This window comes from Alexandriicola marinus (assembly GCF_004000435.1).
GTDB classification, from domain to species: domain Bacteria; phylum Pseudomonadota; class Alphaproteobacteria; order Rhodobacterales; family Rhodobacteraceae; genus Alexandriicola; species Alexandriicola marinus.
Genome location: NZ_RBVZ01000005.1, coordinates 112,475 through 169,032 on the forward strand (window position 1 = coordinate 112,475; position 56,558 = coordinate 169,032).

54 protein-coding genes and 1 pseudogene (2 of these 55 running past the window's edge) are annotated in these 56,558 nt (G+C 65.1%); 38 read left to right on the forward strand and 17 right to left on the reverse strand.

Annotated features, from left to right (window positions below; genetic code table 11):
- Positions 1-897: the 5' portion of a hydantoinase/oxoprolinase family protein gene (locus EP376_RS15740; RefSeq protein WP_127656574.1), read on the reverse strand. It extends 1,152 nt beyond the left edge of the window; the window shows 897 of its 2,049 coding nt (coding positions 1-897); the start codon lies at positions 895-897; its stop codon lies beyond the left edge, outside the window.
- Positions 898-983: 86 nt separating this feature from the next.
- Between EP376_RS15740 and EP376_RS15745 the strand changes: the two genes are divergently transcribed.
- The 7 genes from EP376_RS15745 (at position 984) to EP376_RS15775 (ending at position 7,486) form a co-directional block, all read left to right on the forward strand.
- Complete coding sequence (locus tag EP376_RS15745; protein WP_127656575.1) at positions 984-2,351, forward strand: hypothetical protein; 1,368 nt, start codon at positions 984-986, stop codon at positions 2,349-2,351.
- 93 nt (positions 2,352-2,444) lie between these two features.
- Positions 2,445-3,725: an ABC transporter substrate-binding protein gene (locus EP376_RS15750; protein ID WP_127656576.1), complete on the forward strand. Its 1,281-nt coding sequence runs from the start codon at positions 2,445-2,447 to the stop codon at positions 3,723-3,725.
- Positions 3,726-3,735: 10 nt separating this feature from the next.
- Entirely contained in the window at positions 3,736-4,221 is a 486-nt protein-coding gene (locus tag EP376_RS15755; protein WP_127656577.1) for a RidA family protein, read from the forward strand.
- Positions 4,222-4,246: 25 nt separating this feature from the next.
- Complete coding sequence (locus tag EP376_RS15760) at positions 4,247-5,173, forward strand: branched-chain amino acid ABC transporter permease (protein ID WP_127656578.1); 927 nt, start codon at positions 4,247-4,249, stop codon at positions 5,171-5,173.
- Positions 5,170-6,102, forward strand: a complete 933-nt coding sequence (locus EP376_RS15765) for a branched-chain amino acid ABC transporter permease (RefSeq protein ID WP_127656579.1) — start codon at positions 5,170-5,172, stop codon at positions 6,100-6,102. Before EP376_RS15760 ends, EP376_RS15765 begins: the two co-directional genes overlap by 4 nt.
- Entirely contained in the window at positions 6,099-6,791 is a 693-nt protein-coding gene (locus EP376_RS15770; RefSeq protein ID WP_203330929.1) for an ABC transporter ATP-binding protein, read from the forward strand. The genes EP376_RS15765 and EP376_RS15770 overlap by 4 nt, the downstream gene beginning before the upstream one ends.
- Positions 6,788-7,486, forward strand: a complete 699-nt coding sequence (locus EP376_RS15775) for an ABC transporter ATP-binding protein (protein WP_127656581.1) — start codon at positions 6,788-6,790, stop codon at positions 7,484-7,486. The genes EP376_RS15770 and EP376_RS15775 overlap by 4 nt, the downstream gene beginning before the upstream one ends.
- Here the strand turns inward: EP376_RS15775 and EP376_RS15780 are convergent, their stop codons facing one another.
- Positions 7,487-7,918, reverse strand: a complete 432-nt coding sequence (locus tag EP376_RS15780) for a MarR family winged helix-turn-helix transcriptional regulator (protein ID WP_127656582.1) — start codon at positions 7,916-7,918, stop codon at positions 7,487-7,489.
- Positions 7,919-7,986: 68 nt separating this feature from the next.
- On the opposite strand from EP376_RS15780, the gene EP376_RS15785 reads away from it, so the two are divergent.
- The 6 genes from EP376_RS15785 to EP376_RS15810 all read left to right on the forward strand — a co-directional run bounded on the left by EP376_RS15785 (position 7,987) and on the right by EP376_RS15810 (position 15,892).
- Positions 7,987-8,835, forward strand: a complete 849-nt coding sequence (locus tag EP376_RS15785) for an FAD binding domain-containing protein (protein WP_127656583.1) — start codon at positions 7,987-7,989, stop codon at positions 8,833-8,835.
- Positions 8,832-11,564 (forward strand): molybdopterin-dependent oxidoreductase, encoded by a 2,733-nt coding sequence (locus EP376_RS15790; protein ID WP_127656584.1) that lies wholly within the window; start codon positions 8,832-8,834, stop codon positions 11,562-11,564. The genes EP376_RS15785 and EP376_RS15790 overlap by 4 nt, the downstream gene beginning before the upstream one ends.
- A complete protein-coding gene (locus EP376_RS15795) occupies positions 11,561-13,036 on the forward strand; it encodes a 6-hydroxynicotinate reductase (protein WP_127656585.1) in 1,476 nt (491 codons plus the stop codon). The genes EP376_RS15790 and EP376_RS15795 overlap by 4 nt, the downstream gene beginning before the upstream one ends.
- Complete coding sequence (locus EP376_RS15800; protein ID WP_127656586.1) at positions 13,033-13,872, forward strand: UPF0280 family protein; 840 nt, start codon at positions 13,033-13,035, stop codon at positions 13,870-13,872. The genes EP376_RS15795 and EP376_RS15800 overlap by 4 nt, the downstream gene beginning before the upstream one ends.
- Positions 13,865-14,446, forward strand: a complete 582-nt coding sequence (locus tag EP376_RS15805; protein ID WP_127656587.1) for an amino acid synthesis family protein — start codon at positions 13,865-13,867, stop codon at positions 14,444-14,446. Before EP376_RS15800 ends, EP376_RS15805 begins: the two co-directional genes overlap by 8 nt.
- 81 nt (positions 14,447-14,527) lie before the next feature.
- Complete coding sequence (locus EP376_RS15810; RefSeq protein WP_127656588.1) at positions 14,528-15,892, forward strand: FAD-dependent oxidoreductase; 1,365 nt, start codon at positions 14,528-14,530, stop codon at positions 15,890-15,892.
- Positions 15,893-15,895: 3 nt separating this feature from the next.
- On the opposite strand, the gene EP376_RS15815 is transcribed toward EP376_RS15810, so the two are convergent.
- Genes EP376_RS15815 through msrA form a run of 3 tightly spaced genes read right to left on the reverse strand, consistent with a single transcriptional unit; the run spans position 15,896 to position 19,247 of the window.
- Positions 15,896-17,362, reverse strand: coding sequence for a protein adenylyltransferase SelO (locus EP376_RS15815; protein ID WP_127656589.1), 1,467 nt, complete (start codon positions 17,360-17,362; stop codon positions 15,896-15,898).
- Positions 17,359-18,744, reverse strand: a complete 1,386-nt coding sequence (locus EP376_RS15820) for an FAD/NAD(P)-binding protein (protein ID WP_127656590.1) — start codon at positions 18,742-18,744, stop codon at positions 17,359-17,361. The genes EP376_RS15815 and EP376_RS15820 overlap by 4 nt, the downstream gene beginning before the upstream one ends.
- Positions 18,741-19,247 carry a peptide-methionine (S)-S-oxide reductase MsrA gene (gene msrA / locus EP376_RS15825; protein WP_127656591.1) on the reverse strand — a complete coding sequence of 169 codons (507 nt, stop codon included), beginning with the start codon at positions 19,245-19,247 and terminating at the stop codon, positions 18,741-18,743. The genes EP376_RS15820 and msrA overlap by 4 nt, the downstream gene beginning before the upstream one ends.
- A gap of 163 nt (positions 19,248-19,410) precedes the next feature.
- On the opposite strand from msrA, the gene EP376_RS15830 reads away from it, so the two are divergent.
- The 4 genes from EP376_RS15830 (at position 19,411) to EP376_RS15845 (ending at position 23,438) form a co-directional block, all read left to right on the forward strand.
- The gene (locus tag EP376_RS15830) at positions 19,411-20,166 is read left to right on the forward strand and encodes a cytochrome c biogenesis CcdA family protein (RefSeq protein WP_127656592.1); all 756 of its coding nucleotides are present in this window, start codon (positions 19,411-19,413) and stop codon (positions 20,164-20,166) included.
- 87 nt (positions 20,167-20,253) lie between these two features.
- Positions 20,254-21,549, forward strand: coding sequence for a hypothetical protein (locus tag EP376_RS15835; protein ID WP_127656593.1), 1,296 nt, complete (start codon positions 20,254-20,256; stop codon positions 21,547-21,549).
- Between the two features lie 6 nt (positions 21,550-21,555).
- On the forward strand, positions 21,556-22,917 hold the full coding sequence (locus EP376_RS15840) for a cytochrome P450 (RefSeq protein WP_127656594.1): 1,362 nt from the start codon (positions 21,556-21,558) through the stop codon (positions 22,915-22,917).
- A 266-nt stretch (positions 22,918-23,183) separates the two neighbouring features.
- Positions 23,184-23,438: a hypothetical protein gene (locus EP376_RS15845; protein ID WP_127656595.1), complete on the forward strand. Its 255-nt coding sequence runs from the start codon at positions 23,184-23,186 to the stop codon at positions 23,436-23,438.
- Between the two features lie 66 nt (positions 23,439-23,504).
- Here the strand turns inward: EP376_RS15845 and EP376_RS15850 are convergent, their stop codons facing one another.
- The 6 genes from EP376_RS15850 to EP376_RS15875 all read right to left on the reverse strand — a co-directional run bounded on the left by EP376_RS15850 (position 23,505) and on the right by EP376_RS15875 (position 27,963).
- The gene (locus tag EP376_RS15850; protein WP_127656596.1) at positions 23,505-23,723 is read right to left on the reverse strand and encodes a ribbon-helix-helix domain-containing protein; all 219 of its coding nucleotides are present in this window, start codon (positions 23,721-23,723) and stop codon (positions 23,505-23,507) included.
- Positions 23,720-23,908, reverse strand: coding sequence for a DUF4169 family protein (locus EP376_RS15855; RefSeq protein ID WP_127656597.1), 189 nt, complete (start codon positions 23,906-23,908; stop codon positions 23,720-23,722). The genes EP376_RS15850 and EP376_RS15855 overlap by 4 nt, the downstream gene beginning before the upstream one ends.
- Before the next feature lie 5 nt (positions 23,909-23,913).
- Positions 23,914-25,305 (reverse strand): class II fumarate hydratase, encoded by a 1,392-nt coding sequence (gene fumC / locus EP376_RS15860; RefSeq protein WP_127656598.1) that lies wholly within the window; start codon positions 25,303-25,305, stop codon positions 23,914-23,916.
- Between the two features lie 54 nt (positions 25,306-25,359).
- Positions 25,360-25,821: an SspB family protein gene (locus tag EP376_RS15865; RefSeq protein WP_127656599.1), complete on the reverse strand. Its 462-nt coding sequence runs from the start codon at positions 25,819-25,821 to the stop codon at positions 25,360-25,362.
- 68 nt (positions 25,822-25,889) lie between these two features.
- Entirely contained in the window at positions 25,890-26,858 is a 969-nt protein-coding gene (locus EP376_RS15870) for a glucokinase (RefSeq protein ID WP_127656600.1), read from the reverse strand.
- 64 nt (positions 26,859-26,922) lie between these two features.
- The gene (locus tag EP376_RS15875) at positions 26,923-27,963 is read right to left on the reverse strand and encodes a LacI family DNA-binding transcriptional regulator (RefSeq protein WP_127656601.1); all 1,041 of its coding nucleotides are present in this window, start codon (positions 27,961-27,963) and stop codon (positions 26,923-26,925) included.
- Between the two features lie 268 nt (positions 27,964-28,231).
- On the opposite strand from EP376_RS15875, the gene EP376_RS15880 reads away from it, so the two are divergent.
- The 5 genes from EP376_RS15880 to EP376_RS15900 all read left to right on the forward strand — a co-directional run bounded on the left by EP376_RS15880 (position 28,232) and on the right by EP376_RS15900 (position 34,860).
- The gene (locus EP376_RS15880) at positions 28,232-29,590 is read left to right on the forward strand and encodes an ABC transporter substrate-binding protein (RefSeq protein ID WP_127656602.1); all 1,359 of its coding nucleotides are present in this window, start codon (positions 28,232-28,234) and stop codon (positions 29,588-29,590) included.
- 90 nt (positions 29,591-29,680) lie between these two features.
- Complete coding sequence (locus EP376_RS15885) at positions 29,681-30,913, forward strand: carbohydrate ABC transporter permease (RefSeq protein WP_127656603.1); 1,233 nt, start codon at positions 29,681-29,683, stop codon at positions 30,911-30,913.
- Positions 30,913-32,067 carry a carbohydrate ABC transporter permease gene (locus tag EP376_RS15890; RefSeq protein WP_127656604.1) on the forward strand — a complete coding sequence of 385 codons (1,155 nt, stop codon included), beginning with the start codon at positions 30,913-30,915 and terminating at the stop codon, positions 32,065-32,067. Before EP376_RS15885 ends, EP376_RS15890 begins: the two co-directional genes overlap by 1 nt.
- 24 nt (positions 32,068-32,091) lie before the next feature.
- Entirely contained in the window at positions 32,092-33,747 is a 1,656-nt protein-coding gene (locus tag EP376_RS15895) for an alpha-amylase family glycosyl hydrolase (protein WP_127656605.1), read from the forward strand.
- 24 nt (positions 33,748-33,771) lie between these two features.
- A complete protein-coding gene (locus EP376_RS15900; RefSeq protein WP_127656606.1) occupies positions 33,772-34,860 on the forward strand; it encodes an ABC transporter ATP-binding protein in 1,089 nt (362 codons plus the stop codon).
- 69 nt (positions 34,861-34,929) lie between these two features.
- Here the strand turns inward: EP376_RS15900 and EP376_RS15905 are convergent, their stop codons facing one another.
- The 3 genes from EP376_RS15905 to soxR form a co-directional block, all read right to left on the reverse strand.
- On the reverse strand, positions 34,930-35,790 hold the full coding sequence (locus EP376_RS15905; protein ID WP_127656607.1) for a TPM domain-containing protein: 861 nt from the start codon (positions 35,788-35,790) through the stop codon (positions 34,930-34,932).
- Positions 35,791-35,900: 110 nt separating this feature from the next.
- On the reverse strand, positions 35,901-37,082 hold the full coding sequence (locus tag EP376_RS15910; RefSeq protein ID WP_127656608.1) for a pyridoxal phosphate-dependent aminotransferase: 1,182 nt from the start codon (positions 37,080-37,082) through the stop codon (positions 35,901-35,903).
- A gap of 36 nt (positions 37,083-37,118) precedes the next feature.
- Positions 37,119-37,580, reverse strand: coding sequence for a redox-sensitive transcriptional activator SoxR (gene soxR / locus EP376_RS15915; protein ID WP_127656609.1), 462 nt, complete (start codon positions 37,578-37,580; stop codon positions 37,119-37,121).
- A 74-nt stretch (positions 37,581-37,654) separates the two neighbouring features.
- Here soxR and EP376_RS15920 point away from each other — a divergent pair, with 74 nt between their 5' ends.
- The 6 genes and pseudogenes from EP376_RS15920 (at position 37,655) to EP376_RS15945 (ending at position 43,125) form a co-directional block, all read left to right on the forward strand.
- Positions 37,655-37,834, forward strand: a complete 180-nt coding sequence (locus EP376_RS15920) for a hypothetical protein (protein ID WP_127656610.1) — start codon at positions 37,655-37,657, stop codon at positions 37,832-37,834.
- The gene (locus tag EP376_RS15925) at positions 37,834-38,217 is read left to right on the forward strand and encodes a VOC family protein (RefSeq protein ID WP_127656611.1); all 384 of its coding nucleotides are present in this window, start codon (positions 37,834-37,836) and stop codon (positions 38,215-38,217) included. The genes EP376_RS15920 and EP376_RS15925 overlap by 1 nt, the downstream gene beginning before the upstream one ends.
- 235 nt (positions 38,218-38,452) lie before the next feature.
- Positions 38,453-38,680, forward strand: a complete 228-nt coding sequence (locus tag EP376_RS15930; RefSeq protein ID WP_127656612.1) for a hypothetical protein — start codon at positions 38,453-38,455, stop codon at positions 38,678-38,680.
- Positions 38,681-38,827: 147 nt separating this feature from the next.
- A pseudogene (cysS, locus tag EP376_RS15935) lies at positions 38,828-39,982 on the forward strand (cysteine--tRNA ligase); the annotation flags it as partial.
- A gap of 735 nt (positions 39,983-40,717) precedes the next feature.
- Entirely contained in the window at positions 40,718-42,340 is a 1,623-nt protein-coding gene (gene cimA / locus EP376_RS15940; RefSeq protein WP_127656614.1) for a citramalate synthase, read from the forward strand.
- Positions 42,337-43,125, forward strand: coding sequence for a squalene/phytoene synthase family protein (locus EP376_RS15945; RefSeq protein WP_240652472.1), 789 nt, complete (start codon positions 42,337-42,339; stop codon positions 43,123-43,125). Before cimA ends, EP376_RS15945 begins: the two co-directional genes overlap by 4 nt.
- 90 nt (positions 43,126-43,215) lie before the next feature.
- Here EP376_RS15945 and EP376_RS15950 read toward each other — a convergent pair whose 3' ends face one another.
- The 3 genes from EP376_RS15950 to cobA are packed head-to-tail and all read right to left on the reverse strand — an operon-like array spanning position 43,216 to position 46,610.
- Positions 43,216-44,448: an MFS transporter gene (locus tag EP376_RS15950; protein ID WP_127656615.1), complete on the reverse strand. Its 1,233-nt coding sequence runs from the start codon at positions 44,446-44,448 to the stop codon at positions 43,216-43,218.
- Positions 44,449-44,494: 46 nt separating this feature from the next.
- A complete protein-coding gene (locus tag EP376_RS15955) occupies positions 44,495-45,760 on the reverse strand; it encodes a cobyrinic acid a,c-diamide synthase CobB (protein WP_127656616.1) in 1,266 nt (421 codons plus the stop codon).
- 1 nt (position 45,761) lies between these two features.
- Entirely contained in the window at positions 45,762-46,610 is an 849-nt protein-coding gene (gene cobA, locus EP376_RS15960; RefSeq protein WP_127656617.1) for a uroporphyrinogen-III C-methyltransferase, read from the reverse strand.
- Between the two features lie 97 nt (positions 46,611-46,707).
- Here cobA and EP376_RS15965 point away from each other — a divergent pair, with 97 nt between their 5' ends.
- The 10 genes from EP376_RS15965 to pgi all read left to right on the forward strand — a co-directional run.
- Positions 46,708-47,763 carry a cobalt-precorrin-5B (C(1))-methyltransferase gene (locus EP376_RS15965; RefSeq protein ID WP_127656618.1) on the forward strand — a complete coding sequence of 352 codons (1,056 nt, stop codon included), beginning with the start codon at positions 46,708-46,710 and terminating at the stop codon, positions 47,761-47,763.
- A complete protein-coding gene (locus EP376_RS15970) occupies positions 47,760-48,494 on the forward strand; it encodes a cobalt-precorrin-6A reductase (RefSeq protein ID WP_127656619.1) in 735 nt (244 codons plus the stop codon). Before EP376_RS15965 ends, EP376_RS15970 begins: the two co-directional genes overlap by 4 nt.
- Complete coding sequence (locus EP376_RS15975; protein ID WP_127656620.1) at positions 48,485-49,108, forward strand: DNA-3-methyladenine glycosylase family protein; 624 nt, start codon at positions 48,485-48,487, stop codon at positions 49,106-49,108. The genes EP376_RS15970 and EP376_RS15975 overlap by 10 nt, the downstream gene beginning before the upstream one ends.
- Positions 49,109-49,190: 82 nt before the next feature.
- Positions 49,191-49,856 carry an alpha/beta hydrolase gene (locus EP376_RS15980; protein ID WP_127656621.1) on the forward strand — a complete coding sequence of 222 codons (666 nt, stop codon included), beginning with the start codon at positions 49,191-49,193 and terminating at the stop codon, positions 49,854-49,856.
- Positions 49,857-49,938: 82 nt separating this feature from the next.
- A complete protein-coding gene (locus EP376_RS15985; protein WP_127656622.1) occupies positions 49,939-50,691 on the forward strand; it encodes a GGDEF domain-containing protein in 753 nt (250 codons plus the stop codon).
- 251 nt (positions 50,692-50,942) lie between these two features.
- Positions 50,943-51,527, forward strand: coding sequence for an HNH endonuclease (locus EP376_RS15990; RefSeq protein WP_127656623.1), 585 nt, complete (start codon positions 50,943-50,945; stop codon positions 51,525-51,527).
- A 113-nt stretch (positions 51,528-51,640) separates the two neighbouring features.
- Positions 51,641-52,831 (forward strand): 4Fe-4S double cluster binding domain-containing protein, encoded by a 1,191-nt coding sequence (locus EP376_RS15995; protein ID WP_127656624.1) that lies wholly within the window; start codon positions 51,641-51,643, stop codon positions 52,829-52,831.
- Positions 52,832-52,906: 75 nt separating this feature from the next.
- Positions 52,907-54,361 carry a glucose-6-phosphate dehydrogenase gene (zwf, locus tag EP376_RS16000; RefSeq protein WP_127656625.1) on the forward strand — a complete coding sequence of 485 codons (1,455 nt, stop codon included), beginning with the start codon at positions 52,907-52,909 and terminating at the stop codon, positions 54,359-54,361.
- A gap of 39 nt (positions 54,362-54,400) precedes the next feature.
- Positions 54,401-55,072 carry a 6-phosphogluconolactonase gene (gene pgl / locus EP376_RS16005; protein ID WP_127656626.1) on the forward strand — a complete coding sequence of 224 codons (672 nt, stop codon included), beginning with the start codon at positions 54,401-54,403 and terminating at the stop codon, positions 55,070-55,072.
- A gap of 4 nt (positions 55,073-55,076) precedes the next feature.
- Positions 55,077-56,558, forward strand: the 5' portion of a protein-coding gene (gene pgi / locus EP376_RS16010) for a glucose-6-phosphate isomerase (protein WP_127656627.1). It continues 120 nt past the right edge of the window; only the first 1,482 of its 1,602 coding nucleotides appear in the window; the start codon lies at positions 55,077-55,079; its stop codon lies off the right edge, out of view.

The window sequence follows — 56,558 nt, forward strand, 5'->3', positions numbered from 1 at the left end:
CGTGCCGTCGCGGATCAGGGCGACATCGGTCGAGGTGCCGCCCATGTCATAGGTCAGAAGGTTGGGCTCTGCGGCGCGGCGGCCGGTATAGGCGGCGGCCATGACGCCAGAGGCCGGCCCTGACATCACGGTCTTCGCCGCCTCCCGCGCCACGAGCCGGGACGAGACCATGCCGCCATTGCCGTTCATCACCAGAACGTCGCCTTGATAGCCCCGGCCCGACAGCTCGTCGCGCAATCGCGCCACGTAGCGCTCGAGCAGGGGCTGGACCGAGGCGTTGACGGCGGCTGTCACCCCGCGTTCGAATTCGCGGCTTTCCGACAGAAGGTCATGGCCCAGCGTGATGTAATCATTGGGCCAGATGTCGCGCAGGATTTCGCCCGCGCGGCGTTCGTGCGCGGGGTTGGCATAAGCATGCAGGAAATGGACGACGACCGCTTCGCATCCCGCCTCGATCAGCGCGCGACCGGCGCGGGCCACCGCATCTTCGTCGAGCGGGGTGACGATCTCGCCCTGCGCATCCATCCGCTCGGGCACCTCGAGGCGCAGGTCGCGGGGGATCACCGGCACGAACCGGCCCGTCATGCCGTAGGCCTGCGGACGGGTCCGGCGGCCCAGTTCCAGCACGTCGCGGAACCCCATCGTGGTGATCAGACCGGTGCGCGACAGCTTGCGTTCAAGGACCGCGTTCGTCGTCGTTGTCGTGCCGTGAACGATCAGGCCCAGCGTCGACAGATCGACGCCCGCATCGTCAAGCGCGGACAGCACGCCAAAGGCCTGATTGTCGAGCGTGGTCGGCGTCTTGGCGATGCGGATCGCGCCGGTCGCGGGGTCGACCATCACCAGATCGGTGAAGGTTCCGCCCACATCGACGCCAACGATTCCGCCGCTTGCCACATCCGCCCCGCAGGATATTGTTTGTATACCAATAGGATCCTGTCGGCGGTGATCCTGTCAACCGACAATGGAGCGAGGGCGATCGGATGATCCGGCTGATGCTGAGCATGATGGCCCTGTCGCTGATCCCGGGCGCGGGCTGGGCCCATACCTCCGAGGGTGGCTTTGTCCTGCTGTTGCCGACCGAGGTCTATCGCGGGGCAGGGGTGGCGGTGGTGACACTGACGGTCCTCGCGGTCTTTGCCCTGCCGCACCGACTGGTGCGGGGCCTGTTCACATGGCGGCCCTTCGCGGGTCTGCGAGGCGAGAACCTTGCCGAGATCACGAGCCTCACGTCGCTGGCACTGATGATCTTTGCGATCTGGATCGGCTTTACCGGGTCGCGCGATCCGTTGTCGAACATCATGCCGCTGAGCTTTTACACGCTGGGCTGGATCGCGCTTGTCAGCCTGTCCGGTGTGCTGGGCAATGTCTGGGGCTGGCTGAACCCGTGGACCGGGCTTTACCGCGTGGCCGGGTCGCCGCGCCCGCTCCTGCGTCTGCCGGCTGATCTGGGGCTTTGGCCGGCGGTCGCGATGCTGGTCGGGTTCGGCGCCTATATCCTGGCCGGTGTCGCCCCCGAGGATCCCGACAGGCTCGCCATGATCGTGGCAATCTACTGGGCGGTGATCATGATGGGGCTGGTTCTGTTCGGACCCGCGTTCCTGCGCAGTTTCGAACTGGGCCATGCGATCATGGCCAGCTATGGCGCGCTGGCTGCGGTGCGGATCGGTGCGCCGGGCGGGATCGGTGGTCCGGGCTGGCGCATCCTCGAGGGGATGCCGCGGGCTGCGGGCCTCTTTGCGCTGACGCTGCTGGCCATGGGGAGTTTCGACGGGCTGAACGAAACATTCTGGTGGTTGGGCCGGATCGGGGTGAACCCGCTGGAGTTTCCCGGCCGATCCGCCGTGATCTTCGAGACGCTGTTCGGCCTCGCGGCCTCGGTTCTGGGGCTATGGGCGGTCTTCGCGGTGACCGTCTGGCTGGGTCTCGCGCTGGCAGGGCAGAGGGCGCATTTTGCACTCGCCTTCGACAGGCTGGCGCTGGGGGTTCTGCCGATCGCGCTGGTTTATCACGCGGCGCATTACCTGACGGCGTTTCTGGTCAATATCCAGTACACGATCGCCGCGATCAGCGACCCGTTCAACCGCGGCGCCGATCTTCTGGGAATCGACCCCTTTCGCGTCACCACCGGATTTTTCAACAATATCGACACGGTTCGCGTGATCTGGCTGACGCAGGCCGTGCTGATCGTGGGCGGGCATGTCTGGTCCATCGTTCTGTCTCACCGGATCGCGCTCGATCTTGCGCCCGGGGGGCGGAGGGCCGGGCTTCTCACCCTGCCGCTCTCGGTCTTCATGATCGCCTATACGTTCCTCGGATTGTGGCTTCTGGCGGCGCCGCGCGGCGCGTGATCGGAGATTTTGCTGGACAGATTGCTTGTACGCAACCGAAACTGGAGTGCACAAAGGCTCGCGCAGAGGCCGCCGCAACCGGGGAGACACAAGATGTCCAAGCTGATCCAGCCCAATCGCAGAACCGTTCTGAAAGGCGCGGCCGCTGGCGGCCTTCTGGCCGCAACCCCGCTGGCCGGGCGTTTCGCGCAGGCGCAGTCCTCCGCGCCGATCCGGATCGGCTTTCAGCAGCACATCACGGGCGTGGGTGCGGCCTATGGCCGGTGGTATGGCCGCACGACTGAGGCCGCCGTCAAGGCAATCAACGATGCGGGCGGGATCAACGGCCGCCCCTTAGAGATCATCGCCGAGGATGACGGGACCGATGCCCGCCGCGGGGCTGAGGTCGTCGAGAAATTCGTCAACCAGCACGATTGCGACGTGGCCTTCGGCACGCTGTTCTCGCATGTGGTGATCGGGTCAGCCCCGGCGGCAGGCGAGCTGAAGATGCCCTATTTCGTGGTTTCCGAAGGCCATCACGTGGCCTCGGGCATGCTGAACCGCTACACGCTTCAGCCCGGGATCACGGATGTCAAAAGCCAGGTTCAGGCCATGGCACCCTTCATCTCGGAGAACCTCGGCAAGAAGGTCACGATGATCTTCCCCGATTTCGCCTTCGGCCACGATCACCGCGATTACTTCACCTCCGCGATCGAGACGGCGGGTGGCGAGGTTCTGGAACATATCGCGATCCCGCCGACCGAGACCTCGTTCACCCGGTATTTCCCGGCGATCCCGCGTGACACCGAAGTGATCTACCACGTGATGGTGGGTCCCGCCGTTCTGACCTTCGTCAAGGAATTGGGCGAGTTCTTCGGCCCCTCCGCGCCGCCCATGTTCGGCTTTATCGACAGCCTCGAGGCCGTCGATCTGAACTCTCCGGGCCTCGAGTTCCTCGAAGGCAGCTATTTCTGGGAGGGCAACCCGCGCTATGCGCAGGCCGACCAGTCGCCCTATGACGCGAATTTCCGTGCCGCCGTCGGCGTCGACGAGAACGGCGCCTCGGTCAGCGATCCGTCGGACGTGTCGACCTATGCCCATATGTTCGGCTGCTGGGAGACGCTCTACATCATCAAGGACGCGATGGAGGCTTCGGGCTATCAGGGCCCCGGGGACCGCGCCGCCCTTGTCGAGGCGGTCGAGGCCATGACCGACATGCCGCATTCCAACGAACACCCGCAGGGGCCGAAGATCTTCAACGGCAGGACGCATCAGGCCTTTGGCGTGCAATACATCACGCAGGTGCAGGACGGGCGTCTGAACCTCGTCCACGAGACGAGCATCGAGGACACCTTCTATCCTGACGAGGTCGATTACACGACCCAGAGCCTGTGACGGTTCGTCGATGACGACGCCCGAAGACAGACTAGCGGCACTCGGGCTCGAGCTGCCGCCCCCGATGATGGCGCCGCCCGGCGTGCGTCTGCCCTTCGCCTTCATCAATGTCAGGGAGGGACGGGCGCTGATATCGGGCCATCCCGGCACGGGCCCGGATGGCAATATCAGCGGCCCCCACGGCGTCGTCGGTCAGGACATGTCGACCAGGGAGGCCATGGACGAGGCCCGGGGCGTCGGGCTGTCGATCCTGTCGAACTTCAAGGCGGAGATCGGGGACTTGTCCCGCGTGACCGGCTGGGTCCGCGTTTTCGGCATGGTGAATTCCGCGCCGGGCTATACCGAGCAGCATGTGGTCCTGAACGGGATGAGCGATCTGATCATCGATGTGTTCGGACCCGAGATCGGGCGTCATGCGCGCTCCGCCATCGGGGTGGCCGGGTTGCCGATGGGCTTGGCCATGGAAATCGAGGGAGAGGTCCTGATCGCGCCCTGACGGGCCGGTTGCGTCACAATCGAACATGGAATTCGGACCTCACCTGATCCTCGCTATCCTCGAAGGAGCGGTTGGCGCAGCGGTTCTGGCGCTGACCGCGCTGGGGCTGAGCCTCGTGTTCGGCATCATGCGGGTGGTCAACGTGGCGCATGGCGAGTTCTTCATGCTTGGGGCCATCGTGGCGTGGTGGGTCGCGACATCCATCGCGGGCCATCCGGCGCTGGGCTTCGTGGCGGCGGCGGTTGTCGCGCCGCTGGTCGCGGGGGGCGTGGCCGTGTTGGGCGACAGGCTGGTTCTCAAACGCGTGCACTATGATCCCGAGGCCACGATCGTAGCCACGATCGGCATCCTCTACATCATTCAGCAGCTTGCGCTGATGACCTATGGCCCCGAGGCGCGGCCGGTCGAGCCGCCGTTCAATTCCCGCATTGCGCTCCCGTGGTTCGAATTCGGCGAGACCGGGTTCGAGATCTATTACCCTTGGGGCTTTGGCACCACGACCTACAAGCTTTTCGTGATCGGGGCGGCCGCGGTGATCCTCGTGGGGTTCTGGCTGTTCCTGTCACGGTCGCGCATCGGGCTTGTCATGCGGGCGACCCAGCTTGACCGGGAAATGGCCACCGCCTTCGGCATCCCGGTCTCGCGGGTCTACAGCCTTGTCTTTGGCCTTGGTGCGGCGCTGGCGGCACTGGCGGCGGTGCTGATCGTGCCGATACAGCAGGCGCATTACCTGATGGGCGGCGATCCGCTTCTGCTCAGTTTCATCGTCGTGATCATCGGCGGGTTGGGCTCGATCCGCGGCACCATAGTGGCGGCCGTGCTGATCGGCCTGTCCGACGGGATCATCTCGGTCTTCTTCTCGCCCACGCTGGCCAAGATCATTGCGACGCTTCTGGTGGCGCTGGTTCTGGTGTTCCGCCCGCAGGGGCTGTTCGGAAAGAAACCGGCATGAAGGTGCTGGGCCTTCACCTTGGACTTCTGGCCCTCCTGGCGGTGCTGGGCATGATCCTGCCGGCCTATCACCAGGGGAACCTGTCGCGGATCATGGTGCTGGCGACCTATGCGGTCGGCTACAACGTCATGTTCGGCTATACCGGGCTTCTCAGCCTCGGGCATGCGATGTTCTTTGGGGCAGGGATGTATGGTCTGGGACTTGCGATGCAGCATGGCGGCGTGGGCGCGGTTCCGGCCTTCGGGATCGGACTTGTCTCTGCTGCAGTGCTATCGGCGGTGGTGGCCGTTCTTGCGCTGCGCACGATCGGGGTGGCCTTCATGATCGTCACGCTGATGTTCAGTCAGGCGGCGTTTCTCAGCGCGCTCTACTTCGGCGAATGGACCCGGGGCGACGAAGGCTTTGTTCTTGCCCAGCAGATCCGGCGGGTGGGCGAGGTGGACCTGTCGAACCCCGTCACCCGCTATTATGCGGCACTCCTGCTGTTTTCGGTCGCGCTTCTGCTGACGATGCGGATGACGCAGGTCCGGTTCGGCCATGTTCTTGTCGCCGTGCGCGAGAACGAGGAACGCACCCGGATGCTGGGCTATTCGGTCTGGTCGCACAAGTTCTGGGCGGTTGTGATCTCGGGCACGATCTCAGGCGCGGCGGGCGCGGCCTATGCGCTCTTGTTCGGCTATGTGGGGGCCAGCTTCGTTTCGGTTCCCTATTCGATCTTTCCGCTGCTTTGGGTTCTTCTGGGTGGGGCGGGCACGACGATAGGGCCCTTCGTGGGCACGCTCTTCATGTTCTACCTGATCGATTATCTCAGCGGGCTGACCACGGCCTACATGCTGGTGGTCGGCATCGTGCTGGTCCTGCTAACGCTGTTCGCGCGGGCCGGGCTGATGGGCGAGATCCGGAAACGGTGGGTGCCATGGCTGCCGTGACGATCCTCGAAACAAAGGGGCTGCACCGCGAATTCGGCGGTCTGACCGCCGTGGATCGCGTTGATTTCACCATGACGCAGGGCGAGGTTCATGCCCTGATCGGCCCCAATGGGGCGGGCAAAAGCACCTTTGTCGGCATGGTCTCGGGCCGGATTTGGGCAAGCGGCGGGCGCGTCATCTTCGACGGGCAGGACATCACGGCACGGCCCGCCCATGCGCGCATCCGGATGGGGATGGCCTATACGTTCCAGATCACCGCGATCTATGCCCGCCTCAGCCTGTTCGAGAATATCGCCCTCGCACTTGGCGAACGTTCGCGACCGCGGGTGCAGGAGGCGCTCGATCATGTGGGCCTGACCGAGCGGATGGACGAGATCGCGGGCGATCTGAGTTACGGGCATCAGCGCCTTCTGGAAATCGCGATGGGCGTGGCGCAGGCACCGCGGCTCCTGATCCTCGACGAGCCGACGCAGGGGCTGGCGGAATCCGAGATCGAGGGTTTCAACGCGCTTATCCGCAGGCTCGCCGGCGAGACCTCGATCCTGCTGATCGAGCACAACATGAATGTCGTCATGGCGCTGGCCGACCGGATCACCGTGCTTGATACGGGCCGCATCCTTGCCACCGGCGCCCCCGACGAGATCCACGCCGATCCCCATGTGCAGGAGGCCTATCTGGGAACCGGATGACGCTCAGGCTTGATGGCATATCGGCCGGTTACGGCCCGGTTCAGGTTCTGTTCGACCTGTCCCTCGAGGCGCGGCCGGGCGAGGTCCTGTGCCTTCTGGGCCGGAACGGCGCGGGCAAGACGACGACGCTCAAGGCGATCATGGGGCTTTTGCCGCTGATGTCGGGCCGGGTCTTGCTGGGGGCGGCGGAGCTGAGCGCGATGCCAGCCCACGAGGTGCCGAAACACGGGATCGGCTATATCCCTCAGGGACGGCGGCTGTTTACCGAACTGACCGTGGCCGAGAATATCGAGGTCGGGCTTCTGGCGCGCGGGCGCGGGGCGGAGACGCGCGAAAAGGTCCTGACGATGTTTCCGCGTCTGCGCGAACGGCTGTCCCAGCGGGCCGAGACATTGTCGGGCGGCGAACAGCAGATGCTGGCCACGGCCCGCGCGCTCTGCCTTGAGCCCGAGGTCCTTTTGCTGGACGAGCCGACCGAGGGGCTTCAGCCCTCGATGATCAGCCTGATCCGCGACACCGTCGACGTGATGCGCGATGCGGGCGTGGCGATCATCCTTGTCGAGCAGCGGATCGAAGCGGTCCTGAACCTTGCGGATCGCGTGGCCTTCATCGAGAACGGTCACGGCCGCGAGGTCGTCGATGTCGAGGTCTTGCGGCGCGACAAGGCGCTCTTGCAGAAATACGTCGGTATCTGATCAGACCAGCCGGGAGAGGAGCGCCTCGAAGATGGCGGCCTCTTCGGGGCTGAGCGGGGCAATGGTGTCCTGCCGCGCGGCCAGCGCACGGGGCAAGGCTGCGTCAAAGGCGCGGCGTCCCTCCGGGGTCAGTTCCACAAGTCGTTTGCGCTGATCCCCGGGGTCGGGCCTCAGCGCGACCAGACCGCGCGCGCCCAGCCGTTCGACCACACCCTTGATCGTGGCCGAATCCATCGCTGTCAGCCGGCCGAGCCGGTTCTGCGAAACCGCGCCATGTTCGTGCAGACGGGCCAGTGTGGCAAACTGGGTCGGCGTGAATTCCTGAACATGGGCCGCGAAGATCGCGACATGCCTCTGGTTGGCGCGGCGCAGGTTATAGCCGACCTGATCGGAAAGCTGATAATCGCGGTCATCATCGGGCGTCTCGGTCATAGCCTTCTCATTGACAGCTTGCGGGGCCTGCCGCAACATCCGCTTGTATACCAACAAGTCGAGGGATCATGTCGCAAGCAGCGCCCTATCTCAGGCCTGAACGGATCGACGAGGCGGTCGCGGCGCTGGCGGGCGACGGTTGGAGAATCGCGGCAGGATGCACCGATCTGTTTCCCGCGACCGAACGCAAGGTTCTGCCCGGCCCGATCCTCGATATCTCGGGGATCGCCGAAATGCGCGGCATCCGGCGCGATGCGGCGGGGCTCACGATCGGGGCGGCCACCAGGTGGCGCGACATCGTGCGCGCCGATCTGCCGCCTGCCATGCGATCGCTGCAGCTGGCCGGTCGCGAGGTCGGCGCCCAACAGATCCAGAACCGCGGCACGCTGGGCGGGAACCTGTGCAATGCCTCGCCCGCGGCGGATGGCGTGCCACCGCTCCTGACACTCGATGCCGAGGTCGAACTGGCCTCGATCCGGGGTCGCCGGCGGATGCTGTTGGCCGATTTCATCACCGGACCGCGGCAAATAACACGTGCGCCCGACGAATTGCTGACGGCGATCCATGTGCCCGACGCGGCGCTGTCGGGGCAGGGCGCCTTTCGCAAGCTGGGTGCGCGCTCATATCTGGTGATCTCGATCGCGATGGTGGCCGCGCGGATCACCGTGGCGGATGGCCGGGTGACGCAGGCCGCCATCGCGGTGGGCGCCTGCGGCCCCGTGGCCACGCGGCTGGCGGCGGTCGAGGCCGCGCTGATCGGCGCATCGCCCGATCCCGCGCGGATCACGGCCGCCGACATCGACCCGGCCCTTAGCCCGATCGATGACGTGCGCGCCGACCGCGCCTATCGGCGCGAGGCCGCATTGACGCTTGTGCGCCGGACCTTTGCCGATGCCACCCAACAGGTGCCGGCATGAAGGACGGCACGGCTCCTGTTACCCTGCGCGTTGCAGGGCGCGAGCACGCCATCACCTCCGCCCCCGGGCGGCGCCTGTCCGAAGTCCTGCGCGAGGAATTGGGCCTGCGCAGCGTCAAGATCGGCTGCGATGCGGGCGATTGCGGGGCCTGCACGATCCTTGTCGACGGGGTGCAGCATTGCGCCTGTCTGATGCCGGTGGCTCAGGCTGCCGGGGCCGAGATCGAAACGCTCGAGACGCTGGACGATCCGCTGGTGGCGCAGCTGAAGGCGAGTTTCCTCGATCACGGTGCCGCGCAATGCGGCATCTGCACGCCGGGTGTGATGATGGCGGCCGTCGAATTGCTGCGAGAGACGCCCGCACCGTCCGAGGCGCAGGTGCATGAGGCTCTGGGCGGCGTGTTGTGCCGCTGCACCGGCTACCGCAAGATCATCGAGGCGATCTGCGCGCTCGACACGCCAGCGGTCGAGACGCGCCCCGAGGCCGGTCAGGCCGTGGGCGCGCCCGTGCGCCGCGTCGATGGCCGGGCCAAGGTCGACGGAACCGAGGTCTACGGGGCCGACCACGTCCCCCTCGGCACGCTTTTGGTGCGGGCCGTCCGGTCGCCCCATTTCCATGCCGATTTCGAATTGGGCGACGTGTCGACATGGGGCGCGCGGCGCGATGTGATCGTGCTGACCGCGCGCGACGTGCCCGGCGAAAACCGGTTCGGCACGATTCCCGGGCTGGAAGATCAGCCCGCGATCGCCGAGGCGCGCGTTCGGTATCTGGGCGAGCCGGTCGCGCTCGTCGTGGGCGCGCCGGATGTGGTGGAGCCGCTGGACCTTGGCACCTTCCCCGTCGAATGGCACCCGCTGGGTCATTCCCTGACCGAGGCCGAGGGCGCTGCAGACGACGCGCCGCAGCTGCATGACCATCGCCCCGGCAACACCCTGATCCGGGGCCGCGTGATCAGCGGCAGACCGGAAGAGGCGCTTGCCGGGTCCCGCCACGTGGCGCGCGGCCGGTTCGAGACCTCTTACGTCGAACACGCCTATATCGAGCCCGAGGCCGGTATCGCCTGGCTCGACGATGACACGCTGGTGATTCAGGCCTGCACCCAGGCCCCGGTCCTCGACCGGGACGAGACCGCCAAGGTCCTTGGTCTGCCAAAGGATAAGGTCCGGATCATCCCCGCGGCCTCAGGCGGCGGCTTTGGCGCCAAGCTCGACCTGTCGGTGCAGCCGCTAATCGGGCTTGCCACGCTTGCGACGGGGCAGCCCTGCCGCATGGTCTGGTCGCGCAGCGAAAGCATGCTGGCCTCGACCAAGCGCCATCCCGGCACGATGGAGGCCGAGATCGGCTGCGGTGCCGATGGCCGGATTACCGGCATGACCTTTCACGGCGACTTCAACACCGGCGCCTATGCCAGCTGGGGGCCCACGGTGGCGATGCGGGTGCCGGTCCATGCCTCGGGGCCCTACCGGACGGCCAATTTTCGCGCCACGGCGCGGGCCGTGCACAGCAACGGGCCGTCGTCGGGCGCGTTCCGGGGCTTTGGCGTGCCGCAGGCCGCAATCGCGCAGGAATCGCTTTACGACGATCTCGCCCGCGCGGCGGGGATCGACCGGCTGGCATTCCGCCGGCTCAACGCGCTGCGCGACGGCGACCGGACGACATGCGGGCAGGAATTGCACGGCGTGGGGCTGGGGGCCTGCCTCGACGCGCTGGCCGAGCACTGGCATCGCGCGACGCACGAGGCCGCCGAATTCAACGCGGGCGCGACAGGCGCGTTGCGCCGGGGTATCGGCATCGCCTCGTGCTGGTATGGCTGCGGCAATACCGGTCTGCCCAACCCCTCGACCATCCGGATCGGGATCACGCCGGCGGGTCAGGTGATGCTGCACCAGGGCGCCACGGATATCGGGCAGGGGGCCAATACCGTGATCACCCAGATCGCGGCCGATGCCGCGGGCCTGCCGCTTGATGCGCTGACGCTTGTGGGCCCCGACACCGCGCTGACCCCCGATTGCGGCAAGACCTCCGCCTCGCGCCAAACCTATGTGACGGGTAAGGCGGCCGAGGCCGCGGGCCGCGCGCTCAGGGCCGAGATCATGCGCCGCACCAATCTGCCCGATTGCGATGCGATCGAACCGGTCGAGGGCGGGTTGCGGGTCAGGCATGGCGCGCAGGTGCAGGATGTGGCGCTTTCCGGGACACAGACCGACGAACTGGGCTATGCCATCCGCGTCGAAGAGACCTATGACCCACCGACCACCGCGCTCGACGCAGATGGTCAGGGCACGCCCTACGCCGTCTATGGCTATGGCGCGCAGATCGCGGAAGTTGAGGTCGATCTCGACCTCGGCACGACGCGGGTCCTGCACATGATCGCCGCCCATGACGTGGGCCGCGCGATCAACCCCCAGCTTTGCGTGGGCCAGATCGAGGGCGGGATCGCGCAAGGTCTGGGTCTTGCCCTGATGGAAGAATTCCTGCCCGGGCGGACCGAGAACCTGCACGATTACCTGATCCCCACGATCGGGGACATGCCCAAGGTCACCTCGATCCTGATCGAAACCCCCGATCCCGAAGGGCCGATGGGCGCCAAGGGGCTGGGAGAGCATGTTCTGATCCCGACGGCGCCTGCGATCCTCAACGCGATCCGCGATGCGACGGGGGTTGCGGCGCTGAACAAGGTGCCGGTCCTGCCACACAGGCTGCGCGCCGCGATCCGGGGCCATGCATGACGACCCGCGCCGCGCCCGAACCGCCAAAGCCGCAATCGCCCGACCGGCCCGACAAGATCCGCTGCGATGCCTGCCCGGTGATGTGCTATATCGCCGAAGGCCGCGTCGGGGCCTGCGACCGATACGCCAACGAGGGCGGCCGCATCATCCGATGCGATCCGCTGACGATCCTCGACCGCCGGATCACCAAGGGCGAGGCGGTCAAACCCTTCCTCGCCGCCGACTGGGACGGACGGGAGGCGTCGGGAGACGATGTCTTCGTCTCGGCCATCGGCGCCGGCACCACCTATCCCGACTACAAGCCCGCCCCCTTCATCGTCAGCCGCGACATAGCGGGCGTCGATTGCGTGACGGTCGTGACCGAGGCGATCTTTTCGTATTGCGGCGTCAAGGTGAAGATCGACACCGACCGCCATCTTGGCCCTGAGGCCGCGCCGGTGCGCGCGGACGGCGAGGTGGTGGGCCATGTGATGACGGCGGAATACGGATCGCAGATGCTGAGCCTCGGCGGCGTCGATCACCTGACCGGCGGTTCGAAAGCCGAGGGCCGCAAGACCTGCGATACGCTTTTGCGGTTGTGCAACCGCGGGCCGGTGGACCTGACGATCGACGGGGGATCGAGTGTCGTCGTGCAGGCAGGCGCCGCCCCGATCGTCGACGGCACCCCGGAAGAGAGGATGCGTGTCGGCTGCGGATCGGCAGCGATCGGCATGTTCGCAACTCAGTGGCAGGGGCTGGTCGACGAGGTCGTCGTGGTCGACGACCACATCACCGGCGTCGTGTCGGAACATCAGGCCGGCAAGGTCATCGACTGGCCCGATACCGGCATCCGGATCAAGGGCCACCGCTCGACCCCGGGGCGATACTTCAAGGTCGCAAAGCCCGGGCAGGGCTGGGGCGGCACCGATATCGAGGATCCGCTGTCGATCCTCGGGCCGTGGCGGCCGGAAAAGGGCGCGCGGCCGGGATTATCGGTCCTGATGGTGTCGACCACGGGGGAGCATTCGGCCTATTTCGTCCTGAACGACGCGCTCGAGCCCGAGCCGCACCCGATGCCCGAGGCGCTTCGGCTTTCGGTCGACCTGATCGCCCGCAATTGCGAGCCGGCGCTCTGCACCGTGCTGTTCATGGGCGGCGCGGGCGGCTCGCTCAGGTCGGGCGTGACGCGCGATCCGATCGGGCTGACCCGTTCGGTTCATGCGGAACGCACCCGGGTCACGGTGGGCGGCGCGCCGGTCTATGTCTGGCCCGGAGGCGGGATCACGGTAATGGTCGATGTGACACAGGTGCCTGAGGGCGCCTTCGGTTCGGTCCCGACGCCCGCGCTGGTCGCGCCGCTGGAATTCACCGTGCCGCGAGCGGAATACGAGGCCCTCGGCGGCCATGGCGGATCGATCCGCGATCTGGCCGATATCCTCGAGGCAGGCGGCGATTACGGGTCGGCTGCGCGCGTGATCGGGGGCCGGGAATGAGCGCGCGGGCACAGGCCGCGCTCCTGCCCGACGGGCGCAGGCTGCATCTTCATCACGGGCCCATCGATCTGATCATTGAGGTCGAAGGCCCCGACAGGACAGCGTGTTACCGGGCGGCCACCCGGAGGTTCGAGACGATCCTGGACGAGCTGGTCGCCGAACTGCCCGCCCTGCGCCGGCCCCTTGACGGGCATCGATTCCGGGGCGCGGTCGCCCGGCGGATGGCCCGGGCCGTGGCCCCCTTCGGCAATGTCTTCGTGACGCCGATGGCGGCTGTGGCCGGTGCTGTCGCCGATGAACTCCTCGCCGTGATCCGGGCCGCGGGCGATCCGGCCAAGGTTCACGTGAACAATGGCGGCGATATTGCCTTTCACCTTGGTCCGGGTCACAATCTGCGCGGCATCGGCGCCTGCGGCGCCTTCGAGATCGACGCCAGATCGGCAGTGCGCGGCATCGCGACGTCGGGCTGGCAGGGGCGCAGCCACTCGCTGGGTATCGCCGACGCCGTCACCGTGATGGCGCGCAACGCGGCGCGCGCGGATGTGGCGGCCACGTTGATTGCCAATGCCATCGACCTGCCGGGCCATCCGGCGATCCGGCGCGCCCCCGCGACCGAGCTGTCGCCCGACAGCGATCTCGGCACGCGGCCTGTGACCGTGGCGGTCGGCCCGCTTTTGCCGACCGAGATCGAGGCCGCGCTTTCGAACGGCGAACGGGCCGCCCGTCGCTGGTGTGCGGCCGGTCTTTTCCATGACGCGGCGCTGATGCTGCAGGGGCGTCAGCGCGCCCTGTCGGATCGCGCCAGACCCCAAGAAGGACACCTGACCCATGCCTGATTTTCCCGTCCGCAAGATGCAGCTTGTCATCGAGGAGGTGCGCCACGATGGCGGTCCCGCACCGGATGCGCCCCGGCGCCTTGGTGCGATCCTGGCCTGTGTCGCCAATCCCTTTGCCGGGCGCTACGAGCCCGATCTGCAACCCGCGATGGAGGACCTCAAGCCGCTGGGCCACGAGATGAGCGAACGGCTCATCGCGGCCCTTGGCGGCAAGGAGGGGATCGACGGCTATGGCAAGGGCGCGATCGTGGGCGAGGACGGAGAACTGGAACATGGCGCGCTGTGGCATGTGCCGGGGGGCTATGCGATGCGCGGGCTCCTGGGCGAATCGAACGCCATCGTGCCGTCGTGCATGAAGCGCGGCGGGGTGGGCAGCGCGCTCGATATCCCGCTGGGCCATATCAACGCGGCCTATGTGCGCAGCCATTTCGACGGGATCGAGGTGCGTCTGCCCGACGGGCCGCGCGCGGGCGAGATCGTCTTTGCGCTGGCCATGTCGCGCGGCGGGCGTGTGCACAGCCGGATGGGCGGGCTCGAGGCCTGGGACGTGACCGGCACCGATGGCCTGCGCTGACAAACAAACTTTGCAAAGTTTGTTCCGAGGCTCCAAATTTCGCGAAATTTGGACCGCGACCCTCTAACGTAAGGACACCACATGAATGTGATCACCGAACCCGCGCGCCAGACGCCGGTCATCCACCAAACTGACGTTCTGGTCGTAGGCTCGGGCCCCGGGGGCCTGTCGGCGGCACTGGCCGCCGCGCGCGCCGGGGCCGAGGTCTGCCTTGTCGAGCGGTTCGGCTGTTTCGGCGGCAATATCACCGTCGTCGGGGTCGAGGGCTTTGCCTGGTATCGCCACGAACAGACCGTCGAGGCCGGTGGCATCGGACGGGAATTCGAGGATCGCGCCCGCGAGGCGGGGGCGGCTGTCCCCGAAAGCCAGAGCCTGAGCTACGAAATCGACAGCGAGGGTTTCAAGCTGGTGGCCGACCGGCTGGTCGAGGAGGCGGGTCTTCACGCCATGCTGCACCGTCACTTCGTGGCTCCCGTCGTCGACGGCGACCGCGTGACCGGCATCATCGTCGAATCGAAAGCCGGGCGCGAGGCGATCCTCGCGCGTGTCGTCATCGACGCCACGGGCGACGCGGACGTGGCTCACCGCGCCGGCGCCCTCATGACACAGCCTCCGCGCGAAGAGATGATGGCCGCCAGCGTGATGTTCCACCTCGCCGGTGTCGACAAGCGCGCCTTCATGGACGAGGTCCGTGCCGATCCCCAGACCTACAAGGATTGGGGCGGTGGCGGCGAATGGAACATCGAGACCTCCGGCAAGGAGGATGACATGTTCTCCCCTTTCCTGAAGAAACCCTTCGCGAAGGCCATCGAAGACGGGCTGATCCCGCCGCATCTCAACACGATCGCGGGCACCTGGGGCGCGGTCCATGACACGGGCGAGCTGACCTACATGAACCTCGTTCATCTGGACGGGATCGACGGCACCGATCCCGACAGCCTGACAGCCGGTGAGATCGAGGGCCGCCGTCAGGCGATGCTCGCCATCGAGGCGCTGCGCCGCTACATGCCCGGCTGTTCGGGCGTCCGGCTGCGCAACTTCGGCATGTCGCTGGGCATTCGCGATACGCGCAAGCTGAACGCCGTCTACAACATGACAGAGGTCGATGTGCGCGAGGAGGGCCGGTTCGAGGATTCGATCGGGATCTATCCCGAATTCATCGACGGCTACGGCATCCTGATCCTGCCCACGACGGGGCGCTACATGCACATTCCCTACCGATCCATGCTGCCCCGGAACGTGAAGGGGCTTCTGGTCACGGGCCGGGCCACGGGTGGTGACCGGATCGCGCATGCGGCCACGCGCAACATGTCGTGCTGCGCCGTGGCGGGTCAGGGCGCGGGAATCGCGGCGGCGCAGGCCGCGCGCTCGAATCGTGACGTGGCCGAGGTGGACATGACGGCCGTGCAGGCCGAACTCGATCGGCAGGGCGTGCGCTGGCAGTAGCCTTCAGGTCCCGCAAAAGGTCGTGTAGGGGCCGAAGTCTTCGGGCGCGGGCAGGGCGAAGCGGTCCTTGCCCGGCTGCGCCTCGAAGGGCCGGGTGACGATCGAGAGCAGGTCTTCGAAGGGGGCGAAATCGGCATCGTTCGTCGCGGCCCCAAGCGCCTCTTCGACAAGGTGGTTGCGCGGAATGTAGAGCGGATTGACCCGGTCCATGGCATCGGCGGTCGCCCGCGCATCGCCCAGCCGGGCCATCCAGCGGGGCCGCCAGGCGTCAAGGGCCGTGCGGTCACTGAACAGGCTCGCGGTCAGATCGGTGCCGTTCCGCAGATCGGCCGCCAGAAACCGGAAGGTGCGGGTGAAATCCGCGCCCCCCGCCTCCATCGCCGCCAAGAGATCGGTGACAAGCGCCGCATCCTGCGCCGATGCCCCCTGAAGGCCGAGCTTGGCCGTGAAGACCTCCGAATAGGCGGCCTCGTAGGCCGGGCCATAGGCCTCGAGCTCGGGGGTGACCAGCGCGATGGCGTCATCGGGATCATCGGCCAGAAGCGGGAGCAGCGCCTCGGCCAGCCGGGCGAGGTTCCATTGCCCGATGCCGGGCTGGTTGCGATAGGCATAACGGCCCTGCCGGTCGATCGAACTGAAGACCGAAGCCGCGCGATAGGTGTCGATAAAAGCGCAGGGGCCGTAGTCGATCGTCTCGCCCGAAATCGTCATGTTGTCGGTGTTCATCACGCCGTGAACAAAGCCTAGCCCCATCCATTGCGCGATCAGCCGGGCCTGCCGGTCTCGAACGGCGCGAAACAGCGACAGGGCAGGCGTGTCGCCGTGGGCAAGGTCGGGATAGTGGCGTGCCAGCGCATAGCCGGTCAGCTGGGCCAGCTTGTCGGTTTCCCGCCGCGCGGCGAAATATTCGAAAGTGCCGACCCTCAGATGGCTGGACGCCACGCGCGCCAGAACGGCACCGGGCAACATCGTCTCGCGCATCACCATCTCGCCGGTCAGAACGGCCCCCAGCGCCCGGGTCGAGGGCACGCCAAGGGCATGCATCGCCTCGCCCACGAGGTATTCGCGCAAGACCGGGCCGACGGCGGCCTTGCCGTCGCCGCCGCGCGAAAAAGGCGTCCTGCCGGAGCCCTTGAGGTGGATGTCGCGCCGCTGGCCGTTCCGGTCCAGCACTTCGCCCAGAAGAAGCGCACGGCCATCGCCCAGTTGCGGGGAAAAGCCGCCGAACTGGTGGCCGGCATAGGCCTGCGCCAGCGGCGTGGCCCCATCTGGTGCCTTGGCCCCCGCGAGGATCGCCGCGCCGTCTTCGGTCGCGAGGGCGTCGGGGTCGAGGCCCAGCTCTTGCGCGAGCCCGGTATTGAGCCGCACGATCCGGGGCGCGGGCGCGGCGGCCCCCTCCCACGGGACGTAGAACCCGTCGAGTTCACGGGCATAGCTGTTGTCGAAACGGAATGCGGTCAGGGCTGTCATGCTGTCTCCGTCTGGGCGGCGGTCTGTGCAAGGCGGGCGAGGTCACAGACATCATAGAGGGGGAGAGGCAGGATCACATCTCCGATTTCTGAGACGGAGGGCGAGAGGTAGCGCAGGCCCGGCACGCGGGCCTCGAGGGCAGGGCCCACCGCGATGCCCGAGGGATGCGCCTCGAGCCACCCCCTCGCCACAAGGTCTGCAGCCAGCGGATCGAGGTCGCCCGGTGCGGCGCCAGTGGCATCGATGACAAGATCGGCGGCGATTGTCTTGCCCCCGGTCCAAACCTGCCAACCTTCGCCGGTCTCTTCCACTCGGTTAGGCGCCGGGCCAAGGCGCAGGCGGTTATCTTGCCTGAGCCGTTCGAACTCGACCATCGTTTCATGGCTGCCGACGCGCAGGATGCGGCCAAGGTCGGAAGGGAGCTTGCGGGCCTCCTCCTGATCTGGGACGAGCGTGGCGAGCGGATGGCGGTCAAAGAAGGCCCGGTAGCCGGATCTAAGCTCCGCCATGACAGCGCCCGCGGCGCGGAACCCGGTGATCTCGGCCTGAAGGGCGGTGAGGAACTCCTCCGCCGTCCCGAAGGGGCCGGCAATCCGCGGCGTGACAGGCGCGCGACGCGGGCGCTCCCAGACCAGAGGCTCGGGCAGCCGGCCCGAAAGGGTGAGAATCGTCAGGTCCACGTCATCGCGGCACAGCTTGCACCGGATCAGGCGGATCAGGTCGAGCATGGTCGCATTGGCGCCGATGCAGACGATCGGAGCGCCGGGGCGAAGACGGTCGAGGATCGCGTCCTCGTTGCCATGAAGCGCAAAGCCAAGCCGGCCGCCCTGCCTTGGTGCGCCCGTCGCAACGTCGACGCTGTCCGCCTCGATCTGCGCGCCGTCGGAGAGGGGAACGCGAAAGCCGGTTTCAGCCTGCTCGATCCCCGTTGCCCGTGTGCCGATCCGAGTCAGGATAACGCCACGCGCTTCCTGTCTCTCAAGGCCTGCCTCGGCCCGTTCCACGAGAAAATCGCCGAAGATGCTGCGGGGCAAGAACATGGCCGCGATATCCATCGCCTGAAGATGGCCCGTGTTCAACGCGACCCATCCCGGCACGGCGGATATCCGGGGGAAGATGCGGTCCCATCTTTCGCGGACCCAGGGAACGAAATCCGGCTCTACCGCTTCGGCGGGCGAATTCAGCAGATAGGCATCCCGCCAGAGGCAGCCGCGCCCGGGATCGGGATAGGCCAGTCCACGACCGAACTGCCCCGGCGCGGGGCCGGGGCCGATGATTGTGAGCCCGTCGCCGGGATCGAGCGGCACATGTGTCGCGAAGGCCGCCGCCGTTGCGCCATCTCCGATGATTGCATGGTGCCGGGGGCCGGCGCTGCGGGTCATTCCGCGGCGTTGCGGCGCGGCAGGACCCAGTTGGGGCGGACGAAATGGCAGGTATAGCCGTTGGGGATACGCTCCAGGTAATCCTGGTGCTCGGGTTCGGCCTCCCAGAAATCGCCGGCCATCTTGACCTCAGTCACGACCTTGCCGGGCCAGATGCCGGACGCCTCGACATCGGCGATGGTGTCGAGTGCCGTTTGCCGCTGCTCTTCGGTCAGCCAGTAGATGCCCGACCGATAGGACATGCCGCGGTCGTTGCCTTGGCGGTTGAGCGTGGTCGGATCGTGGATCTGGAAGAAGAACTCGAGCAGCTGCCGGTAACTCAGAAGATCGGGGTCGAAGATGATCTCGATCCCTTCGGCATGGGTGCCATGATTGCGATAGGTCGCATTGGGAACATCGCCGCCTGTATACCCGACACGGGTGGAGATGACGCCGGGCATCTTGCGGATCAGATCCTGCATCCCCCAGAAACATCCGCCGGCCAGGATTGCTTTTTCGGTCATGGCGTTCTCCTTCGATACGCGGTTGAACTTACCCTGTTATGTGGGGGCCAATCGGCCCGTGTCCACCCCGGGCCCTGCCTGCGTCACCATGTTACAGCCCGTGCACGCGAGAGTGACGGACAGGAGCCGTGACGCCGGGCAAAAACTTGCTTATGTCAAAACCATGCTGTCCACCGAGATCATATTCGACGCGACCTTGCTGCCCGCCATGGGCGTGGCCCTGATCGCGGGCCTTCTGTCGTTTCTCAGCCCCTGCGTTCTGCCGATCGTGCCGCCCTACCTTGCCTATATGGGCGGGGTGTCGGTCCGCGAGATGGAGGCCGCGGCCGAGGCACGCCGCCGGGTGATCGTCTCGGCGCTGTTCTTCGTGATGGGCCTGTCGACGGTCTTTCTGTTGCTGGGGATCGCGTTTTCGGCGCTGGGCCGGGCGTTGTTGCAGTATCAGGACTGGTTCCTGATCTTCGCGGGCATCACGATCATGATCTTCGGCGCGCATTTCGTGGGCGTGTTCCGGATCGGTTTCATGGATCGCGAGGCGCGGATCGATGCGGGCGAACAGGGCGGATCGGCCTTTGGCGCCTATCTGCTGGGCCTTGCCTTCGCATTCGGCTGGACACCCTGCCTCGGGCCCATTCTGGGCGCGATCCTCGGCCTTGCGGCCTCTGAGGCCGATGTGGGGCGGGGCACCGCGCTTCTGGCGACCTATGCGGTGGGGCTAGGTATCCCGTTCCTGCTGGTGGCTGCGTTCTTCCCGAGCCTGACCGGCGCCATGGCCTTCATGAAACGGAACATGGAACGGATCGAGCGGGTTTCGGGCCTTCTTCTGTGGACGGTGGGCCTGATGATGCTGACCGGCTCCTTCGCCGATTTCAGCTTCTGGCTGCTTGAGGCCTTCCCCTGGCTTGCTACCCTCGGTTGAGGGCTTATTTCCGCCAGAATTTCGGAGTATCGTTTCGAAAACCGCGGGCATAGTCCGCCCCGAGACCGAGCGAGGCGACCGAGTGTGATGAATGGCGAAACCGGCAATCCAGTCGCGCGCGGCACGCCGCGTGTTCGCAGGCGCAAGGTGTTCTACATCCCCGGCTACGATCCGATCCATCCACGTCGCTATCGTGAACTCTACCGCAAGGAGGGCGCCGCACAGGCCGAAATCTCGGGCTATGACATCGCGATCAGCCCCAAGGCCAAGGGCGGCGGCAAATACGGTTGGAAGGTGCGCGGCCAGATGGACGCGGCCGATGTCGAGGCCGATGTCGAGGTTCTCGTCTGGTCCGATATCGTGCGCGGCTCCATGAGCCATTCGATCCCCGCGACCTATATTCAGCTGGTCCGCACGGCGTGGATCTATATCGGGTCCGGCACGCTGCGTCGGCTCATGTGGCTGCGCAAGGGGCCGGTGATCGCGGCGCTCTACCCGGTCGGAATGCTTCTGCTGCAGCTTGTGCTGGCCCTTCTGGCCGGGCATCTGGCCGGGCGTCTCCTGTCCTGGCTGGTAAGCCTGATCCCCTTGGGGCAGGAGGGAACGGCCTTTGCCGCGCGGCTTATGGCGGAAAGCGTGGTCTATTGGGTGGCGCTTCTGGTCATCTCCACCCTGGGGCTGCGGTTCTTCAAGGTGCGCGACGGCAAGCTCTTTGCCTATTACCTGATGCATGACTACGCCTTTTCGGCGCGCTGGCGCGGCGCGAACCCGCCGGACCTCGAGGCGCGGATGGCCGAATTTGCCGAGATCATCGGACAGGCGCTGGCCCGTGACGAAGTGGACGAGGTGCTTGTCGTCGGCCATTCGTCGGGCGCGCATCTGGCGGTCTCGATCCTGGCTGATCTCGCGCGTCAGGGGCGCGTTCCGGCCAACGGCCCGGCGCTCGGTTTCCTGAGCCTCGGGCAGGTGGTGCCGATGGTGTCGTTCCTGCCCAAGGCGCGCCGATTGCGCGCCGATCTGGCGTTTCTCTCGGTGCAGGACGGGCTGACATGGGTCGATGTGACGGCCCCGGGCGACGGCTGCGCCTTCGCGCTATGCGATCCGGTCGCGGTGTCGGGCGTGGCCCCCGAGGGCAAACGCTGGCCCTTGGTCATCTCGGCCGCGTTCACCCAGACGCTGAGCCCCGAACGGTGGAAGGAACTGCGCTGGCGGTTCTTCCGGCTGCATTTCCAGTATCTTTGTGCCTTCGATCGGCCGGGAGATTACGATTACTTCAGGATCACGGCCGGCCCGCTGACGCTGGCCGAGCGATATGCGGATCGGGCGCCCTCGAAATCGCGGATCGATGTGGCGGCTTCGAAATATACCTCCATGGCGGCCTGATCCGCCGTGACCGAGACGCCCCCGAAACCGGCCGCGCGCCCCGACAAGGTCTCGCTCTGGCGGTATCTCAAGCTGTTTCGCGAAGACATCCTGTCGGCGCAACCCGCGCGGCTGTATCGGGCGTGGATGGCGGAGTTCAGGACGCCGTTCTTTCGCAGCTACATGGCCAATGACCCCACGATCATTACCAGCGTTCTCAAGGACAGGCCCGACGATTTCCCGAAATCCGATCGGGTGGGGGCGGGGCTTGCGCCGCTTCTGGGGCAATCGGTCTTCCTCACCAACGGCGATCTGTGGAAACGACAGCGGCGGATCATCGACCCGGCCTTCGAGGGTGGGCGCATCCGCGATACGTTTGACGCGATGTGGGGCGCGGCAGCGGCCACTGTCGCGCGGCTCGATGCCCGAACGGGTGAGGTCTTCGATATCGAGCCGGAAACCAGCCATGCCGCCGCCGACGTGATCTTTCGCACGCTGTTCTCGATCCCGATCGAGAATGAGCTGGCAGCCGAGGTCTTTGCCGAGTTTCAGGCCCATCAGCGCAGTCAGCCGATCCTGAACCTTGCGGCCTTTGTCCCCGGGCCGCGCTGGATGCCCCGGTTTTTCCGGTCCGAGACGCGCGCGACCGCCGAGCGAATACGCGGCCTGATCACGCGGCTGGTCGATGACAGGGCCGCGCTGATCGCGCGCGGCGCGGCGCCCGATGATCTGGCAACCAAGATCATGACGATGGCCGACCCCAAGACGGGCGAGACGTTCGACCCCGCCGAGATGGTCGATCAGGTCGCGATCTTCTTTCTTGCCGGCCACGAGACCAGCGCCTCGGCGCTTGCCTGGACGCTATACCTGCTGGCGACGCATCCCGAATGGCAAGAGAAAGTCGCGGAGGAGGCCGCCGATCTCGAGGCGGATTTCTCCCGGTTGTCGTCCCTCAGGGTCACCCGCGACGTCTTTCGCGAGGCGCTGAGGCTCTATCCCCCGGTGCCGATGATGGTGCGCGAGACCACCCGGCCCGAGACCTTTCGCAAACGCGCGATCCGCAAGGGCGCGCAGATCGTGCTGTCGCCCTGGCATCTGCACCGTCACGAACGGATGTGGGACAGGCCCGACGAGTTCGATCCGTCGCGCTGGCGGACAGAGGCGGGCAAGGCCTCGGCGCGCGAGGCCTATATGCCGTTTTCCACGGGGCCGCGGGTCTGCACGGGGGCGAGTTTCGCGATGGCCGAAGGAGTGATCCTGACCGCGCTGATCGTGCGGGCGTTCGGGATTTCCGCCTCACCCGAGCATGTGCCGGTCCCCGTGGCGCATCTGACGGTCCGATCGCGCGACGGGATTTTCCTGAAACTTGTCCGTCGCGCGCCCCGCTGAGGGCCGTTTTTCGACTCTGTCGTTTTCCGATCCGGGAACGGTTCGGAATAGTCCCACCAATTGTGTCGGAAAGGGCGACGCAACCAGGGCTGCGGATCGGGTGCGCAAGGGCTGGAAAAAGGGATATATTTTAGATGTTTAGGGATAATTAACGTTTCTCGTGTCAGACTTTTCGACATGAACTGGACAAATATTTGCCGTTCTTTCGACCGAATGCGGCTATATTGACACGTATGGGGCACAACGGAATTCGGGAGCGTTTGTTAATGTCGAAGAAGCAGTCATCGGGCATTTCGGGTCGTCTTGGCGGGACCTTGTCGCTGGCGATGTCGATCTTTCGCCCGACCCAGTCAGCCGATCATATGCGTGTGAAGCAGGGAGCGGCCTTTTCGAAGAACATGAACGGTGCGATGGCGCGCCCGGTCAGCGCGGCGCCGAAATGCCGTCCTCTGAATGCAGCCGAGATGAACGAGTTGGAGCGGCTGTCGTCGATGCGCGCGGCGCTTTATCCCAAGGATTGAGGCCCGCGTCATACGACGACGGATGGGCGCCCCCGGGGCGCCCTTTTTGTTTGGATGGGCACGAGGTCAGTTGCCTGTCCTGACCTGATCGAGGACCCAGACCCGGATCGCCGAGGCCAGCCCCACATCGCCACGCTCCGTGTCGATCCGGGCCGCGAGTTCGTTGATCGGGGTCCCTTCGCGGGCGGCAAGCCGTCTGAATTCTGTCCAGAACGCATCTTCGAGAGAGACGCTGGTGCGATGGCCGCGCAGCGTCAGTGACCGTTTGACCGGACGCCCGCTCATGCTTGGGGATCATCGTCGCGCTTGTGCGCATCAAGCCGGGCGCGCGCCTTTCGGGCCTCGGCCGCCTCAAGCGATTTCTGCGCCCCGGTCCGGCCAAAGCGAACGGCATTCTCATCGGCCGTCTTGCGGGTCGCCTCGCGGGCCTTTTGCTTGCGAAAGGTCTTGAGGTTGGTGACGCGGGCCATGGCGGTTACTTCGGGCCGATCATCGCTTCGGGACGGACGACGCGATCAAAGGTCTCCTCATCGACAAAACCCAGCTTCACCGCCTCTTCGCGCAAGGTGGTGCGGTTCTTGTGGGCCGTCTTCGCGACGGTCGTGGCATTGTCATAGCCGATTTCGGGGGCAAGCGCGGTGACCAGCATCAGGCTTTCGCGCATGAGCGCGTCGATCCGGTCGCGATCGGCGCGGATGCCTGCCACGCAATTGTCGGTGAAGGCCACGCAGGCATCGCCCAGAAGCTGCATGGATTGCAGCACGTTATAGGCCATCATCGGTTTCATCACGTTAAGCTCGAAATGGCCCTGGCTGCCCGCAAAGCCCACCGCCGCGTCATTGCCCATCACATGGGCGCAGACCTGCGTGATCGCCTCGACCTGGGTCGGGTTCACCTTGCCCGGCATGATCGACGAGCCGGGCTCGTTCTCGGGCAACATCAACTCGCCCAGCCCGCAGCGGGGCCCGGAGCCCAGCATCCGGATATCGCAGGCGATCTTGTAAAGGCTGGCCGCCGCCGTCTTGAGCGCGCCCGACATCTCGACCAGCGCGTCATGGGCGGCCAGCGCCTCGAATTTATTGGGCGCGGTCACGAAGGGCAGGCCGGTGATCCGCGCCATGTTCGCGGCGACCGTCTCGCCCCAGCCCTTGGGCGCATTCAGGCCGGTGCCGACGGCGGTGCCGCCCTGTGCCAGCTGATAGATCGCGGGCAGGGCGCTTTCGACCCGGCGGATCGCCTGCGCCACCTGATGCACATAGCCTGAAAATTCCTGCCCCAGCGTCAGGGGCGTGGCATCCATCGTATGGGTCCGGCCGATCTTGATGATCTCGGCAAACTCTTCGGATTTGGTCAGAAGCGCCGAATGCAGCTTGGCCAGCCCCGGCAGCGTCACGTCCCGCGCGGTCATCGCCACGGCGATATGCATCGCGGTGGGGAAGGTGTCGTTCGAGGATTGCCCCATGTTCACATGGTCATTGGGGTGGACGGGGTCTTTCGACCCGATCTCGCCGCCGAGCATCTCAATCGCGCGGTTCGAAATGACCTCGTTGGCGTTCATGTTCGATTGCGTGCCCGATCCGGTCTGCCAGACGACAAGCGGGAAATGATCGTCCAGCTTGCCCTCGACCACCTCGGCGGCGGCGGCGATCATCGCATCGGCCATCGTCTCGGGCAGGGCGCCACGGGCCTTGTTGGCCTCAGCGCAGGCCTGTTTGACGACGCCAAGCGCGCGCACGATGGCGACGGGCTGGCGTTCCCAGCCGATGGGAAAGTTGATCAGGCTGCGTTGCGTCTGCGCGCCCCAGTAGCGATCGGCGGGAACCTCGAGGGGGCCGAAACTGTCGGATTCCGTGCGTGTGCTGGCCATGGTCTGCCTCCTTGCTGCGGGGTCTGGGCCTCGGGCGGGGTGGCGCGCCGGAGGCTACTTGCGAAACGAGTCGAGGCTGACGACGTCGGCGTCCTTTTTCTCGGGCGCCTCGTCTTCGGGTTCGACAAGCTCCGACATCGGCGCCTCTTCGGCCTCGTCCTCATCCTGCGATTCGAACCGGAGCCCGAACTCGACCGAGGGATCGACGAAGGTCCGGATCGCGTCATAGGGAATATAGAGGGCCTCCGGCTGGTCACCGAAATTCAGCGTCACCGAAAAGCCTTCGTCGGTGACGATCAGGCGGTCGAACCAGTGCTGCAAAACGATCGTCATCTCGTCGGGATAGCGATCCGACAGCCAATCCGCGATTTCCACATCGGGATGCATGGTGTCGAAGGTGATGAAGAAATGGTGCTCCCCGGGAAGACCGTCCCGCGACACGTCACCCAGAACCTGCTGGATCAGGCCGCGCATCGCGCGGTGCATCAGGTTGCCATAATCGATCGTCGACGCCATCCCGACCTCTGCTTGACTGGATTCCGTGTCAGCATACGCCAAATGCGGCCAGTGAAAAGGGGCCGCTCTCAGAGGTTGCGAGACGCGAGATAAGCGGCCGATCCCGTCAGCGCGGCATAATCGTCTTCGATCACCGCAACACCGAAATTATGCATGAAGCCCGCGAAGCGCCCCTTGTCGCGAAACGCGTCGGAAAAGCCGTGATCCTTGAGGTAGGGGGCCACCGCGCGGGCCACGCCGCCGACAAGGTAGACGCCGCCGAAAGGCAGCGTGATCAGGGCAAGGTTTCCGGCAACCGCGCCCAGCATCCGCGAGAAGACCCGCACGGCCTCGTGCGCCGCCTCGTCATCACCCTTGGCGCAGGCGGCCATGATCTCGCTGGCCTTGGCCTCGCGCGGATGGCCCGAGCGTTCCCCGACCCAGCGATAGAGCCGCTCGATCCCGCGGCCCGACAGCACGTCCTCGACCGAGGGAAAACCATGCGCGGTCGAGACATAGCGGCTCAGCTCGATCTCTTCCTCGGTATGGGCGGGCAGGGTGGCATGGCCCGATTCCGCGGGCATCACCTCGCGCCCGGCGGCGAATTCATAGACCGGGGCCGAATTGAACCCGGTTCCCACGCCGATCACCAGTTTCGTGGCCGTGTCGGAAGCGTCGGGGAAGGGCAGGATCTCGGTGATCTGATCGGCCTCGATATGGCCGAGCGCATGGCCCTGCGCCTGAAGATCGTTGAGGATCGCCACGGTTTCGGCCCTGGTCGCGCGGGCAAGCGTGGTCTCGTCGATCGTCCAGTCGAGATTGGTCATGTCGGCCTTGCCATCGCGCACCGGCCCCGCAACGGCGACGCAGGCTGAGGCGGGATCGACGGCCTCTTCCTCGATATAGCGGCTCAGCACCGATTCGAGGCCTGCGAAATCGGCATTGCGATAGCGTCGGATGCTGTCCGTCAGGACCCGGCGCCCATCGGCCAGAGCGACGCGCGTATTCGTGCCGCCGATATCGGAGACGAGGGACAGGGTGTTGGGGGGATGGGCCATCGCAGGATCTCCGGATTGCTCGACGCTATGATGGACGCCTGATTGACCCGTTTCGATCAAAGCTTCAAGCGCTTCGCACCGCGAAGGGGACGGGCCCGGTCGATCGGCCGATCTTCAGTTCGGCCTCCAGCAGGCGTGTCTGTCGCGGCCCGCCGGGATTCGCGATCAGGTCGATAAGCATCTCAGCAAGCAGTCGGCCGGCCTCGCGGACCGAGGAATGCATGGCGGTAAAGATCGGCAGATCGGCCCCGTTGCGCAGGTAGGACAGATCGTCGTCAAAGGTCATGACCGATAGATCGGCGCCCAGTCTCAGGCCGTTTTCCTCGGCCGCGCGGCGCACGCCGATCGCCGAGATCATCGACGACACGAGAAACGCCGTCGGCGGCCGGGGCAGGGCCAGCAGCTGCATGGCCGACCGGTATCCGAAGAATTCGGTCATCTCGTCGGCCAGCATCAGTTGCGGATCGGGCGGCACGCGCCGCGCGCTGAGCGCATCGAGATATCCCATCCGGCGCCGGTAGGCGAAATCCATCTCTTCGCGCCCGTTGATCAGCGCGATGCGGCGGTGCCCCAGATCGAGCAGGAATTCCGTCGCTGTCCGAAACGCCGAGCGGTTGTTGACGTCAAGCCAGCAATAGGGCTCTGGCCGGTCAGAGACGCGGCCGTGAACGGCATAGGGCAGGCCCAGCTTTTCGATGAACGACAGGCGCTGATCATTCATCGCGGGCGCATGAACCAGAACCCCATCGACCGTCCCGCGCGCCTTGAGCTTGCGATAGACCTTTTCCTCGTCACCATCGAGCACGGTCGAAATCACCATCTCGTATCCGTGGCGGGCATAGGTCTGCGAGGCGCCGGCGGTGAAATCGGCGAAGATCGGGTTGACCATTTCATGGGTCGACGACGTCGGGACGACGTGGCCGATCGCCATGGATTGTCCAGTGGCAAGGCTCTTGGCCCGGCTGTTGGGGCTGTAATTATAGTGGCGCGCGGCATCGAGAACCCGCGCGCGCGTGGCTTCGCGGACCTCCGGGTAGCCGTTGAGCGCACGGCTTACAGTGGTCTGGCTCAACCCCAGTTTCTCGGACAGTTCCTTCAGGTTCATCGCGATCCATATCTTCAGGCGACGCTCTCAAAGCGCTTTCAAAATATTATCAGCAATTGACGTTGGGGGAAGGGCAAAGTTTCTCCATGTCCGTTTGCCGAAGGAAAGTGTATGGTGTTTTCGGGAGGAACACGTTTGGGCGTTGACACATGCTCTGACTTGATGGACGTTGAAAAATATCCAAAGCGCTTTGGGACGATTCTGATCTCATGGGGCGCTAAGGTGATCGAACCCCGCAGCAACAGGTTGCGGAAACGGGAGGATACACATGAACAAGACACTCTTTGGCGGCGTTGCCGCCATTGCGCTTTCTGCTGGCATGGCCCACGCGGACGCGCATCTTGCCTTCGGCATGGAAGGCGGGAACTTCAACTGGGACAGCTATGAGGAATTCGCCGCGAATGCGCCGGATCTGTCGGGCGAGACGCTGACCATCTTCGGCCCGTGGCTGTCGCCCGAGGCCGAGTATTTCTCGAACGTCTTGGCCTATTTCAACGAGGCCACCGGCGCCGAGGCCGTCTACACCGGCTCCGACGGGTTCGAGCAGCAGATCGTCATCGACGCCGAGGCCGGTTCGCCCCCGAACATCGCCGTGTTCCCGCAGCCCGGTCTGGCCGCGAACATGGCCGCACAGGGCCTTCTGTCGCCGCTCGAAGGCGGCATGGCTGACTGGGTCGCGGAAAACTACGCCGCTGGTCCGTCGTGGGTTGATCTGGGCACCTATGCCGACGGCAACGGTGACGACCAGATGTTCGGCTTCTTCTACAATGTGAACGTGAAGTCGCTGGTCTGGTACAGCCCCGAGAACTTCGAGGATGCGGGCTATGAAGTGCCCGAAACCATGGAAGATCTGATCGCGCTGTCCGAGCAGATGATCGCCGATGGCGAAACCCCGTGGTGCATCGGTCTGGCGTCCGGTCCCGCGACGGGCTGGCCGGCAACCGACTGGGTCGAAGACATCATGCTGCGCACGCAGCCGCCCGAAGTCTATGACCAGTGGGTCGCGAACGAGATCCCGTTCAACGATCCGCGCGTTCTTGAGGCGCTGGAAACCTTCGGCATGTTCGCCAAGAACGACGACATGGTCTCCGGCGGGGCCGGTGCGGTCGCCTCGACCGACTTCCGCGACAGCCCCACGGGCCTCTTCACCTCGCCGCCGCAGTGCTACATGCACCGCCAGGCGTCGTTCGCCACGGCCTTCTTCCCCGATGACGTGACGCCGGGCGAGGATGCGGATTTCTTCTACTTCCCGTCCTTCTCGGAAAAAGACCTGGGCAACCCGGTCCTGGGTGGCGGCACGCTGATGGCCGTGACCGATCAGAGCGCAGCCACGGATGCGTTCATGGAGTTCCTGAAGACGCCGATCGCGCATGAGCTGATGATGGCGCAGACGGGCTTCCTGACGCCGCATTCCGGCGTGAATCTCGACGCCTATCGCGACGAGATCCTGCGTGGTCAGGGCGAAATCCTGCTCAACGCCACCACCTTCCGGTTCGACGCGTCGGACCTGATGCCCGGTGAGATCGGCGCGGGCTCCTTCTGGACGGGCATGGTCGATTTTGTCGGCGGTGCATCGGCCGAAGAGGTTGCCGGCGCGATCCAGGACAGCTGGGACGCCATCAAGTAATCGGGTGATCCGATACGCCTGAGAAAAGACCGCTCTTCCGGCCCGTCCGGGCCGGGGGAGCATTCATAGAGCCGGCCAAGGGAGGGGCTGATGAATCCTGCATTGCTGGGACTGCTCACGATCGTCATCGGTGTCGGTGGATGCGTGGGATATTTCTACTTCTCTAACGTATTCCTCGATAAAGTCCTGTTCCCCGCCTCCGGGCCGAATGCATCCAGAAACATCAACCGGGCCAACAAGATACGGCCTTGGCTGTTTCTCGCTCCCGCGCTACTGGCGCTTGGGCTCTATCTTGCCTACCCGGTGTTCGAAACTCTCCGGCTGAGCTTTCTCGAAAGGCTCCCCGGTGGTCGGACCCAGTTTGTCGGCTTCGACAATTACACCCGCATGTTCGCCGAGCCGAAGTTCATGGAAGCTTTGCGCAACAACATGCTGTGGCTGATCGTGGTCCCTGCCGGATCGACGGCCTTCGGGCTTCTGGCGGCGCAGCTGACGGACCGGATCTCCTGGGGGTCGGTCGCCAAATCCCTGATCTTCATGCCGATGGCGATTTCCTTCGTCGGCGCCGCCGTCATCTTCAAGCTGGTCTACGAGACCCGCCCCGAGGATGCCCAGCAGATCGGCGTTCTCAACGCGCTCTGGCTGAGGTTCGATGGCGGGATCGGCTCCTTTATCTTTCTCAAGATCGTGCCGGCGATCCTGCTTCTGGGCTTCGCGGCCGCTCTGGCCTGGATTGTCTGGGTCACGATCCGGAAGATACGCGAACCGCGTCTTGCCTCGGGTCTCAAGATCGTCTTCGCGTTGCTCGCGCTTCTGATGGCCTATATCGCGGTCTCCTCGGTTCTGAACGCAGGCTCTGTGCTGACGGCCGAACTGGATTACGGCACGCCGATGACGTGGCTTACGATTCCGTTCTGGAACAACTTCTTCCTGATGATCGTGCTGGTCTGGATCCAGACCGGGTTCGCCATGGTGATCCTGTCGGCCGCCCTGCGCGGCATCCCGGAGGAAACGATCGAAGCCGCGATCATCGACGGGGCGAACCCGTTCCAGATCTTCTTTTCGATCAAGGTTCCGCAGATCATGTCGACCATTGTGGTGGTCTGGACGACGATCACGATCGCCACCCTGAAGGTGTTCGACATCGTGTTCGCGATGACCAACGGTCAGTGGGAGACACAGGTTCTGGCAAATTACATGTATGACAAGCTGTTCCGTGCCAACGATTGGGGCGTGGGCTCTGCCTCGGCGATGATCATCATGTTGCTGGTGACGCCGATCCTCGTCTGGAACGTCTACAACGCCCGCAAGGAGATGCGCTGATGGACAATATCGCAGGTACCAAATCCACCCTCACATGGGCGGTGCATATCTCGGTTCTGGCGCTTGTCCTGCTATGGCTGTTTCCGACCATGGGCCTGTTCGTCTCGTCCTTCCGGACGGGCGACCAGATCACCCAGTCGGGTTGGTGGAAAGCCATGTTCCCGGCCGAGCTGACCGAGCAATTCCGGGCGGCCGACCCCGATGAGAACCGGATCGAGACAGAGGCGGGCGTCTTTGTCGTGGAAGGCGATTTCCGGCAAGAGGGCCTCGGCGGCGAGATTTCGACCTGGGGCACCTCGTCGCGCGATCTGGCGGCCTATGCGCCGGGCGATACCGCCGATCTGGGCGAAGGCGAGACCTTTACCGTCAATGCCGACGGCACCTATGTCTGGCAGGGCAATGCCGACCAGATCGAGGGGCGCGGGCAACGCGTCTTCATCACGGCGCTCGAGCCGCCGGAATTCACGCTGGCGAACTACGATCAGGTTCTTCTCGATCCGCGCAATTCCGAAGGCATGGCCAAGGCGTTCTTCAACACGCTGACGGTCGTGATCCCGGCGACGATCATCCCGATCCTCGTTGCGGCCTTCGCGGCCTATGCGCTGGCGTGGATGGATTTTCCGGGCCGGGCGCTGTTGATCGCGGCGGTCGTCGGGCTTTTGGTCGTGCCGCTTCAGCTTGCGCTGATCCCGCTTTTGAAACTGCATAACGAGATCGGGATCGGGAAAGGGTATCTGGGTGTCTGGCTTGCCCATACCGGCTTCGGGATGCCTCTCGCCATCTATCTCTTACGCAATTACATGGTCGGCCTGCCGCGCGATATCATCGAAAACGCCAAGGTCGACGGGGCGACGGATTTCCAGATCTTTACCAAGATCATTCTGCCCCTGTCGTTCCCGGCGCTGGCCTCCTTTGCGATCTTCCAGTTCCTGTGGACATGGAATGACCTTCTGGTGGCCCTCGTCTTCCTGATCGACAGCTCCGGCGAGACGACCGTGATGACCAAGCAGATCGTGGAATTGCTCGGCACCCGGGGCGGTGACTGGGAAATCCTCGCAACCTCGGCCTTCGTGTCGATCGCGGTGCCGCTTGTCGTGTTCTTCGCGATGCAGCGGTTCCTGGTGCGCGGCCTGCTGGCCGGCTCCGTCAAGTAACATCGAACTTTGGATCGAACCCAGATGAACGCAGTGGTCAGGGACAGCGCCCTTCGGGCAACAAGTGTCGACAGGGATTGGTGGCGCGGGGCGGTGATCTATCAGATCTACCCCCGCAGCTTCCAGGACAGCAACGGCGACGGCATCGGCGATCTGGCCGGTATCGTCGACCGCCTCCCGCATATCGCCTCGCTGGGCGTCGATGCGGTCTGGATCTCGCCGTTCTTCACATCGCCGATGCTGGACTTCGGCTATGACGTGTCGGATTACTGCAATGTCGATCCGATGTTCGGCACGCTTGCGGATTTCGACCGTCTGGTCGGGCGCGCGCATGAGCTGGGCCTGAAGGTGATGATCGATCTGGTGCTGAGCCATACCTCGGATCAGCACCCCTGGTTCGTCGAAAGCCGCCAGAGCCGCGACAATCCGAAGGCCGACTGGTATGTCTGGGCCGATGCGAAACCCGATGGCAGCCCGCCCAACAACTGGCTGTCGATCTTTGGCGGATCGGCATGGCATTGGGACGGGCGCAGGATGCAATACTACCTGCACAACTTCCTGTCGTCGCAGCCCGACCTGAACTTCCACAATCCCGACGTGCAGGAGGCGCTTCTGGACGTGGAGCGGTTCTGGCTGAAACGCGGTGTCGATGGATTCCGGCTCGACACGATCAATTTCTACTTTGCCGACAAGGAGTTGCGCGACAATCCTGCCTTGCCGCCCGAGGCCCGCAACGATTCCATCGCACCGGCGGTCAATCCCTATAACTGGCAGGATCACATCCACTCGAAGAACCAGCCGGAAAACCTTGAATTCCTTCGCCGTTTCCGGGCCGAGCTTGAACCTTACGGCGCGGCCGCTGTAGGCGAGGTGGGCGATGCGCAACGCGGGCTCGAGATCATGGCCGAATACACGTCGGGCGGTGACAAGGTGCAGATGTGCTATCCGTTCGAGATGCTTCAGCCGGCCCGGCTGACGGCCGCGACGCTCAAGACGATCCAGGACCGGCTTATGTCGGCAGCACCCGATGCCTGGCCCTGCTGGTCCTATTCCAACCATGACGTGGTGCGCCACATCACCCGCTGGGATCTCAGCGATGCCGCCGCGCGCGCCTATGCGACGCTGATCCTGTGCCAGCGCGGATCCGTCTGCCTTTACCAGGGCGAGGAGCTGGGCCTGCCCGAGGCCGAAGTCGCCTTCGAGGATCTGCAGGACCCCTACGGCATCGAGTTCTGGCCCGAGTTCAAGGGCCGCGACGGCTGTCGCACGCCGATGGTCTGGGAACAATCGAACCTGCACGGCGGCTTTTCGGATGTGCGTCCGTGGCTTCCGGTGTCGGAGGCGCATGTCAACATGGCCGCCTCCGTACAGGACGCCGACCCGCGCTCCATGCTCAGCCATTATCGCGCGGCACTTGCGCTCAGAAAGGCGCATCCGGCGCTGGTGACGGGCGAGTTGTCGGATCTGACGACCGAGGGCGACGTGGTCCGCTTTGTCCGCCGCAAGGCCGGCGAAGAGGTGTTCTGCGCGTTCAACCTGTCAGCCGATGAGGCCGTCATCGCGCCCCCCGGGGGGGAGTGGGCGTCGATCGGCGCGACCGTGGGCGGTGCAGAGATTGAAACAGGACAAGACATTCGGCTCGGGGCCTGGCAATGCTGCCTCGCACGGCGGGCTGTTTAGGGGATAAAGAGGGAGGAACGCGTCATGGCTAATCTGAAGCTGACGAACGTGGCCAAGACATACGGGGGGACGGTTGATGTTCTCAAGAACATCGATCTTGATATCGAGCAGGGCGAGCTGATTGTCTTCGTGGGCCCCTCGGGTTGCGGGAAATCCACGCTTCTGCGGATGATCGCGGGCCTTGAAAGCATCACCGGCGGGACGCTGGAAATCGACGGGCAGGTCGTCAACGACGTGCCGCCGGCGCAGCGCGGCATCGCGATGGTGTTCCAGTCATACGCGCTTTATCCCCACATGACGGTGCGCGATAACATGTCCTTCGCGCTGAAACTCGCCAAAAAGTCGCCCGAGGAAATCGACGCCGCCGTCGCCAAGGCCTCCCGTATCCTTCAGCTTGAACCCTATCTCGATCGTCTGCCAAAGGCGCTTTCGGGCGGGCAGCGTCAGCGGGTGGCCATCGGCCGGTCGATCGTGCGCGAGCCCAAGGTCTTTCTCTTCGACGAACCCCTGTCGAACCTTGACGCGGCCCTTCGCGTCGCGACCCGGATCGAGATCGCCCAGCTCAAGGAATCGATGCCCGACCGGACGATGATCTACGTCACCCACGACCAGGTCGAGGCGATGACGCTGGCCACCCGGATCGTTGTGCTGGCCAACAAGGGCATCGCGCAGGTGGGCACGCCCCTCGAACTTTATGAGCGGCCCGAGAATGAATTCGTGGCGCAATTTATCGGCTCGCCCGCAATGAACCTTCTGCCCGGCGAGATCGTCGAGACCGGCGAAGAGACGGTGATCCGCCTCAATTCCGGGGGCATGGCACGGTCGGCCGTGCCGACACAGACGGCCGACAAGGGGCTGAAGGTGAATGTCGGCGTCCGGCCCGAGGATATGGTGGAGGCAACAGGTGACGCGCTGTTCGAAGGCGTCGTCGATTATACCGAGGCCCTCGGCGAAGTGACGATCCTCTATTTCGAGAAGACGGGCGACGCCGATCAGTTCCTCGCCAAGCTGCCCGGCATTCACAACGAGATGCGCGGCAGGACCGTCCGGATGACGGCGGACCCGTCCAAGGTTCAGGTCTTTGCCAACGGCAAGTCGCTCTACTATCGCTAGAGGCCTGACATTCCGACCTGTCCGAACGGGCCCTGCCAGAGATGGCGGGGCCCTTTCGCGTTCACCACGTTACCACTCGCCCGAGGCGCCGCCGCTTTTCGGTTTCTTGTCGTCGGACGACTTCTTGGCAGCCGGGGTCTTCTTCGAAATCGTGTAGGGCGAGGCAGCCACATGGCCGCAGGAGGGGCAGGTCAGCCGCGTCTCGCCCCGGCCTTCCGTCGTTTCTGTCGGTTCGCGCGTCACGACGTTTTCCTTCGTAAGCCCTGTCTTGCCGCAGGCGGCGCAGGGCGTGGCGGCAAGCTTGGCCTTGGCCCGTCTGCTGCTGACAACGCCCAGACCCACCAGCGCGGCGACGACCCCGCCGATCCAGATCAGGATGTTCGAGCCTCCGCCTTCGCCAGTCTCGGCGGCTGGTGCGTTGGTCGGGGTGGACGCCACTTCGGCCGTGAGAATACGGGTCGCGACCGCATCGATGCCCATGCTGATGCCCGCGCCGAAATCATCCTCGCGAAAGGCCGGTAGGATCGTGTCCTGCACGATTTCGGGGGCCACGGTCTCGATGTCGACGGGAAAATCCCCCGTTACCTCGAGCCGCAATTCCCGATCGTCGCGAAACACGAGGAGCATCACACTCCGCCCGCCCGTGGTATCGCCAAGGTTCCATTCCTCGATCAGGCCCTGCGCATAGACGTCGATATCGTCGCCCATGGTATAGAGCGCGGTCGAGGGCAGGGTCACGACCGCGATGTCGGTTCGGGTCTCCTGTTCAAGCGCGACCACCCGCTCGGCCAGCCGGGCCTCGTCGACCGGGTCGAGCACCTCTGCATCGTCGGTCACCGGGGTTTCGCTCTGGGTGGGATAGCTTTGTGAAAATGCGCAATTCCCTGCCAGCGCAAAGGCGCTGGCAAGGATCAAGGACTTGATCGTCATCTAACTGTTCCTTCGAAATATCTTGCGCCAGTCTAGCGGCCCGGCGGATTCTGCCAAGAGGGGAGCGTGATCGCGCGCCCCCTAGGCTGAGCGGTCAATCTGCGCCGGGCTCAGCGGATGCGGCGGGCCGCGAAGTCCAGAAGCCGCGACAGGGCGTCTTCGTAGACATCGTCGGCCACCGTCATCGCCACCCGCACATGGCCCGCCGAGGCGGGGCCAAAGCTTTCGCCGGGCATGATCGCGATGCCGGTTTCGTCCAGAAGCGCGTGGCCGAAGGCCTCGCCCGTCAGCCCGGTCGCGCGGATATCGAGAAGCGCATACATCGCGCCCTGAATGGGGGCCGCGTGAACGGCGTTCTGGCCCGCCAGCAGCCGTTCGGTGATCTCGCGCCTGCGGCGGAAGGGGGCGGCGATCTCTGCCTCGAATGCGGGCCCCAGCGACAGGGCATGATCGGCCGCCACCTGGACAAAGCCCGGAAGCCCGTAGGTCGTGTTGGTGGCAAGGTCCCCCATCGCGGCGATCGCGGCCTCGGGGCCACAGACCCAGCCGATCCGGCTTCCGGTCATGGCGTGGCTTTTCGACATGGAGCCGATGACGAGGGTGTGTTCGGTCATGCCGGGCAGGCTCCGGGGGGAGATATGCGCGCCTGACCAGACCTGCGTGTCATAGACCTCGTCCGAGATCAGCCACATGCCATGCTGGCGCACCACACCGGCAATGGCCTCGAGGGTTTCGCGAGAATAGACGGCGCCGGTCGGGTTGTTGGGGGTATTGATCAGCAGGGATCGCGCCTCGGGCCGCGTCTCGATGACTGCTTCGAGTGCGTGGGCACGCGGCTGAAACCCGTCCTCGGCCCGGGTCGGCACGGCAAAGGGCCGACCGCCGGCGGCGCGGATCGTGCCGGGGTAGGTCGCGTAATGCGGATCGAGGTAAAGCCCCGCATCGCCGGGATCGAGGGCCGCGTAATGGGCGTTGAACAGCCCGGCCTGACCGCCGGCCGTGACGATCACGTTCTCGGGCGTCGTGGGCACGCCGGTCCTCTCTGCAACGCGGTGCGCGATCCGGGCGCGCAATTCCGGCAGACCCTCGCCCGGCGTATAGCCGGTGTGCCCGGCGGCTGCGGCGTCGTGCATGGCGCGCAGGATGGTCGGGGACGTGGGGATATCATGCTCGCCGATGGTCAGCTCGATCACGGGCAGCCCGGCTTCGGCCATGGCCCGGGCCCGACGATAAAGCTCCCATCCGTCCGAGCCGCTGTCGTGAAGCGTTCTGATCCTCGAAGACAATGTCATGGGGGCGAACCCACATGGCCGGGCGGCCAATGTCAATCAGATGTCGGAGGCAGCATCGCCCATCAGGTAGCGCGGTCCCTTGCCGAGGGCCTGCGCGCGGTCGTCCGGATTGTAGAGCGCGCAGGTTTCCAGCGACAGGCAGCCGCAGCCGATGCATCCGTCGAGCTTGTCGCGCAGCTCGCCAAGCCGCCGGATACGGTTGTCGATTTCGTCGCGGAATTCGCCGGCCATCTCCGTCCAGTCGGCGCGGCTGGGCGCACGGTGGTCGGGCAGGGCGGCGAGGCGCGCGCCGATCTCCGACAGGGGAAACCCCAGCTGCTGCGCGATCATCGCAAAGGACAGGCGCCGGATATCGGCCCGGCCATAGCGCCTGTGCCCGCCCGCGTTGCGCACCGGCCGGACGATGCCGTGGGTTTCGTAGAACCGGATGGCAGAGACGGCGAGGCCGGTCCTGTCCGCCAGTTCCCCGATGGTGAGGCCTTGGCCAAGTCGTGTCATTTTTTCCCTTGATCTAAAGTTAACTTGAGGAATTAGGACAGAGTCGGTCAACGAAATCCAGAGGAGAACGACATATGATACGCAAAACGACACGCGCTTACTGCCTTGGGCCGAACGAGATTGCCGCGCTCAGGCGTGACGGGCTTGGCTGGGGTCATGACCTCGACTGCGGATGCCTTCGCGTCGTGACCGGGGAGGTGCCGGTCCGTCCGGGACTGTGGTCGCGGATCATCACGGGACGGGGGACGCGCTGATGGCACGGCTTGAACATGTGAACGTCACCGTGGCGAACCCGGAGCAGACCGCAGAGATGCTGATCGATCTGTTCGGCTGGCGCATCCGCTGGTCCGGAGGGGCGATCCACGGGGGCCGGACGCTCCACGTCGGAGGCGACGACGATTATGTCGCGGTCTATTCGGGCCCCGATGGCAGCCCGGTCGATCCCGCGGACAGCAGCTATGTCACGCGCGGCGGGCTGAACCATATCGGGGTGGTCGTCGATGACCTCGACGCTGTGGAGGCCAAGGTCAGGGGGCGGGGCTACGCGCCGCATTCCCACGCGGATTACGAGCCCGGGCGGCGGTTCTATTTCCACGAGGAAAACGGCGTCGAGATCGAGGTGATCAGCTACGCGTGATCCAGGGGGACCGGTTCAGAGCCGGTCCCGCCCGAACATTCTGAGGTCGTCCGGTTGGCGGGGTCCGGAGTGAGTATTTGGACCAACGCGAAAGGGCGGGTCGCAGCGCCCCGCTGGTCCTGGGGCGCGAAAGTGAAGACGATTTCCGGGGCAGGACCGCCGGCAGGATGGCGTGCCGGCATCCGGGTCGCGACGGCGGGCCTGCGCGCTGGCCGCCGAGATAGGGTGGCGCGATGTGTGCCCGGCGATTGCGAGCGTCACCCTGTTGGTCCGGGCCGAGGCGACCGAGGCAGCGCCTTGGGAGGCGGTCCCGCTCCTTGCTCCGCCGCGCGCGCGGATCGTGGCGGAGCGCATGACCCTTGTCCTGACGGGCAGTGATATGACGGCCCGCAATCTCAACATGATCCGCAAACTCTCGGATCGGGCGCAGCCCGGACTGGACTGGGACGGGCGCACCTGCTAAGGCGCGTTCATGAAAAGTCATCGCCGCATCATTATCTGCTGCATTATTCCCTGCTGACATACGTCGCGGGCCGCTTTTCACATCTTTCCATCCCAGGTGAAATCAGCCAAGCCCGCGGGTAAATACCCTCGAGCCGAAAGACGCCTGATGATCCGCCTCTACAACACCAAGACCCGCCGCAAGGAAGAGTTCGAGCCTCTCGATCCCGACAACGTGCGGATGTATGTCTGCGGCCCCACGGTCTATGACCGGGCGCATCTGGGCAATGCGCGGCCCGCGATCGTCTTTGACGTGCTGTTCCGGCTGTTGCGTCATGTCTATGGGCCCGATCACGTGACCTATGTGCGCAACTTCACCGACGTGGACGACAAGATCAACGCGCGCGCCGCCGAAACGGGCCGGCCGATCGGCGAGATCACGGCCGAGACGACGGGCTGGTATCTTGATGACATGGCCGCGATCGGCGTGATGGAGCCCACGCACATGCCGCGCGCCACCGCGTGGATCGGTCCGATGGTGGCGATGATCGAGGACCTGATCGCCAAGGGCCATGCCTACGAGGCGGAGGGCCATGTCCTGTTCCGGGTCCGCTCCTATTCCGACTACGGCGCTCTGTCGGGCCGGTCGGTCGATGACATGCGCGCGGGCGCCCGAGTCGAGGTTGCCCCCTACAAGGAAGACCCGATGGATTTCGTGCTGTGGAAGCCATCGACGCCCGACCTGCCCGGATGGGAGAGCCCCTGGGGCCGGGGGCGGCCCGGCTGGCATATCGAATGCTCGGCCATGGCCTATGAGTTGCTGGGCGAAAGCTTCGACATCCACGGCGGCGGCAACGACCTGCAATTCCCGCATCATGAGAACGAGATCGCCCAGTCGAAATGCGCCCACCCCGAGGGCGATTTCGCGCGGGTCTGGATGCATAACGAGATGCTGCAGGTCGAGGGCAAGAAGATGTCCAAGTCCTTGGGCAACTTCTTTACCGTGCGGGATTTGCTCGATCAGGGCGTGCCGGGCGAGGTGATCCGGTTTGTCATGCTGAGCACGCATTACCGCAAGCCGATGGACTGGACGGAGAAGAAGGCCGAGGAAGCGCAGGAGTTGCTTCATAACTGGCGATTGCTAACCGAGTTTGCTGAGCCCTCGCAGCCTTCGTCGAAGGTGATCGCTGCCCTCGCTGATGATCTGAATACGTGGGAAGCAATTGAAGAACTGAAGAAGTTAGCCGACCGAAAAGAAGCTGGTGCCCTCAAGGCATCAGGGAATTTGCTGGGGCTACTTTATGATCAACTCGGCGAGTGGAGCTGGAAAGAGCGCTCTGTCTCTGACTTGATGGAGGTTCCAGAATGGCATCCTGCGTCGCGGTGGTTGTCTGAGTCATTGGGTTTAGTTGTACAGAAGCTTAGTCAAATCAATGCCCCGCTATTTGAGCTTTCAAAGCAAGCAGTCAAGCAGATTGAAGTAGGAAGAGCGGTTGAAGGCAAAATTAGGATCTTTGCTCAGCAATATTCGAACATCGGCAAGCAGGCTGCAAAGGCGATATTGTCAAGTTCGGAGCCACCAATTGATGCTGCTCGAAGCCTCGCAAGTTTTTATGGTCGACTAAAGAGGGATTATGCAGCTGAAATCGATATGGTTGAAGGGACGATACCAATCTCAAAACTGACCATTGAGAACATGAACGCCATTAGAGCTGCCAATATTGTCGACAAGATCGAGAAACGTGCCGCCGCGAAGAAAGCAAAACAATTCCAAGAAGCCGATCAGATACGGTCCAATTTGGAAGATTTGGGGATCATTCTGCACGACACTCCAGATGGAACAAAATGGACACTTTCTGAGGCTTTCGATCCATCTAAACTGGAGGACTTGTCCGATGAGTGAGGCGGCGATCCAACGAAAGCCCTCCCGGGGGGGAGGTGTCGCCATTGTCGCTTGGACCAATGGCGCGAAACGGCGACCTTGGCGCATCCGCCCCCGTTTCGCGGGGCGATCGATCACGCGCCCTTGCTCGAAAGAAGAAACGGAAAGGGCAGGGCGATGACCGAACGCCTTTATCTCTATGACACCACCTTGCGTGACGGGCAGCAGACCCAAGGCGTGCAATTCTCGACCGAGGACAAGATACGCATCTCCAAGGCGCTCGATGATCTCGGCGTCGACTATATCGAAGGCGGCTGGCCCGGTGCGAACCCGACCGACAGCGCGTTCTTCGAGGCGGGGCTGAAGACGCGGGCCACCATGACGGCCTTTGGCATGACCAAGCGCGCGGGACGGTCGGCGGCCAATGACGATGTGCTGGCCGGCGTGATCAACGCGGGCACCCCGGCTGTCTGCCTTGTTGGGAAATCGCATGATTTCCATGTGACGACGGCTCTTGGCATCACGCTTGAGGAAAACGTCGAGAATGTCCGCGCCTCGTTCGAGCATATCGTGGGTTTGGGGCGCGAGACTCTGTTCGACGCCGAGCATTTCTTTGACGGCTACAAGTCGAACCCGGATTACGCGCTCGAGGTGTTGCGTGCGGCTCATGAGGCCGGCTGTCGCTGGCTGGTTCTGTGCGACACCAATGGCGGCACGCTGCCCCACGAGGTGCGCGAGATCGTGGGCGCGGTGATCGCAGCCGGCATCCCGGGCGAACGGCTTGGCATCCATACGCATGACGACACCGGCAATGCGGTCGCCAACACGCTGGCCGCCGTCGATGCCGGCGCGCGCCAGATACAGGGCACGCTCAATGGTCTGGGCGAGCGGTGCGGCAATGCCAACCTGACCACGCTGATCCCGACGCTTCTGCTGAAACAGCCCTATGCGGGCCGGTTCGAGACCGGGGTCAGTCATGCGGCGCTGCGCAATCTGCGCAAGGTGTCGGGCCTGCTGGACGAGATCCTGAACCGCGTGCCGTCGAAACAGGCGCCCTATGTGGGCACCTCGGCCTTCGCGCACAAGGCGGGACTGCATGCCAGCGCCATCGCCAAGGACCCGACGACCTATGAACATATCGACCCGGCAGTGGTCGGCAACAGCCGGATCGTGCCGATGTCGAATCAGGCGGGTCAGTCGAACCTGCGCCAGCGGCTGGTCGAAGCGGGGCTCGAGGTGGCGCCGGGTGATCCTGCGCTTGGCCGCATTCTCGATGCGATCAAGGAGCGCGAGGGCAAGGGCTATGCCTATGACACCGCGCAGGCGAGTTTCGAACTGCTGGCCCGGCGGGAGCTGGGCCTCTTGTCGAAATATTTCGATGTGGAACGCTACCGGGTGATCTCGGAACGCAGGCGCAACGCCAAGGGCGAACTGGTGGTCGAGTCGGAGGCCGTGGTTACAGTCACGCTGCCGGACGGGTCGAAACGGACGAGCTTCTACAAGAACGAGGGCGCGTCCGAGTGGCAGGATGCGGGTCCGGTCAATGCGCTCAGCCGGGCGCTGGCGCAGGATCTGGGCCCCTACCAGGGGATCATCGATGACCTGCGGCTGGTGGATTACAAGGTCCGCATCACAAATGGCGGGACCGAGGCGGTGACCCGCGTCATCATCGACAGCGAAGACAGCCAGGGCAGGCGCTGGTCGACGGTGGGGGTTTCGGCCAATATCGTCGAGGCCTCGTTCGAGGCACTGCTCGATGCGGTGATCTGGAAACTGGTGCGCGACGGGGCGCGGGCGTGAGCCTGCCCGATCTTCCGGCCGAGGAGATAAACGCCTGCGCTGAACTGGTGCGCCGGGGGGATCCCGACCGGTTCCTGATCGCCATGGCGGCGCCCCCGGCGCAGCGGGGGCCAATCCTGGTTCTTCTGGCAATGAACCTTGAAGTGGCGCGCGCGCCCTATCTGACGGCGGAGCCGATCATTGCGGAGATGCGTCTGCAATGGTGGCGCGATGCGGTGACCGAGGCCGTGGCGGGCAAGCCCGCCCGCGCCCACGAGGTCGCCGCCCCCCTGAGCCGCCTGATCACGCAGGCGGGACTGCCGGACGCGCTGTTCCACAAGCTGATCGATGCGCGGCGCTGGGATATCGAGGCCGCGCCCTTTGAGGATGAGGCGGAGTTCCTTGACCACATGGAGGCCACAGGCGGTGCGTTGATGACGCTGGCCACGCGCGCGGTCGGCGGTGCCTGCGAAGCGGCGGCAGGGGCGGCGGGCGTGGCGATGGGCATCGCCAACTGGATGATCGCGATCCCCGAACTCGAGGCTCGTGGAAAGCGCCCCTTGCCGGACGGGCGGCCCGAAGCGGTCGGACGGCTGGCGGGCCTTGGCCTCGAGCGGCTGGCCGCGGCAAGATCGGCCCGGCCCGATCCCGCTCTGGCACCTGTCTTTCGGCTCTCGACATTCGCGGGGCCTGTTCTGACCCGGGCCAAGCGCGATCCCGGCTCGGTTTCAGCAGGCGCGGTCGGGTTGTCCGAATTCGGGAAACGGGCGCGCCTTCTGAGATTGTCACTGCTGGGCGGCTGGTAGCGGTTCCTTTGCCGCAGGGTGCCGGAAACTTTGAAAGTTTCCGGATCGATTTCTTACAAAGAAATCGCGCCGCTTGGCGTACGTCCGGGCTCAGGCCCGACCGTGGCGCCCGGAGAACCACAGAAGCGATCCACCGGCCAGCATAAGGAAGGGGATCATCGCGATGTTGACCGCGCTCCAGCCTTCGACGGGGGTGCTCCCCGAACAATTCAGAAGCCCGCCCGAGGCAAGGCTTGCCAGTGTGACGCAGCCGAAGACGATCATGTCGTTCAGTCCCTGAACGCGCCCTCTCTCCTCGGGGCGGTGTGCGGAGGCGAGCATTGTCGTGGCCCCGATGAAGCCGAAGTTCCAGCCGATGCCGAGCAAGACCAGCGCGACGAAGAAGTTGCCCAGTTCCACGCCCGCAAGCGCCGTCATGCCGGCCAGGGCGAGGATCACCAGCCCCGTTGCGATGATCGCAGAGGAGCCGAAGCGGTTGATCAGGTGCCCGGTGAAGAAGGACGGCACGAACATCGCCAGCACATGGGCCGAGATCATGTCGTTGGCATTGTTGGTCGTGAATCCGCAGCCGACCGCCGCCAGTGGCGCGGAGGTCATCACGAGGTTCATCAGCGCATAGCTGACCATCCCGCAGATGATCGCGACCACGATCTTGGGGTCGGTCAGCAAATCCTTGCGGGACCGCGAGGTCGGGGCCGTGTGATCCACCGGCTGGCCACGCGTGCCGCCGGGCAGATCCAGTAGGAAGAACAGGAATACGCCCACCACGTTGATCGCGACGATCGCCACATAGGTGCCGAGAAACGGGATCACATAGGCATCCTGCACCAGCTTGTTGAGTTGCGGTCCGAAAATGGCGGACAAGAGGCCACCGGCCATCACGTATGAAATCGCTTTTGCCCGGTAGCTGTCCGATGCGGTATCGGTCGCCGCGAACCGGTAGAAGCCCTGCGCAGACATGTAGATGCCCGTGAGGTAGGACCCCAGCAGAAGAAGGATGAAGCTCCCGAAGAGAAGCCCGGAGGCCGAGATCGCCGCACCGATCCCGCCGGCAAGGGCCCCGATGAAGAAGCCGAACCGGCGCCCGCGCGATTGCATCAGAGGCGACAGCCAGGGCGCCGTGGTCATCGATCCGAAGACCATCATCGAGATGGGCAGCGTGGCGAGGCAGGCATTCCAGGCCAGCATGTTGCCGGCGAGGCTCCCCGACACGACGACCATCGACACTTGCGAGCCCAGCAGAGCCTGGGCGGCCACAAGCACCGCGACATTGCGTTTGGCGCGGCGGTCTTCGTCGTATTCGGGATTGGTGAGAGTGCTCATGCTTCACTCGTTAATCATGCAAATCCGTGAATGCAATGGGCCTCGGTCACCCCGCGCGATCAATCAGATGCGCGAAAGAGCCGCAGACATGCCCGGCGCGCAGGCCCATGGGCGCAAGCGCCGTTCCCTCGGCGTCGGTCACGGTGAAAAGGGGCTGGCCCTCGGCGCGCAGCGTGACGGCGTAATGAAATTCGTGGCCATGCCATGTGCCGGCCATCGGCCCTGCTTCGACCCTCAGGCTGCGGTAGCCCAGATGCAGCTTTCGGGCGGCAAATGATGTCTCGAGCGGCAATAGACCGGCCATCGGCCACCGCGTGCCTTCCGCATCTGTCAGGCCCTCGCCCAGGGTCATGTAGCCACCACATTCGCCATAGACGGGCACCCGGTCCGCGGCGCGGCGCAGGCTATCCAGAAACAGGGTTGCGTTGGACAGGGTTGCCCCGTGCAGTTCGGGATAGCCGCCGGGCAGAAAGACGAAATCCGCCTCCGGGACCGGCTCATCGGCCAGCGGTGAGAACGGCAGGATCTCGGCCCCCGCGTCGTGAAAATCGGCAAGCATATGGGGATAGGCAAAACTGAACGCCGCATCGCGTGCGATCGCGATCCTTTGGGCCGGGGGGGCAAGGCGCGGGGTTGTCCGGGCCGGGGGCAGATCCTCCGCGAGGGAAAGGAGCCTGTCCACGTCGACATGCCGCGCGACCAGATCGGCCGCGGTATCGAGAAAATCAGCGAGGTCCGCGCGTTCGCCCGCCTGAACAAGGCCGAGGTGGCGCGAGGGGTGATGCAATCCGGGCGTCCGGGGCAGGGCGCCCAGAACCGGCGGCCCGGCCACCAGCGCACGGCGCAGCATCGCCTCGTGCCGGGGGGAGCCCACGTTGTTCAGGATCACACCTGCCACCCTGACCGCACGGTCATGGGCCGCAAATCCCGCGACCAGCGGCGCGACGGAGCCGGACATCCGGGCCGCATCGACGATCAGGATCACGGGCAGGCCGAGGATACGCGCCAGATCTGCCGTCGCGCCGCGATTGTCGGGGGGCGCGCCGTCGAACAGGCCCATCGCGCCTTCGACGATCAGCGTGCCGTCAGCGGCGGCGATCGCCGTGATCCGGTCGGGCGTCATCGCCCAGGCGTCGAGATTGGGGCAGGGCGCGCCGGTCGCGGCCTCGTGGAAGCGCGGGTCGATATAGTCGGGGCCTGACTTGGCCGAGCGCACGGCAACGCCGTCGCGCCGAAGGTGGCGCAAGAGGCCGAGCGTCACCGTTGTCTTGCCCGCCCCCGAGGCAGGCGCCGCGAGGATGAGGCCCTGCATCTCAGGCGCTGGCCGCTGCGTCGCCCCGGCCCAGCGGATCAAGGTTGCGCGGCGTCTCGCCGCGCGCAAGGGCCTGCCAGTCCAGCACCTGCCGCATCAGGACCGACCGGCCCACGCAGATGATCGCGGGCGGCTCAAGCGCCGACCGGGCCACATCCTCGACCGCGGTGCCCAGCGTCGTCTCCAGAACCTGCTGAGAGGCCGTGGTTGCGGTCGTCACAACGGCCACGGGTTCGGAGGCGGGGCGGCCGGCATCCATCAGCGCGCCCGTGATCTGGGCGATATGCTTCATCCCCATGTAGATGACGATGACCTGGCTGCCCCGGGCGATGGCCTCCCAATCCAGCGATCCGGGCGTCTGGCCCGACTGGTCGTGCCCGGTGACGAAGGTCACCGACTGGTTCACATCACGATGGGTGACGGGGATGCCGGCGTAGGCCAGCCCGCCGATGCCGGCGCTGATACCGGGCACGATGCGCACCGGGATACCGTTCTGGATCAGCGTCTGCGCCTCTTCACCCCCGCGGCCGAACACGAACGGATCGCCCCCCTTGAGCCGCAGAACACGCTTGCCCTCCCGCGCGAGGGCAACCAGCCTGAGCGAGATGTCACGCTGCAGGGGCGAGGGCTTGCCGCCGCGCTTGCCGGCATAGATCCGTTCGGCCTGCGGGGCCCAGTCGAGGATCTCCTCCTGCACGAGGGCGTCATAAACGACCACATCCGCCTGACCCAGCGCGTTGAGCGCATGCAGCGTCAGAAGCCCGGGATCCCCCGGCCCCGCACCGCAGAGCCAGACCCATCCCTGTTCGAGCCGGGGCCAGTCCCCGTGCGGCAGAATATGTCGAGTCATGCTCCCCTTATGGCGCTGTTCGCGCCCGCAAGAAAGAGGACATGCGACACGGATATGCGCATTGGCGGCAGAACGGCCCGCCCCTATAGTCCGCCCCGTGACACGCAAGCCCGAAACAGAGCTGCGCCGCGGTTGGACGACCGGCGCCTGTGCGACCGCCGCCCTCAGGGCGGCGCTGGCGGGGCTGTGGGGCGGTACGGTCCCCGACAGGGTGACGATCACCTTGCCGAAGGGCGAGACGCCGGTCTTCGACATCGTGGACCCGCATCTGGGCGTAGGCTGGGCCGAGGCCGGCGTGATCAAGGATGCGGGCGACGACCCCGATGTCACCCATGGCGCCACGATCCGCGTGCGCGTGCGGCCCTCGGCCGGTGGTGTCGTCTTTCGGGCGGGCGAAGGTGTGGGCATGGTCACGAAACCGGGCCTGCCGATCCCGCCCGGAGAGCCCGCGATCAACCCCGTTCCCCGCGCCATGATGGACGAGGTCGTGGCCCAGATGGCGGGGGAATATGGCGTTGCCCCGGATGTGGAGATCACCATTTCCGTGCCGGGCGGGGCCGAGATCGCGAAAAAGACGTGGAATCCCCGGCTTGGCATCGAAGGAGGACTGTCGATCCTCGGCACGACCGGGATCGTACGGCCCTATTCCTGCGCGGCATGGATCGCCTCGATCCATCGCGGCATCGACGTGGCGCGCGCGGCGGGGCTGACCCATGTGGCGGGCTGCACGGGCGCGACTTCGGAGCGTGTGGTTCAGCAGCTGCACGGACTTCCCGATCACGCGATGCTCGATATGGGCGATTTCGCGGGTGGCATGATCAAGTATCTGCGCCGCCATCCGATCGAACGACTGACCATCGGCGGCGGCATCGGCAAGCTGACCAAGCTGGCGCAGGGCGCGTCTGACCTGCATTCGGGGCGGAGCCAGGTCGATTTCGGGATACTGGCCGACTGGATGGATGACCCGCGGCTGTGCAACATGAATACCGCGCTGCAAGCCTATGAAGTTGCGGGAAATCCCCTGGCGGATATGGTCGCGCAGAAGGCACTCGGTCGCACGCGCGCGATGTTCGAGGGCGGCACACCGCCGGCGCAGCTCGATATCGTGATCATCGACCGTGCGGGCAATATCATCGCAAGGGCCGAGGGATGACGCTACTGTTGCTGGCGGGAACTGGCGAGGCGCGCGAGGTCGCGGCGGGCCTCGCCGAGGCTGGGATCGACGCCGTGGCCTCGCTCGCCGGGGCGACGCGAGCCCCGGCTGCCTTGCCGATCTCCACCCGGATCGGCGGGTTCGGCGGCGAAGACGGCTTTCGGGCCTATCTGGAGGACGCCGGGATCACCGCGATCCTAGATGCGACCCATCCTTTCGCGGCGCGCATCACAGCGCGCAGCGCGCGGGTCGCGGCCGAACTGGGCTTGCCCTTTCTCTGCCTTGCCCGGCCGGAATGGCGCCCCGGCCCCGAAGATCGCTGGACCGTCATCGGCTCAGAGGCAGAGGCAGCGGGCTATCTGCCGCCGAGGGCCACGGTTTTTCTCGCCACCGGGCGACAAACGTTGGAGCGCTTTGCCAACCTCGGCGACAGGCGCGTCTATTGCCGTCAGATCGATCCGCCCGAGGGTGATTTCCCCCTCAAGAACGGACGCTATGTGATTGGTCGACCACCATTTTCCAAAGAGGCGGAGGTGGCCCTGTTTCGCGAACTGAAGATCGACGCCCTTGTCGTCAAGAACGCCGGCGGCGCGCAAAGCCGGTCCAAGCTGGATGCCGCGCGGGAACTGGGCTTGCCCGTCCTGATGATCGCGCGACCGGTCTTGCCGGACGTGCCGATCGTTCAGGACGTGGCCTCGGCGCTGGACTGGGCGCAGGCGCGATGCGGCTGATCACGGGGCCGGACTGTGTGGCCGAGGGGGCCGAGTGGCTCGGAGCCCGGGTGCCGGAATTCGCCCATGCGCTTGACCTGACAGGCCCCTTGCCCCTGAGGCTGAGGCCCGATGGCTTTGCTCAGCTTGCCTCGGCCATCGTGAGCCAGCAGGTCAGCACCGCGTCGGCCGCCGCGATCTGGGACAGGGTTCAGGCGGCGGGATACGTCACGCCCGACGCCATTCACGCGGCAAGCGATGCGGATCTGGCCACGGTGGGCCTCTCGCGGCCGAAAATCCGGTATTTCCGGGCACTTGCCGATGCCGGGATCGACTTTGACGCGCTGCGAGACGCGCCCAGTGACGCGGTGATCGACAGGCTCACCTCCGTCACCGGGATCGGGCGCTGGACGGCAGAGGTCTACGCCATGTTCAGCCTTGGCCATGCCGATGTATTCGCCGCCGGCGATCTGGCCTTGCAGGAATCGGCGCGGATGCTTTTTGCGCTCGAGGCCCGCCCGACGGAAAGGGCCCTCCGTGACATGGCGCAGGATTGGCGGCCCTGGCGGTCGGTCGCGGCGCGGATCCTCTGGGCCTATTACCGGGTCGACAAGGGCAGTGAGGGCATCCGCTGACCCGGCCTGCCTGACGGGCCTGTTGCCGCAAGTGCCGTGGCGGGATAGACCGCTGGGGAATTCTGACCCTGCGGAGCCCATCATGACCAGAGCCCTGACGACTGACCGCCGAGCCCCCCTGAGCGGAGATCTGCGATCGGCGGTAATCTTTCTTCACGGCTATGGCGCCAATGGGGCCGACCTGATGGGATTGGCCGACCCACTGGCTGAACACATGCCCGATACGATGTTCCTTGCCCCCGATGCGCCCGAGGCCTGCCCGGGCTCTCCCATGGGGTATCAATGGTTTCCGATCCCGTGGATCGACGGATCGTCGGAAGAGGAATCGCACCAGAGCATGTTGCGCGCCGCCGATGACCTGAATGCCTTTCTCGATGGGATCATGGTCGACGAGGATCTCTTGCCGGAACAGGTGATGCTGTTCGGGTTCAGCCAGGGCACGATGATGTCGCTGCATGTGGCCCCGCGTCGCGAAGATGCGGTGGCCGGGATCGCGGCCTTTTCGGGGCGGCTGATGGCGCCTGAATTGCTGGCAGACGAGGTTCAGTGCCGTCCGCCTGTCCTGCTTGTCCACGGGGACGAGGACGAGGTCGTTCCGGTGCAAAGCCTGCCTCAGGCGGCCGAGGCCCTGCAGGAGGCCGGCTGGAAGGAAGTCTATGCGCATGTCATGAAGGGCACCGGCCACGGCATCGCGCCCGACGGTCTTTCGGTCGCGTTGGCCTTCATGCGGGAGCGTCTGGGCTACTGACGCCCCACAGGCCGCTGCTAACCAAATCTTCATCCGATTGAAGCACTGTCCGGTTTGGTGTTCGGGCTGAAGGGCAGGGTTGGTGCAGGACAGGATCGCAAGCCTTGCGCCCCGAACCTTGCGATCGATGATCGCGGCGTTTGTCGGGATCGAGATCATGGTCGTGGTCATGGTCTATGTCGTCGTGCTTCTGCTGTTTCCCGACCCCTGGGCCGTGATGCACCTTTGTATCATCAGTGGTCTGGTCATCTCGGCCCCGGTCGTGGGGCTACTGCTGGCGATCCTGCGAAACCAGAGTGCCCTTCAGGACAAGCTGGCCGAGATCGCGACGACGGATATGCTGACCGGATTGCCGAACCGGCGCGCCTTTCTGTCGGCGGTTGCGCCTGACGGGCATTTCGCGCGGGCCGGGATTCTCGTTCTGGCGGATGCGGACCATTTCAAGCGTATCAACGATACCTATGGCCATGATGTCGGCGATGCCTGTCTGCGCGCCATCGCCGAGGCCCTGCGCAAGACGCTCTCCGATGTCGATATCGCGGCGCGATACGGCGGAGAGGAATTCGTCATGTTCTATGACGGGGCCGACGCGACCCGGCTGGATCAGCTGGCCCGGACGATCTGCGCCCCGATCAGGATTGCGGATGCGGGCCTGCCAGAGGGGCTCTCTCTGACATTGTCGGCGGGGGCGCTGATCACCGATGCCGGCCAGCCCACGATTTCCGCTTACCGTGATGCCGATCGGGCGCTCTATCGGGCCAAGTCCGAGGGACGCGCGCGAATGGTCGCCGCCTCGGCGTTGCAAGTCTGCGAGCCCGTTCCCGCGCAGGCCTGATGCGCCGCGATCTTAGCGCGCGGGCGGAGCTTCGCCCGGCTCTCGCTGTTCAGGTGGGCAAAAGCGCGTCATATGGGGACGCCATTTGTCACGAAACTGTCGTCTTGCCGGGGCAAACGGTCTTCGACATCTTGTGGGCATCTGCGCGCTTGCCAGAGGTGATCCACGAGATATAGTCACATAAAAGCGTTCGGGGCGGGTCCCCCCGCTCTGGCGCCAGTTGCGGCGGGCAGGCGAGGGTGGAGTCACTTATGGACGGCGATTTCAGGACAGAATTCACGAGGGCACCCAGTGGGTTGCGAACAAATCCCGCGCTTGTTCTGAATGCGGATTACAGGCCGCTGTCCTATTATCCGCTATCGCTCTGGCCCTGGCAGGAGGCGATCAAGGCGGTCTGGCTGGATCGGGTCAATATCGTCGCGGAATATGACGAATGCGTGCACAGTCCCAGCACCAGCATCCGCATCCCCTCGGTCGTTGTTCTCAAGGATTACGTCAAACCGCAGAAGCGCGTGGCCTTTACCCGGTTCAACCTGTTTCTGCGCGATGAATTCAGGTGTCAGTATTGCGGCGACAAGGGGGACCTGACCTTCGATCACGTGGTCCCGCGGGCGCGGGGCGGGGTGACGAGCTGGGAAAACGTCGTGGCGGCCTGTTCGCGCTGCAACCTCAAGAAAGGTAGCAAGTCGCTGCGTCAGTCGGGGATGGCCCTGCGCAAGCCGCCGCGTCAGCCCGGATCGGAGGAGCTGCGCAACATGGGCCGACGCTTCCCGCCGAATTACCTTCACGAGACGTGGTTCGACTTCCTCTATTGGGACAGTGAACTCGAGGCCTGAGGCGCTTTTAGGCCCGGTCCTTTGGCGCGCTGCCGGTCGCGAATGCCAGCCGATGGTATTGAGTCCCGGGGTTTTGCTGGAACAGCAGCGCCGTTCCGGTCTAGCGTCCGGGGATGACCACGCCCGACGACATCTTGCCCGATCATTTGCGCGACAGCGACCGGCATGCCGGCTTCGACCTCACGGCGGAATTCGAACCCTTCGACCAGATGAACGATATCTTCACCCGGGCGTTCTGGGACGAAAAGGTCCGGTCGAAAGAGACCGATGCCTTCTTCGCCTCCTACCGGATGGAGGCCGCCCCGCGCCGTGGCGACGGGTTCACCCAGCGCGATTTCGCCCTGCGCAATGCATCGTGGCTGATCTCTGACGTGATTTCGAACCGCGCGGCGCAAGACGGTGTCCGTGAGGGGTTCCAGGGGTGGATTCGCAACGACACGCCGGTCGCGCCGGATCGGGCCACGCTGCGATCTCCCGCCGAAGAGGCGCGCGGGATCAAGGAAATCGCCCGGTTCTTCGGTGCCGATCTGTGCGGTATCACCCATATCGACCCGCGCTGGCATTATGCGCGTATCCCCGACACGCGCACGATGACGCCGCGTGACAATGACCTGCCCGACGGGCTGACCCATGTGATCGTGATGGGCCACGAGATGGATGCGGGCCTTGTCGAGACCTATCCCAGCGCGCTGGCAGGGGCGGCGACGGGCCGCGAGTACAGCCATGAAGCGGCCATCGTGATGCAGCTTGCCGCCTATATTCGCAACCTTGGCTACAACGCGGTCGCGAGCATGAACGACACGGCGCTTGTGATCCCCTATGCGATCAAGGCGGGGCTTGGCGAATATGGACGGAACCAGATGGTCCTGACCCCGGAATTCGGGCCTCGGGTCCGGTTTTCCAAGGTCTTTACGGACATGCCTCTGGAGGTTGATGCGCCGCGTAAGCTTGGGCTTGCATGCTATTGTCAGAATTGCACGATTTGCGCACAGGCCTGCCCCGTCAAGGCGCTGCCCGAAGGGCCGCCCGATCTGGGCAGGGGCAGCCCGTCGACGATCCGGGGCGTGCGCAAATGGTCGGCCGATTGCGAGGCCTGCTTTGGCTATTGGGCCAAACTCAAGACGGATTGCGCAATCTGCATGCGGGTCTGTCCGTTCAACCGGTACCCCGACGGCACGCTCTGGCATCGGCTTGCCACCCATCCGCGCTGGCGCGGGCTGGCGAAATGGTGGCTGGAGCGTCGGCGCCCGCCCGCCCGGCTGAAACCCGCGGAGTGGTGGAAGATCGGGGGGACTTCGCGCTAGACTTCGGGTAGCGGAGGAGATACCCAGCCGCCGTTAGCGCTAACAAGCTGCGGCGCCTTCAACGAGGAGAATGGTATGGTCTCTCGCGTCATTCCGGTCGACACGTTCGACCTCGTGATTTTCGGCGGAACCGGCGATCTGGCCCGCAGGAAGATCCTGCCCGGCCTGTTTCGGCGCTTCATCGCGGGGCAGATGCCCGGCGACTCGCGAGTGATCGGCGCGGCCCGCTCCGATATGGGCGATGACGACTATCGCCAGTTGGTCCGCGAGGCGATCAGCGAATTCGGCGGGCAGGAAAAATCTGATACCGCCAATCTCGATGCCTTCCTCGGGCAGCTGCACTATGTGCAAGTCGATGCGACCGGGGACGGGGGCTGGTCGGACCTGTCCGACCTGATGCGCCCCGATGTGGTGCGCGCGTTCTATTTCTCGGTCGCCCCGTCGCTGTTCGGCGCGCTGGCCGAACGGCTTCATAATCACGGGATCGCCGACCGGCACAGCCGGATCGTGGTGGAAAAACCCTTGGGTCGTGATCTGGACGGGGCGCGGGCCCTGAACCAGACGCTGGCCGAGCATTTCCACGAAGGCCAGATCTACCGGATCGATCATTACCTCGGGAAAGAGACGGTTCAGAACCTGATGGCCGTCCGGTTCGGCAATGTCCTGTTCGAGCCGCTGTGGAACAACCACTACGTCGATCACATCCAGATCACCGTGGCCGAGACGGTGGGTGTCGGCGGGCGCGGGGCCTATTACGACAAGTCTGGCGCCATGCGGGACATGGTCCAGAATCACCTCATGCAGCTGGTCTGCCTGATCGCGATGGAGCCGCCCGGCCAGTTCGAGGCCGACGCGGTGCGTGACGAAAAGCTCAAGGTGATCCGCGCGCTGCAATCGGTGCCGGCCCATCACATCGTGCGTGGCCAGTACGAGGCGACCGAGACAGAGCCAAGCTATCGCGAGGATGCCGACAATCCGCGCAGCTTCACGGAAAGCTTCATCGCGATGCGGTGCGAAATCGCGAACTGGCGGTGGGCGGGGGTTCCGTTCTACCTGCGCACCGGCAAGAAGATGCGGGCCAGATCGTCCGAGATCGCCGTCGTGTTCAAGGATCTGGGGCATTCGATCTTCGAAGGCGACGTGGCGCGCCACCGCAACATCCTGTCGATCCGGCTTCAGCCGAACGAGGGGATCGATCTTCAGGTCACCATCAAGGAACCGGGGCCGGGCGGGATGCGGCTTGTCGACGTGCCGCTGGACCTGACCTTTGCCGAGGCGCTTGGCGAAGATGCCGAGGAGGTGCCCGACGCCTATGAGCGGCTGATCATGGACGTGATCCGGGGCAACCAGACGCTGTTCATGCGCGGCGACGAGGTCGAGGCCGCCTGGGCCTGGACCGATCCGATCATCAACGCGTGGGAAGAACGGTCCGACGTGCCAAAGCTCTATGAGCCGGGATCGACCGGGCCGGAGGATTCGCAGATGCTTCTTCATCGCGAAGGCCGTCGATGGCGTGATATCAAGGCCTGAGCCGCCAGAACTGCTGACCGGGGAAGAAAGGCCAATCCGATGAACCTGATCGAATATCCCGACATCGACATGTTGATGATCAACCTTGCCAACCGACTGGCGGGGGAACTGCGGCAGGCGCTGTCGCATGAAGACAGGGTCAGTCTCGCGGTGCCGGGTGGCACCACGCCGGGGCCGATGTTCGACGATCTGTGTGCCGCCGATCTGGACTGGTCCCGCGTCGATGTCATGCTGACCGACGAACGCTGGGTGCCCGAGACGTCCGATCGCTCGAACACCCGGCTGATCCGAGAACGGCTCCTGACCGACCGCGCATCCGCTGCCCGGTATCTGCCGCTCTACAACGGGGCCGAGACGCCGGAAGACGGGCTTGCCGGGATCGAGGCGGGCCTTGCGCCGTCGCTGCCGATCGATGTTCTGCTGCTGGGGATGGGCACGGACATGCACACCGCGTCGATCTTTCCGGGGGCGGATCGGTTGCACGACGCGCTTCACGGCGATGCGATCCTTGTCCCGATGCGGGCGCCGGGCGCGCCCGAGCCGCGGGTGACGCTGTCGGCCCGGGTGCTGCGCGACGCGATGTCGACGCATATCCTGATCACCGGGGCCGAAAAACGCGCCGCGATCGAACGGGCGCGCGATCTGAGCCCCGAAGAGGCGCCCGTGTCCGTCGTCTTGAGAAATGCCACGATTCACTGGGTAGAGGGTTGATCTGATGTGGAAAGACTTGAAATCGCACCACGCGCAGGTCGCCGACCGGCGCTTCGAGACGATCTGCGACGCCGCCCGGGCCGAGGCGTTCTCGGTGCGCATGGGCCACATGCTGTTCGATTATTCCAAGACCAATATCGACGAGACGGCCCGCGACATGCTGATCGGGCTTCTGGACAGCACGGGCGTCGCGGCAAAGCGCGAGGCGATGTTTTCGGGCGCGGCGATCAACGAGACCGAGGGCAGGGCGGTTCTGCACACCGCGCTGCGCAACCTCGATGGCGATCCGGTGCTGGTGGGCGGTCACGACGTGATGCCCGGCGTGCTCGGAACGCTGTCGCGGATGGAGGATTTTGCTGCCGACGTCCGGTCTGGCGCCTTCGCGGGGGCCGGCGGCCAGATCACCGATGTGGTCAATATCGGGATCGGGGGGTCGGATCTGGGCCCCGCGATGGCCGTTCGCGCGCTCAGCCCCTATCATGACGGGCCGCGCTGTCATTTCGTGTCGAACGTGGATCCGGCCGATATCGCCGACACGCTGGCCGGGCTCGATCCGGCGACGACGCTGGTGATCGTGGCCTCCAAGACCTTCACCACGATCGAGACGATGACCAACGCCCGAACCGCCAAGGCCTGGATGAGCGACAAGGTCGCCGATCCGGCGGCGCAATTCGCGGCGCTGTCCTCGGCGCTCGACAAGACCGAGGGTTTCGGGATCGCGGCGGATCGCGTCTTCGGGTTCGAGGATTGGGTCGGCGGGCGCTATTCCATGTGGGGCCCGATCGGGCTGAGCCTGATGATCGCCATCGGCCCCGAGGCCTTCCGCGCCTTCCTGCGCGGCGGGCAGGATATGGATCGCCATTTCCGCGTTGCCGACTGGTCCGAGAACATGCCGGCCCTGCTGGCGCTGGTGGGCCTGTGGCACAATCAGGTCTGCGGTTATGCGACCCGCGCGGTCCTGCCCTATGACAACCGGCTGGCCCGATTGCCCGCCTATCTTCAGCAGCTGGAGATGGAATCGAACGGCAAACGTGTCAGCATGGATGGCGCCGATCTGCCCTTCGACAGCGGCCCCGTCGTCTGGGGGGAGCCGGGGACGAATGGCCAGCATGCCTTCTACCAGCTGATCCATCAGGGCACGCGCGTGGTGCCTTGCGAATTCCTCGTGGCGGCCGAGGGGCAGGAGCCGGACCTGCACCATCAGCACCAGCTATTGGTCGCCAATTGCCTCGCGCAATCCGAGGCGCTGATGCGCGGACGCAGCCTTGACGAGGCGCGCGCGATCATGGCCGCGAAGGGGCTTGAGGGGGCCGAGCTGGACCGGCAGGCCCGCCATCGCGTGTTCCCCGGCAACCGCCCCTCCACGACGCTGGCCTATCCCAAGCTTGATCCCGCGACGCTTGGCCGGATCATCGCGCTTTACGAACACCGGGTGTTCGTCGAAGGCGTGGTGCTGGGGATCAACTCCTACGATCAATGGGGGGTC

Bases quoted from the DNA above. Each gene is read 5' to 3' on its own strand.
- EP376_RS15745 (WP_127656575.1), top strand. From the start codon at position 984: ATGATCCGGCTGATGCTGAGCATGATGGCCCTGTCGCTGATCCCGGGC.
- EP376_RS15750 (WP_127656576.1), top strand. From the start codon at position 2,445: ATGTCCAAGCTGATCCAGCCCAATCGCAGAACCGTTCTGAAAGGCGCG.
- EP376_RS15755 (WP_127656577.1), top strand. From the start codon at position 3,736: ATGACGACGCCCGAAGACAGACTAGCGGCACTCGGGCTCGAGCTGCCG.
- EP376_RS15760 (WP_127656578.1), top strand. From the start codon at position 4,247: ATGGAATTCGGACCTCACCTGATCCTCGCTATCCTCGAAGGAGCGGTT.
- EP376_RS15765 (WP_127656579.1), top strand. From the start codon at position 5,170: ATGAAGGTGCTGGGCCTTCACCTTGGACTTCTGGCCCTCCTGGCGGTG.
- EP376_RS15775 (WP_127656581.1), top strand. From the start codon at position 6,788: ATGACGCTCAGGCTTGATGGCATATCGGCCGGTTACGGCCCGGTTCAG.
- EP376_RS15780 (WP_127656582.1), bottom strand. From the start codon at position 7,918: ATGACCGAGACGCCCGATGATGACCGCGATTATCAGCTTTCCGATCAG.
- EP376_RS15785 (WP_127656583.1), top strand. From the start codon at position 7,987: ATGTCGCAAGCAGCGCCCTATCTCAGGCCTGAACGGATCGACGAGGCG.
- EP376_RS15790 (WP_127656584.1), top strand. From the start codon at position 8,832: ATGAAGGACGGCACGGCTCCTGTTACCCTGCGCGTTGCAGGGCGCGAG.
- EP376_RS15795 (WP_127656585.1), top strand. From the start codon at position 11,561: ATGACGACCCGCGCCGCGCCCGAACCGCCAAAGCCGCAATCGCCCGAC.
- EP376_RS15800 (WP_127656586.1), top strand. From the start codon at position 13,033: ATGAGCGCGCGGGCACAGGCCGCGCTCCTGCCCGACGGGCGCAGGCTG.
- EP376_RS15805 (WP_127656587.1), top strand. From the start codon at position 13,865: ATGCCTGATTTTCCCGTCCGCAAGATGCAGCTTGTCATCGAGGAGGTG.
- EP376_RS15810 (WP_127656588.1), top strand. From the start codon at position 14,528: ATGAATGTGATCACCGAACCCGCGCGCCAGACGCCGGTCATCCACCAA.
- EP376_RS15815 (WP_127656589.1), bottom strand. From the start codon at position 17,362: ATGACAGCCCTGACCGCATTCCGTTTCGACAACAGCTATGCCCGTGAA.
- EP376_RS15820 (WP_127656590.1), bottom strand. From the start codon at position 18,744: ATGACCCGCAGCGCCGGCCCCCGGCACCATGCAATCATCGGAGATGGC.
- msrA (WP_127656591.1), bottom strand. From the start codon at position 19,247: ATGACCGAAAAAGCAATCCTGGCCGGCGGATGTTTCTGGGGGATGCAG.
- EP376_RS15830 (WP_127656592.1), top strand. From the start codon at position 19,411: ATGCTGTCCACCGAGATCATATTCGACGCGACCTTGCTGCCCGCCATG.
- EP376_RS15835 (WP_127656593.1), top strand. From the start codon at position 20,254: ATGAATGGCGAAACCGGCAATCCAGTCGCGCGCGGCACGCCGCGTGTT.
- EP376_RS15845 (WP_127656595.1), top strand. From the start codon at position 23,184: ATGTCGAAGAAGCAGTCATCGGGCATTTCGGGTCGTCTTGGCGGGACC.
- EP376_RS15850 (WP_127656596.1), bottom strand. From the start codon at position 23,723: ATGAGCGGGCGTCCGGTCAAACGGTCACTGACGCTGCGCGGCCATCGC.
- EP376_RS15855 (WP_127656597.1), bottom strand. From the start codon at position 23,908: ATGGCCCGCGTCACCAACCTCAAGACCTTTCGCAAGCAAAAGGCCCGC.
- fumC (WP_127656598.1), bottom strand. From the start codon at position 25,305: ATGGCCAGCACACGCACGGAATCCGACAGTTTCGGCCCCCTCGAGGTT.
- EP376_RS15865 (WP_127656599.1), bottom strand. From the start codon at position 25,821: ATGGCGTCGACGATCGATTATGGCAACCTGATGCACCGCGCGATGCGC.
- EP376_RS15870 (WP_127656600.1), bottom strand. From the start codon at position 26,858: ATGGCCCATCCCCCCAACACCCTGTCCCTCGTCTCCGATATCGGCGGC.
- EP376_RS15875 (WP_127656601.1), bottom strand. From the start codon at position 27,963: ATGAACCTGAAGGAACTGTCCGAGAAACTGGGGTTGAGCCAGACCACT.
- EP376_RS15880 (WP_127656602.1), top strand. From the start codon at position 28,232: ATGAACAAGACACTCTTTGGCGGCGTTGCCGCCATTGCGCTTTCTGCT.
- EP376_RS15885 (WP_127656603.1), top strand. From the start codon at position 29,681: ATGAATCCTGCATTGCTGGGACTGCTCACGATCGTCATCGGTGTCGGT.
- EP376_RS15890 (WP_127656604.1), top strand. From the start codon at position 30,913: ATGGACAATATCGCAGGTACCAAATCCACCCTCACATGGGCGGTGCAT.
- EP376_RS15895 (WP_127656605.1), top strand. From the start codon at position 32,092: ATGAACGCAGTGGTCAGGGACAGCGCCCTTCGGGCAACAAGTGTCGAC.
- EP376_RS15900 (WP_127656606.1), top strand. From the start codon at position 33,772: ATGGCTAATCTGAAGCTGACGAACGTGGCCAAGACATACGGGGGGACG.
- EP376_RS15905 (WP_127656607.1), bottom strand. From the start codon at position 35,790: ATGACGATCAAGTCCTTGATCCTTGCCAGCGCCTTTGCGCTGGCAGGG.
- EP376_RS15910 (WP_127656608.1), bottom strand. From the start codon at position 37,082: ATGACATTGTCTTCGAGGATCAGAACGCTTCACGACAGCGGCTCGGAC.
- soxR (WP_127656609.1), bottom strand. From the start codon at position 37,580: ATGACACGACTTGGCCAAGGCCTCACCATCGGGGAACTGGCGGACAGG.
- EP376_RS15920 (WP_127656610.1), top strand. From the start codon at position 37,655: ATGATACGCAAAACGACACGCGCTTACTGCCTTGGGCCGAACGAGATT.
- EP376_RS15925 (WP_127656611.1), top strand. From the start codon at position 37,834: ATGGCACGGCTTGAACATGTGAACGTCACCGTGGCGAACCCGGAGCAG.
- cimA (WP_127656614.1), top strand. From the start codon at position 40,718: ATGACCGAACGCCTTTATCTCTATGACACCACCTTGCGTGACGGGCAG.
- EP376_RS15950 (WP_127656615.1), bottom strand. From the start codon at position 44,448: ATGAGCACTCTCACCAATCCCGAATACGACGAAGACCGCCGCGCCAAA.
- EP376_RS15955 (WP_127656616.1), bottom strand. From the start codon at position 45,760: ATGCAGGGCCTCATCCTCGCGGCGCCTGCCTCGGGGGCGGGCAAGACA.
- cobA (WP_127656617.1), bottom strand. From the start codon at position 46,610: ATGACTCGACATATTCTGCCGCACGGGGACTGGCCCCGGCTCGAACAG.
- EP376_RS15970 (WP_127656619.1), top strand. From the start codon at position 47,760: ATGACGCTACTGTTGCTGGCGGGAACTGGCGAGGCGCGCGAGGTCGCG.
- EP376_RS15975 (WP_127656620.1), top strand. From the start codon at position 48,485: ATGCGGCTGATCACGGGGCCGGACTGTGTGGCCGAGGGGGCCGAGTGG.
- EP376_RS15980 (WP_127656621.1), top strand. From the start codon at position 49,191: ATGACCAGAGCCCTGACGACTGACCGCCGAGCCCCCCTGAGCGGAGAT.
- EP376_RS15990 (WP_127656623.1), top strand. From the start codon at position 50,943: ATGGACGGCGATTTCAGGACAGAATTCACGAGGGCACCCAGTGGGTTG.
- EP376_RS15995 (WP_127656624.1), top strand. From the start codon at position 51,641: ATGACCACGCCCGACGACATCTTGCCCGATCATTTGCGCGACAGCGAC.
- zwf (WP_127656625.1), top strand. From the start codon at position 52,907: ATGGTCTCTCGCGTCATTCCGGTCGACACGTTCGACCTCGTGATTTTC.
- pgl (WP_127656626.1), top strand. From the start codon at position 54,401: ATGAACCTGATCGAATATCCCGACATCGACATGTTGATGATCAACCTT.